Origin of the sequence: Leclercia sp. Colony189 (assembly GCF_009740165.1) — a bacterium.
Classification (GTDB): Bacteria; Pseudomonadota; Gammaproteobacteria; order Enterobacterales; family Enterobacteriaceae; genus Enterobacter.
In genome coordinates this window covers 112811-170481 of the sequence record NZ_CP046557.1, presented here as the reverse complement: position 1 = coordinate 170481, position 57671 = coordinate 112811, and the positions used below count along the sequence as shown (strand labels likewise).

The 57671-nt window shown below is 56.8% G+C and carries 51 protein-coding genes and 1 pseudogene (2 of these 52 running past the window's edge); 27 read left to right on the top strand and 25 right to left on the bottom strand.

Going from position 1 to position 57671, the window contains the following annotated elements; translation table 11 throughout:
• Positions 1 to 900: the beginning of a molybdopterin guanine dinucleotide-containing S/N-oxide reductase gene (locus GNG29_RS00810; RefSeq protein ID WP_156653708.1), read on the bottom strand. It extends 1428 nt beyond the left edge of the window; 900 of the gene's 2328 nt are visible here — the first part of the coding sequence; its start codon is at positions 898 to 900; the stop codon falls past the left edge of the window.
• A 168-nt stretch (positions 901 to 1068) separates the two neighbouring features.
• On the opposite strand from GNG29_RS00810, the gene GNG29_RS00805 reads away from it, so the two are divergent.
• The 6 genes from GNG29_RS00805 (at position 1069) to ghrB (ending at position 7031) form a co-directional block, all read left to right on the top strand.
• Positions 1069 to 1731 (top strand): OmpA family lipoprotein, encoded by a 663-nt coding sequence (locus GNG29_RS00805; protein WP_103177784.1) that lies wholly within the window; start codon positions 1069 to 1071, stop codon positions 1729 to 1731.
• A gap of 110 nt (positions 1732 to 1841) precedes the next feature.
• Entirely contained in the window at positions 1842 to 2858 is a 1017-nt protein-coding gene (locus tag GNG29_RS00800; protein ID WP_156653707.1) for a LacI family DNA-binding transcriptional regulator, read from the top strand.
• 102 nt (positions 2859 to 2960) lie between these two features.
• Positions 2961 to 3710, top strand: a complete 750-nt coding sequence (locus GNG29_RS00795; RefSeq protein WP_103177782.1) for a sugar phosphate isomerase/epimerase — start codon at positions 2961 to 2963, stop codon at positions 3708 to 3710.
• Positions 3711 to 3713: 3 nt separating this feature from the next.
• On the top strand, positions 3714 to 4652 hold the full coding sequence (locus GNG29_RS00790) for a sugar kinase (protein WP_156653706.1): 939 nt from the start codon (positions 3714 to 3716) through the stop codon (positions 4650 to 4652).
• Positions 4653 to 4748: 96 nt separating this feature from the next.
• Positions 4749 to 6029 carry an MFS transporter gene (locus GNG29_RS00785; protein WP_103177780.1) on the top strand — a complete coding sequence of 427 codons (1281 nt, stop codon included), beginning with the start codon at positions 4749 to 4751 and terminating at the stop codon, positions 6027 to 6029.
• 27 nt (positions 6030 to 6056) lie between these two features.
• Entirely contained in the window at positions 6057 to 7031 is a 975-nt protein-coding gene (ghrB, locus tag GNG29_RS00780) for a glyoxylate/hydroxypyruvate reductase GhrB (protein ID WP_156653705.1), read from the top strand.
• A 55-nt stretch (positions 7032 to 7086) separates the two neighbouring features.
• On the opposite strand, the gene cspA is transcribed toward ghrB, so the two are convergent.
• Together cspA and GNG29_RS00770 are read right to left on the bottom strand one after the other, a co-directional pair.
• Entirely contained in the window at positions 7087 to 7299 is a 213-nt protein-coding gene (cspA, locus tag GNG29_RS00775) for an RNA chaperone/antiterminator CspA (protein WP_032615822.1), read from the bottom strand.
• Positions 7300 to 7647: 348 nt separating this feature from the next.
• A complete protein-coding gene (locus GNG29_RS00770) occupies positions 7648 to 8358 on the bottom strand; it encodes a DUF3053 domain-containing protein (RefSeq protein WP_103177778.1) in 711 nt (236 codons plus the stop codon).
• Positions 8359 to 8690: 332 nt separating this feature from the next.
• Here GNG29_RS00770 and GNG29_RS00765 point away from each other — a divergent pair, with 332 nt between their 5' ends.
• A complete protein-coding gene (locus tag GNG29_RS00765; RefSeq protein WP_103177777.1) occupies positions 8691 to 8981 on the top strand; it encodes an HTH-type transcriptional regulator in 291 nt (96 codons plus the stop codon).
• A gap of 41 nt (positions 8982 to 9022) precedes the next feature.
• On the opposite strand, the gene GNG29_RS00760 is transcribed toward GNG29_RS00765, so the two are convergent.
• The 4 genes from GNG29_RS00760 to GNG29_RS00745 form a co-directional block, all read right to left on the bottom strand.
• A complete protein-coding gene (locus GNG29_RS00760) occupies positions 9023 to 10642 on the bottom strand; it encodes an ABC-F family ATP-binding cassette domain-containing protein (RefSeq protein WP_156653704.1) in 1620 nt (539 codons plus the stop codon).
• Between the two features lie 239 nt (positions 10643 to 10881).
• Complete coding sequence (gene glyS / locus GNG29_RS00755) at positions 10882 to 12951, bottom strand: glycine--tRNA ligase subunit beta (protein ID WP_103177775.1); 2070 nt, start codon at positions 12949 to 12951, stop codon at positions 10882 to 10884.
• Positions 12952 to 12960: 9 nt separating this feature from the next.
• Positions 12961 to 13872, bottom strand: coding sequence for a glycine--tRNA ligase subunit alpha (gene glyQ, locus GNG29_RS00750; RefSeq protein ID WP_003860141.1), 912 nt, complete (start codon positions 13870 to 13872; stop codon positions 12961 to 12963).
• Positions 13873 to 14031: 159 nt separating this feature from the next.
• Positions 14032 to 14334, bottom strand: coding sequence for a YsaB family lipoprotein (locus GNG29_RS00745; protein WP_103177773.1), 303 nt, complete (start codon positions 14332 to 14334; stop codon positions 14032 to 14034).
• Between the two features lie 183 nt (positions 14335 to 14517).
• Here GNG29_RS00745 and GNG29_RS00740 point away from each other — a divergent pair, with 183 nt between their 5' ends.
• On the top strand, positions 14518 to 15513 hold the full coding sequence (locus GNG29_RS00740; RefSeq protein ID WP_103177772.1) for an acyltransferase: 996 nt from the start codon (positions 14518 to 14520) through the stop codon (positions 15511 to 15513).
• Between the two features lie 80 nt (positions 15514 to 15593).
• Here the strand turns inward: GNG29_RS00740 and yiaA are convergent, their stop codons facing one another.
• From yiaA to xylA, 3 genes are all read right to left on the bottom strand, one after another.
• Entirely contained in the window at positions 15594 to 16016 is a 423-nt protein-coding gene (gene yiaA / locus GNG29_RS00735; RefSeq protein WP_371816480.1) for an inner membrane protein YiaA, read from the bottom strand.
• Positions 16017 to 16218: 202 nt separating this feature from the next.
• Positions 16219 to 17673: a xylulokinase gene (gene xylB, locus GNG29_RS00730; protein WP_156653703.1), complete on the bottom strand. Its 1455-nt coding sequence runs from the start codon at positions 17671 to 17673 to the stop codon at positions 16219 to 16221.
• A gap of 101 nt (positions 17674 to 17774) precedes the next feature.
• Positions 17775 to 19097 carry a xylose isomerase gene (gene xylA, locus GNG29_RS00725; protein ID WP_114316199.1) on the bottom strand — a complete coding sequence of 441 codons (1323 nt, stop codon included), beginning with the start codon at positions 19095 to 19097 and terminating at the stop codon, positions 17775 to 17777.
• Positions 19098 to 19467: 370 nt separating this feature from the next.
• On the opposite strand from xylA, the gene xylF reads away from it, so the two are divergent.
• The 4 genes from xylF to xylR all read left to right on the top strand — a co-directional run bounded on the left by xylF (position 19468) and on the right by xylR (position 24453).
• Positions 19468 to 20460 carry a D-xylose ABC transporter substrate-binding protein gene (gene xylF / locus GNG29_RS00720; RefSeq protein ID WP_103177768.1) on the top strand — a complete coding sequence of 331 codons (993 nt, stop codon included), beginning with the start codon at positions 19468 to 19470 and terminating at the stop codon, positions 20458 to 20460.
• Between the two features lie 71 nt (positions 20461 to 20531).
• Positions 20532 to 22073, top strand: a complete 1542-nt coding sequence (locus GNG29_RS00715; RefSeq protein WP_156653702.1) for a xylose ABC transporter ATP-binding protein — start codon at positions 20532 to 20534, stop codon at positions 22071 to 22073.
• Complete coding sequence (xylH, locus tag GNG29_RS00710) at positions 22051 to 23232, top strand: xylose ABC transporter permease XylH (protein ID WP_103177766.1); 1182 nt, start codon at positions 22051 to 22053, stop codon at positions 23230 to 23232. The genes GNG29_RS00715 and xylH overlap by 23 nt, the downstream gene beginning before the upstream one ends.
• A gap of 42 nt (positions 23233 to 23274) precedes the next feature.
• Positions 23275 to 24453, top strand: coding sequence for a D-xylose utilization transcriptional activator XylR (gene xylR / locus GNG29_RS00705; protein WP_103177765.1), 1179 nt, complete (start codon positions 23275 to 23277; stop codon positions 24451 to 24453).
• 39 nt (positions 24454 to 24492) lie between these two features.
• Here xylR and GNG29_RS00700 read toward each other — a convergent pair whose 3' ends face one another.
• A complete protein-coding gene (locus GNG29_RS00700) occupies positions 24493 to 25320 on the bottom strand; it encodes a protein bax (RefSeq protein ID WP_103177764.1) in 828 nt (275 codons plus the stop codon).
• Positions 25321 to 25633: 313 nt separating this feature from the next.
• On the opposite strand from GNG29_RS00700, the gene GNG29_RS00695 reads away from it, so the two are divergent.
• Both GNG29_RS00695 and avtA read left to right on the top strand, forming a co-directional pair.
• The gene (locus tag GNG29_RS00695; RefSeq protein WP_156653701.1) at positions 25634 to 27664 is read left to right on the top strand and encodes an alpha-amylase; all 2031 of its coding nucleotides are present in this window, start codon (positions 25634 to 25636) and stop codon (positions 27662 to 27664) included.
• A 172-nt stretch (positions 27665 to 27836) separates the two neighbouring features.
• Complete coding sequence (avtA, locus tag GNG29_RS00690; protein ID WP_103177762.1) at positions 27837 to 29093, top strand: valine--pyruvate transaminase; 1257 nt, start codon at positions 27837 to 27839, stop codon at positions 29091 to 29093.
• Between the two features lie 4 nt (positions 29094 to 29097).
• Here the strand turns inward: avtA and GNG29_RS00685 are convergent, their stop codons facing one another.
• Both GNG29_RS00685 and GNG29_RS00680 read right to left on the bottom strand, forming a co-directional pair.
• Positions 29098 to 29568: a 4Fe-4S dicluster domain-containing protein gene (locus GNG29_RS00685; protein ID WP_156653700.1), complete on the bottom strand. Its 471-nt coding sequence runs from the start codon at positions 29566 to 29568 to the stop codon at positions 29098 to 29100.
• A gap of 125 nt (positions 29569 to 29693) precedes the next feature.
• Positions 29694 to 30512 (bottom strand): annotated as a pseudogene (locus tag GNG29_RS00680) (helix-turn-helix domain-containing protein).
• Between the two features lie 226 nt (positions 30513 to 30738).
• Here GNG29_RS00680 and GNG29_RS00675 point away from each other — a divergent pair.
• Together GNG29_RS00675 and GNG29_RS00670 are read left to right on the top strand one after the other, a co-directional pair.
• Positions 30739 to 32139: an MFS transporter gene (locus tag GNG29_RS00675; protein WP_156653699.1), complete on the top strand. Its 1401-nt coding sequence runs from the start codon at positions 30739 to 30741 to the stop codon at positions 32137 to 32139.
• A 10-nt stretch (positions 32140 to 32149) separates the two neighbouring features.
• Complete coding sequence (locus tag GNG29_RS00670; protein WP_156655426.1) at positions 32150 to 34117, top strand: glycoside hydrolase family 127 protein; 1968 nt, start codon at positions 32150 to 32152, stop codon at positions 34115 to 34117.
• Between the two features lie 50 nt (positions 34118 to 34167).
• On the opposite strand, the gene GNG29_RS00665 is transcribed toward GNG29_RS00670, so the two are convergent.
• Positions 34168 to 34908 (bottom strand): MipA/OmpV family protein, encoded by a 741-nt coding sequence (locus tag GNG29_RS00665; RefSeq protein ID WP_103177757.1) that lies wholly within the window; start codon positions 34906 to 34908, stop codon positions 34168 to 34170.
• Positions 34909 to 35027: 119 nt separating this feature from the next.
• On the opposite strand from GNG29_RS00665, the gene GNG29_RS00660 reads away from it, so the two are divergent.
• Positions 35028 to 36017: a LysR family transcriptional regulator gene (locus tag GNG29_RS00660; protein ID WP_156653698.1), complete on the top strand. Its 990-nt coding sequence runs from the start codon at positions 35028 to 35030 to the stop codon at positions 36015 to 36017.
• Here the strand turns inward: GNG29_RS00660 and aldB are convergent.
• A complete protein-coding gene (gene aldB, locus GNG29_RS00655; protein WP_103177755.1) occupies positions 35987 to 37525 on the bottom strand; it encodes an aldehyde dehydrogenase AldB in 1539 nt (512 codons plus the stop codon). The genes GNG29_RS00660 and aldB overlap by 31 nt on opposite strands.
• A 166-nt stretch (positions 37526 to 37691) precedes the next feature.
• Between aldB and GNG29_RS00650 the strand changes: the two genes are divergently transcribed.
• Positions 37692 to 38579: an ROK family protein gene (locus GNG29_RS00650; protein WP_103177754.1), complete on the top strand. Its 888-nt coding sequence runs from the start codon at positions 37692 to 37694 to the stop codon at positions 38577 to 38579.
• Here the strand turns inward: GNG29_RS00650 and selB are convergent.
• The 5 genes from selB to GNG29_RS00625 all read right to left on the bottom strand — a co-directional run bounded on the left by selB (position 38576) and on the right by GNG29_RS00625 (position 44115).
• Positions 38576 to 40432: a selenocysteine-specific translation elongation factor gene (selB, locus tag GNG29_RS00645; protein WP_156653697.1), complete on the bottom strand. Its 1857-nt coding sequence runs from the start codon at positions 40430 to 40432 to the stop codon at positions 38576 to 38578. The two genes, GNG29_RS00650 and selB, sit on opposite strands and share 4 nt — an antisense overlap.
• Positions 40429 to 41814 (bottom strand): L-seryl-tRNA(Sec) selenium transferase, encoded by a 1386-nt coding sequence (selA, locus tag GNG29_RS00640; protein ID WP_103177752.1) that lies wholly within the window; start codon positions 41812 to 41814, stop codon positions 40429 to 40431. Before selA ends, selB begins: the two co-directional genes overlap by 4 nt.
• A 103-nt stretch (positions 41815 to 41917) precedes the next feature.
• A complete protein-coding gene (locus GNG29_RS00635) occupies positions 41918 to 42526 on the bottom strand; it encodes a glutathione S-transferase (RefSeq protein ID WP_103177751.1) in 609 nt (202 codons plus the stop codon).
• A 93-nt stretch (positions 42527 to 42619) separates the two neighbouring features.
• Positions 42620 to 43756 carry an HlyD family secretion protein gene (locus tag GNG29_RS00630; RefSeq protein WP_156653696.1) on the bottom strand — a complete coding sequence of 379 codons (1137 nt, stop codon included), beginning with the start codon at positions 43754 to 43756 and terminating at the stop codon, positions 42620 to 42622.
• Positions 43757 to 43758: 2 nt separating this feature from the next.
• Positions 43759 to 44115, bottom strand: coding sequence for a DUF3302 domain-containing protein (locus GNG29_RS00625; RefSeq protein WP_156653695.1), 357 nt, complete (start codon positions 44113 to 44115; stop codon positions 43759 to 43761).
• Between the two features lie 658 nt (positions 44116 to 44773).
• Between GNG29_RS00625 and GNG29_RS00620 the strand changes: the two genes are divergently transcribed.
• From GNG29_RS00620 to trmL, 8 genes are all read left to right on the top strand, one after another.
• Positions 44774 to 46681: a PTS mannitol transporter subunit IICBA gene (locus GNG29_RS00620; RefSeq protein WP_103177748.1), complete on the top strand. Its 1908-nt coding sequence runs from the start codon at positions 44774 to 44776 to the stop codon at positions 46679 to 46681.
• A 110-nt stretch (positions 46682 to 46791) separates the two neighbouring features.
• Positions 46792 to 47940 carry a mannitol-1-phosphate 5-dehydrogenase gene (mtlD, locus tag GNG29_RS00615; RefSeq protein WP_103177747.1) on the top strand — a complete coding sequence of 383 codons (1149 nt, stop codon included), beginning with the start codon at positions 46792 to 46794 and terminating at the stop codon, positions 47938 to 47940.
• Positions 47937 to 48527 carry a mannitol operon repressor MtlR gene (gene mtlR / locus GNG29_RS00610; RefSeq protein WP_103177746.1) on the top strand — a complete coding sequence of 197 codons (591 nt, stop codon included), beginning with the start codon at positions 47937 to 47939 and terminating at the stop codon, positions 48525 to 48527. Before mtlD ends, mtlR begins: the two co-directional genes overlap by 4 nt.
• Before the next feature lie 59 nt (positions 48528 to 48586).
• Positions 48587 to 48949, top strand: coding sequence for a YibL family ribosome-associated protein (locus tag GNG29_RS00605; protein WP_103177745.1), 363 nt, complete (start codon positions 48587 to 48589; stop codon positions 48947 to 48949).
• Between the two features lie 271 nt (positions 48950 to 49220).
• Positions 49221 to 50876 (top strand): L-lactate permease, encoded by a 1656-nt coding sequence (lldP, locus tag GNG29_RS00600; protein ID WP_156653694.1) that lies wholly within the window; start codon positions 49221 to 49223, stop codon positions 50874 to 50876.
• Positions 50873 to 51643 carry a transcriptional regulator LldR gene (lldR, locus tag GNG29_RS00595; RefSeq protein WP_114316219.1) on the top strand — a complete coding sequence of 257 codons (771 nt, stop codon included), beginning with the start codon at positions 50873 to 50875 and terminating at the stop codon, positions 51641 to 51643. Before lldP ends, lldR begins: the two co-directional genes overlap by 4 nt.
• Positions 51643 to 52830 (top strand): FMN-dependent L-lactate dehydrogenase LldD, encoded by a 1188-nt coding sequence (gene lldD, locus GNG29_RS00590; RefSeq protein WP_103177742.1) that lies wholly within the window; start codon positions 51643 to 51645, stop codon positions 52828 to 52830. The genes lldR and lldD overlap by 1 nt, the downstream gene beginning before the upstream one ends.
• Positions 52831 to 52916: 86 nt before the next feature.
• Positions 52917 to 53390 carry a tRNA (uridine(34)/cytosine(34)/5-carboxymethylaminomethyluridine(34)-2'-O)-methyltransferase TrmL gene (gene trmL / locus GNG29_RS00585; RefSeq protein ID WP_103177741.1) on the top strand — a complete coding sequence of 158 codons (474 nt, stop codon included), beginning with the start codon at positions 52917 to 52919 and terminating at the stop codon, positions 53388 to 53390.
• A gap of 39 nt (positions 53391 to 53429) precedes the next feature.
• Here trmL and cysE read toward each other — a convergent pair whose 3' ends face one another.
• The 5 genes from cysE to GNG29_RS00560 form a co-directional block, all read right to left on the bottom strand.
• A complete protein-coding gene (gene cysE, locus GNG29_RS00580) occupies positions 53430 to 54251 on the bottom strand; it encodes a serine O-acetyltransferase (protein ID WP_103177740.1) in 822 nt (273 codons plus the stop codon).
• A 79-nt stretch (positions 54252 to 54330) separates the two neighbouring features.
• Positions 54331 to 55350, bottom strand: a complete 1020-nt coding sequence (gpsA, locus tag GNG29_RS00575) for an NAD(P)H-dependent glycerol-3-phosphate dehydrogenase (RefSeq protein ID WP_103177739.1) — start codon at positions 55348 to 55350, stop codon at positions 54331 to 54333.
• Entirely contained in the window at positions 55350 to 55817 is a 468-nt protein-coding gene (gene secB, locus GNG29_RS00570; RefSeq protein ID WP_032615746.1) for a protein-export chaperone SecB, read from the bottom strand. The genes gpsA and secB overlap by 1 nt, the downstream gene beginning before the upstream one ends.
• 32 nt (positions 55818 to 55849) lie before the next feature.
• Positions 55850 to 56101 (bottom strand): glutaredoxin 3, encoded by a 252-nt coding sequence (gene grxC / locus GNG29_RS00565; RefSeq protein WP_103177738.1) that lies wholly within the window; start codon positions 56099 to 56101, stop codon positions 55850 to 55852.
• Positions 56102 to 56115: 14 nt separating this feature from the next.
• Complete coding sequence (locus tag GNG29_RS00560; RefSeq protein WP_103177737.1) at positions 56116 to 56547, bottom strand: rhodanese-like domain-containing protein; 432 nt, start codon at positions 56545 to 56547, stop codon at positions 56116 to 56118.
• A gap of 248 nt (positions 56548 to 56795) precedes the next feature.
• Between GNG29_RS00560 and gpmM the strand changes: the two genes are divergently transcribed.
• Positions 56796 to 57671, top strand: partial view of a 2,3-bisphosphoglycerate-independent phosphoglycerate mutase gene (gpmM, locus tag GNG29_RS00555; RefSeq protein ID WP_156653693.1) — the 5' portion only. Its footprint extends 672 nt past the window's final position; 876 of the gene's 1548 nt are visible here — the first part of the coding sequence; its start codon is at positions 56796 to 56798; its stop codon lies beyond the right edge, outside the window.

Below are 57671 nucleotides of genomic sequence, written 5' to 3'. Positions count from 1 at the left end.
AACGCCACAAATGTCGGCGGCCCACTCGGCGGTTTTGGCGATACCGTCCGTCGTTCCAAGCAGGTAGTCAGCAAATTTTTCATACCCGGAGGTACAGCGGGCAAGAAACGCCTCATCCTGCCAGCCATTCTCAACCAGCGTATGGGCGATGCCGAGCATCATCGCCACATCGGTGCCCATATGCGGGGCGATCCACTCGGCGCGCTCGCCAAAGAAATCCATGGTTTCGGAGCGCATCGGATCGATGCAGATCAGGCGCTTGCCGCTTTTACGCAGCGCGTCGAAATAGGGGATGCCCTGCTCGTCGCTGGCGTTCCAGGCGATCTTAAGGGTGTTGAGCGGGTTGGCGCTCCAGAGCACCACCACCTCGCTGTGCTCCAGCACCAGCGGCCAGCTGGTCTGCTGCTGATACACTTCGTTGCCGCCCACCACATACGGCATGATGGCCTGCGCCGCACCGGTGGAGTAGTCCCCCAGATGGCCGGTATAGCCGCCCGCCAGGCTCATATAGCGCTGAAGCAGGGTTGCGGCTTTGTGCAGCACGCCATTGGAACGCCAGCCGTACGAACCGGCGAAAATGGACGATGGGCCATAGCTCTGGCGAATGCGTTTATGCTGCGCATCGATAAGCGTCAGCGCCTCATCCCAGCTGACGCGCACAAACTCATCCTGCCCACGCACCCCCTGCGGATTATCCGGCGAGGCGAGAAACCCCTTACGCACCATCGGCCAGCGCACGCGGGTTTTGCTGTGCACCTGGTCGCGCACCGCGGTCTGCAGGGAGTTGGGATAGGTTGTCGGCAACGCGCCGCGGGATGACAGCACCGTCTCGCCGTCGGTCTCGACCAGCATGGGCCCCCAGTGGGCTGCAGTCAGAATGGTTTTCGTTGAAGTGGTCACAGCGTGTGCTCCTGGATTGCCGGTTGCAGGTTTTCTCAGCCTTCATTGAGGCTGTTTATGATTAGACACAAATTTAAGAGTTATCCCCGGAATTTTCTCCGTAACTGGACGTCATAATCAACCGCCACGCCCATCGTGGCAAAGAATAAAAAAGCTTAAGGAAAGAAGATGAAAAAAAGCGCACTTATGATTGCCGCCGTGGTGAGCGGCGCACTGGTTGTTTCAGGCTGCACAACGAACCCTTACACCGGCGAACGCGAAGCGGGTAAATCAGGCATTGGCGCAGGCCTCGGCTCCCTGGTCGGCGCAGGTGTTGGCGCACTCTCCTCCTCGAAAAAAGATCGCGGCAAAGGGGCGCTGATTGGCGCCGCAGCAGGCGCAGCCCTGGGTGGCGGTGTCGGTTATTACATGGACGTGCAGGAAGCGAAGCTGCGCGACAAAATGCAGGGCACCGGCGTGAGCGTAACCCGCAGCGGCGATAACATCATTCTGAACATGCCAAACAACGTCACCTTCGACAGCAACAGCTCAACGCTGAAACCGGCGGGGGCCAATACCCTGACCGGCGTGGCGATGGTGCTCAAGGAGTACGAAAAAACCGCGGTGAACGTGCTGGGCTATACCGACAGCACCGGCAGCCAGGATCTGAACATGCGTCTCTCCCAGCAACGTGCTGACGCGGTGGCCAGCTCGCTGATCACCCAGGGCGTAGCGGCGACCCGTATTCGCACCAGCGGTATGGGCCCGGCGAATCCGATCGCCAGCAACAGCACGGCGGAAGGCAAAGCGCAGAACCGTCGCGTTGAGATCACCTTAAGCCCGATTCAGTAAGTGTTGTGCCGGGTGGCGGCATCGCCTGCCCGGCCAGTCGTCCCGGTAAGCGTAGCGCCACCGGGCATTTTCGCGCTAAGGTATGCTCACCCAAGGCAAGGAAACCAGCGATGAGCAAATCAACACGGCCCACCATCAGCGATGTGGCGAAAGCCGCAAAAACCGGTAAGACCAGCATCTCCCGTTACCTCAACGGCGAAAAACACCTGCTGTCCGACGCGCTGTTAGCCCGCATTGAACAGGCCATTGCCGATCTCGACTATCGTCCCAGCCTGATGGCCCGGGGACTGAAGCGCGGGCGAACCCGCCTGATCGGGCTTATCCTCGCCGATATTACCAACCCCTACTCTGTTAACGTCCTCAGCGGCATCGAAGCCGCCTGCCGGGAAAAAGGCTTCACCCCGCTGGTGTGTAACACTAACAACGAACTTGACCAGGAGCTGCACTACCTCGATCTTCTGCGCAGCTATCAGGTAGAGGGCATTGTGGTTAACGCCGTGGGAATGCGTGAAGAGGGACTGAACCGCCTGCAACAGTCCGCCCTGCCGATGGTGCTGATTGACCGCAAAATCCCGGATTTCGCCTGTGATGTGGTAGGGCTGGACAACACCCAGGCCGCCACCACCGCCACGGAACACCTGATAGAACAAGGCTTTGAAGCGATTCTGTTCCTGAGCGAACCGCTGGGGATGGTCAACACCCGTCGCGAGCGCCTCAGCGCGTTTCGCGCGACCCTCGCCCGTTATACTGGCGTGATCGCTGAGAACGTCGAAATCCCCCTCCATGAAGCCGGACAGATGGACAGTGCCCTGCGCCAGTTCCATACCCGTCATCGCGGCATGCGCAAGGCGGTCATCTCCGCTAACGGCGCCTTAACGCTACAGGTCGCCCGATCGCTTAAGCGCATCGGCCTGCACTGGGGCAGCGATATCGGTCTGCTGGGCTTTGACGAGCTGGAGTGGGCCGAGCTGGCCGGTGTCGGCATCACCACCCTCAAACAGCCCACCTGGCAGATTGGCTTCGCCGCCGTCGAGCAGGTGATTCGCCGGATCAACGGCGCCGATGAAGCGGTCCGGGAGCAGGTCTTCTCCGGGGAGCTGATCGTGCGCGGTTCCACGGCGCGTTAATTCCCCTTCGTGATGGCGATCATAAATCCGGCATCCTGAACTTTTCTTTGGAACCGGTTCCATCTAGCGTAAAGAGTATCAGCTACGTGATGGAGTCCGCCGATGGGCAGAAAAATTATTGTTGTCACCGCCGCGTATGGCGCTGACCAGGTACGGCAAGCGGGTGGGCAGCGCGCCATGCTGCCGGTTATCGCCGGGGCAGGCGCGGATGGCGTCGAGATCCGCCGGGAGTTATTCAGCGATGCCGAACTGGCAACCTTACCCACCCTTGCCGAGTCCATTGAACTGCTCGGCCTGTTGGCCTGCTACTCCGCCCCCGATGCACTGTTTAGCTCGGATGGCACCCTCAACCCACTGCTGCCCCGCTACCTTGCCGAGGCCGCGACGCTCAACGCCCTGTGGCTGAAAGTTTCCCTCGGCAACTTCAGCGATAAGCAGCAGCTCGATGCGCTGCGCGCCCTGCTCGATGACACCGGCATGACGCTGGTGGTGGAAAACGACCAGACGCGTTGCGGCCAGCTGGCGCCGATGCAGCGCTTCAAGGCGGCCTGCCGGGTAATGAGCCTGCCGGTCACGCTGACATTTGATATGGGCAACTGGCTGTGGGTGGGTGAATCACCGGAAGAAGCCGCGAAGCATCTGGCGCCCGCGGTGAGTTATATCCACGTTAAGGCCGCCGTTCCTCATCAGCAGCAGTATCGCGCCGTGCCGCCCGACCAGGACAGCACCCGCTGGCAGGCCCTGCTGGAGCAACTGCCCGGCGATGTCCCACGCGGGATCGAGTTTCCGCTTGAAGGGCCCGATCTGACGGCGGTCACCCGTCATTACGTCAATTTACTGCGGGAGGCGTAAGCGATGCCGAATAGTCTGGATGTCATCACCATTGGTGAAGCGATGGCCATGTTTGTGGCTACCCACACCGGCGACTTAAGCGAAGTCGATCGCTTTATGAAGCGCGTCGCGGGTGCCGAGCTGAACGTCGCCACCGGCCTGGCGCGCCTGGGCCTGAAGGTGAGCTGGGTGAGCCGCGTCGGCAATGACAGCTTCGGCCAGTTTGTGCTCGACACCCTGAAGAAAGAGGGGATCGAGACCGCAGGCGTGACCATAGACGACCGTTATCCGACGGGCTTCCAGCTCAAATCGAAAGTCACCGATGGAACCGATCCCATTGTGGAGTATTTCCGCAAAGGCTCGGCAGCCAGCCATCTCTCCGTTGAAGATTTCAATCCGATCTGGTTTACCGCCGCAAGACATCTGCACCTGAGCGGCGTGGCGGCCGCATTGTCCGCCAGCTCTTACGCCCTGCTCGATCACGCGGCGGGCGCCATGAAAGCCGCGGGGAAAACCCTTTCGTTCGATCCCAATCTGCGCCCGGTGCTGTGGAAAAGCGAAGCGGAGATGGTGGAGAAGCTGAACCACCTCGCCTTCCAGGCCGACTGGGTGCTACCCGGCCTGAAAGAGGGCCTCATCCTGACCGGGGAAAACACCCCGGAAGGGATCGCCGATTTTTACCTGAACCGGGGCGTGAAGGCCGTGATCCTGAAAACCGGTGCCGACGGCGCCTGGTATAAAACCGCCGATGGCGAGCAGGGTGCCGTGGCGGCAGTGAAGGTCGAGAACGTCGTCGATACCGTCGGCGCGGGAGACGGCTTTGCTGTTGGTGTGGTCAGCGCCCTGCTGGAAGGCAAAACGCTGCATCAGGCCGTCACGCGCGGCAATGTTATCGGCTCGCTGGCGATCCAGGTTCAGGGCGACAGCGAAGGATTACCCACCCGGGCGCAACTGGACGCATAACTTCCCTCTCCCTACAGGGGAGAGTGGGCTAACGATTAAACCACCGTGTACCCTACAGACAACGGCGGTAACCCCCTCAACGACAGAGGCAAGCCTATGAACAATGCAACAAACGCAGTAAAACGCTGGTGGTACATCATGCCTGTCGTGTTTATCACGTACAGCCTGGCGTACCTTGATCGTGCGAACTTTAGCTTCGCGTCTGCCGCAGGCATTACGGAAGACCTGGGGATCACCAAAGGCGTCTCCTCGCTGCTGGGGGCCCTCTTCTTCCTCGGTTACTTCTTTTTCCAGATCCCTGGCGCCATCTATGCCGAACGCCGCAGCGTCCGCAAATTGATCTTCATCTGCCTGATCCTCTGGGGTGCCTGCGCCTCCCTCACCGGGGTGGTGAATAACATCCCGGCGCTGGCGGCCATTCGTTTTATTCTTGGCGTAGTGGAGGCGGCGGTCATGCCCGCGATGCTGATCTACATCAGCAACTGGTTTACCAAATCCGAACGCTCGCGCGCCAATACCTTCCTTATTCTCGGCAACCCGGTCACGGTACTGTGGATGTCGGTGGTCTCCGGATATCTGATCCAGTCCTTCGGCTGGCGTGAGATGTTCATTATTGAAGGTGTGCCGGCCATTATCTGGGCCTTCTGCTGGTGGGTGCTGGTGAAAGACAAACCGGCCCAGGCCAAATGGCTCTCTGAAGATGAAAAAGCGGCCCTGCAGGCGCAGCTGGATAAAGAGCAGCAGGGACTGAAAGCGGTGCGTAACTACGGCGAAGCCTTCCGCTCCCGCAACGTGGTACTGCTGTGCATGCAATATTTCACCTGGAGTATCGGCGTTTACGGTTTTGTTCTGTGGCTGCCGTCTATCATCCGCAGCGCGGGCGATAACCTCGGCATGGTTGAAGTGGGCTGGCTCTCCTCCGTACCTTATCTGGCAGCAACCATCGCCATGATTGTGGTCTCCTGGGCGTCGGACAAACTGCAAAATCGCAAGCTGTTCGTCTGGCCGCTGCTGTTGATTGCCGCTTGTGCCTTTATCGGTTCGTGGGCGGTGGGCGCGAACCACTTCTGGGTTTCCTATACGCTGCTGGTGATCGCCGGTGCGGCGATGTATGCCCCGTATGGTCCATTCTTTGCCATCATCCCGGAAATGCTGCCGCGTAACGTGGCGGGCGGCGCGATGGCGCTCATCAACAGCATGGGTGCGCTGGGCTCGTTCTTTGGTTCATGGTTCGTGGGCTATCTGAACGGTGTGACCGGCGGCCCGTCAGCCTCGTACATCTTTATGGGGGTGGCGCTTTTTGCCTCGGTGTGGCTTACTTTAATTGTTAAGCCTGCTAATAATCAAAATATTCCCGTCGGCGCACGCCACGCCTGAATCCTTTTAAAATCAACGGAGATTAGCATGAAGCCGTCCATCATTTTGTATAAAGCCCTGCCTGATGCCCTGCAGCAGCGCCTTGAAGAGCATTTCACCGTTACCCGGGTTAACAACCTGAGCCCGGAGACGGTACAGCAGCATGCTGAGGCGTTCGCGGGTGCCGTCGGGCTGCTGGGCTCCAGCGAAAAGGTGGATGCCGCGCTGCTGGAAAAAATGCCTGCGCTGCGTGCAACCTCGACCATCTCGGTAGGCTATGACAACTTTGACGTCGATGCGCTGAATGCCCGCAACATCCTGCTGATGCACACGCCAACCGTACTCACCGAAACCGTGGCGGATACGCTGATGGCGCTGGTGCTCAGCAGCGCGCGTCGCGTGGTGGAAGTGGCCGAGCGCGTTAAAGCCGGCGAGTGGACCAAAAGCATCGGTCCGGACTGGTTTGGTGTCGATGTGCATGGCAAAACGCTGGGTATTGTCGGGATGGGCCGCATCGGCATGGCGCTGGCCCAGCGCGCCCACTTCGGTTTCAACATGCCGATTCTGTATAACGCGCGCCGCCAGCATAAAGAGGCTGAAGAACGCTTTAACGCCCGCCCCTGTGACCTGGATACCCTGTTGCAGGAAGCGGACTTTGTCTGCCTGATCCTGCCGCTGACCGATGAAACTCACCATATGTTCGGCAAAGCGCAGTTTGAGAAGATGAAGAAATCCGCCATCTTTATTAATGCAGGACGCGGACCGGTGGTGGATGAACAGGCGCTGATTGCAGCGTTGAAAAACGGTGAGATCCACGCCGCGGGGCTGGACGTATTTGAGCAGGAGCCGCTACCGGTCAACTCGGAACTGCTGAAAATGCCAAACGTGGTCGCGCTGCCGCATATTGGCTCCGCCACCCACGAAACGCGCTATAACATGGCGGCCTGTGCGGTGGAAAACCTGATCGACGCCCTGCAGGGCAAGGTGGATAAAAACTGCGTCAATCCACAAGTTAAGCCTTAAACGAAAAAAAACCCGCCAGAGGCGGGTTTTTAAATTCTTGCGCTGAGTTGGAAGCTTACAGGCTTACAACGTTACCAGCTGCTGGGCCTTTAGCGCCGCTTTCGATGGTGAAGGAAACTTTCTGACCTTCGTCCAGAGATTTGTAGCCATCGTTCTGGATAGCAGAGAAGTGTACGAACACGTCTTTAGAGCCATCGTCAGGAGTGATGAAGCCGAAACCTTTATCAGCGTTGAACCATTTTACCAGACCAGTCATTTTACCAGACATAGATATTACCTTTTAAAAATTTGTTTTGCCTTCCGGCGCGATGATGGAATGTGTTACAGATTTTTAAGCGATGAAGGAAGGGTCACTACGAAGGGTATCTAAGATAACGCATCTGGACTGCTTAACTAAACTGCTCTAGGTCTGTGTAACAAACCGACGAGGTGTATTAAGACATAGTTCGCGGATCAAAGACAAGCTTTATTTTCAGAGAAGATAAAAAACCCCGCTTTGCAGCGGGGTTTTTTATTCTGGAATGCGCCCGGCGGCGCTTCGCTTGCACGGGCCTACAGATTTGTAGGCCAGCTAAACGCAGCATGGCCTGGCAAAATGCGAGTACGCTTTCAGACGTTATTCCGTTGCGGCCATCGCCGCGCTCCACGCCTGGCTGAACGCCTGATGCTGCGCGGCCAGCGGCCCAATCAGCGCATTGTACTGGCTGGCCTGCTGCGAGGTCGGGAACTGAATGCCGTTGGAGACAAAGCTCACCTGGGTGCCCTGCTGGGAAATATAATCTGCTACCTGCACCAGCTGCTGTGTAAAGATCTGGGCTGCTGGAATAAGCGGCTGCAGAGCTTCGGCAGGTTTGGTCACCACTTTTTCATACACTTTGTCGAACACAGGCTTGAGATCTTCGCCCTGCTTCAGCGCAGAGCGCGCGCCATCGGCCTGCATTTTGGCGTTCTGCAGCTGCTGGCCCAGCACACCCAGTGCGCCGTTTGACTGGCTCAGCGGTTCGCGCTGGGTCACGTAATCCTGCGGTACGCGAATTGCATTCACGCTATCCACCACCGGACGCAGTCCGGCGTCCATCGCCTGGTTCACCTGCTGTGAATAACCATACAAAATGGCATAGTCAGAAACGAAGGGACCAAACTGTTTTTTCTGATCCGCAGTCAGCGTTGGCAAACGCTCGCCACTACGCATCGCAGTATTTTGCAGGAAGTCGATAAACGCTTTGCGCTGATCCCCTTCCTTATCGAAACACCCACTCAGGCTAACTATCATTAACAACGCCGCAAGCGGCGCAAACCAGCGAGAGCAGGGCTTTCCTGTCGCCATTGTTATTACTCCTTTCACCCAAAAAAGCGCACACCGGCACACGCGTGCCCAACGGTGACAGAATAGTCCAGGTCAGGCCCGCAAGATACCCTTTTCATGTAAAACGACTATTGCCATATAAATTCTTACCATTTACAAAAAAATACCTGATGCTATGGCGCTACAGAATAATCAAGTCATTAGCATACTCAGTCGGTTCGCAAAGCGAGCCAGCGAAACGTATCTCTAACAATTAATCACGCACGTTACGATCTGTTCTCAGTTTTAGCGACTATTCTTAAATTGCTCTCTAATGTTCACGATCCCGCAGTGTGATTTATGAGGAGTTCTCAATGGAATTAAAAGATCCTATGTTTGATCTGCTAAGCAGTCTGGAACAGATTGTTTTTAAGGATGCACCGCAGACGGTTACCCGTTCGCAAAAGTCCAACCCCTTTACGGAATTTGAGCGCTTACGCAAAGGGACAGGGATGAAAACCGATGATTTCGCACGAGCAATGGGTGTCAGCGTAGCGATGGTTCAAGAGTGGGAATCAAAAAGAGTGAAGCCCTCCATGACCGAGCTGAAGCTGATGAGCCTGATTCAGGCTAACCCGGCACTCCGCAAGCAGTTGACTGAATAGTTATATTTTAGCCCCCGCATTTGCGGGGGTTTCTGTTTCTATCACCGCCTTTTACCACGCCACTCTCCGTTCAGCCACGCCAGTTCATGGGTCAGCTTCAGCCCATCCAGAAAAACGTCGTCATGCGATACCACCAGCAGTGCGCCTGTAAAGCCTGCCAGCGCCGCCTCGATAGCACGTGTCGAGGCCAGATCCAGATGGTTAGTCGGTTCATCGAGCAGCAAGAGCTGCGTCGCCTCTTCCCGCCACAGCACGCAGGCCAGCGCCGCTTTTAAGCGTTCGCCGCCGCTGAGCGCTGAAAGCGGGAGCGTCACCCGATCGGCGCCCAGCTGCAGCTGGGCCAGACGGCTGCGGAGTATCCCCTCCTCCAGCGGCGTGTTATGCAAATTGAGGTGGGAGATAACGGATTGCGTCAGATCCAGCTGCGATAAGTGCTGGTCGAGATATGCCACCGTGACCGACGTCCGGCAATGTCCCGAAACAGGCTGGCACTGGCCGAGGATGGCTTTCAGCAAGGTGGATTTCCCGCAGCCATTCGGCCCCCGCAACGCCACCCGCATCGGCCCATCCATGCGCCAGTTAAGCGGCGCCATCGTGATGTGCGGCAGCACCAGATCCTCCAGCACCAGCACCTGTTTCCCCTCCGCAATCTGGCTGCCTGGCAGGGTAAACATCACCGGATTTTCCTCTTCCACCCGCTCCCGCGCCTGAGTGACCGCCGCGTTCATCGCACCCTGTTGCTCCTGGTGCTGTTTGCGCCACGCGCCCGGACGCTCCTTTGCTGCCCCTTTATACTTAACGCGCTCAAACGAGGCGATATTAAGACTATCCACCGTGCGCAGGGTTTTCGCCGACCGGCGCAGGCTGTCATCATGCTCCTTTTGCAGACGGGCGCGGGTGCGTTTGCGCTCGGTGGTTGCATGCTCAAGTGCCGCGCGGGCGGCCTGCTGCTCCGCATTCCGCTGGCGCTGATAGTCCGCGTAATTGCCACCGTAGCTGTGTAACCCCGACGCGCTGAGTTCCAGTATGCGCGGCACCTGTGCCAGCAGCTCACGATCGTGTGAAGCGACCAGCACGCAACCGGCATGCCGGGCAAGTTGCTCGTAAAACCACGCCCGCCCCTGCCTGTCGAGGTGGTTGGTGGGTTCGTCCAGTAGCAGAGAGTCCGCATTCGCCGTAAACGCGCCGCACAGCAGAGCGCGAACCCGCTCGCCGCCGCTCAGTTCAGCGGCCAGCCTGTCGGGATCAAACGGCGCAAGCCCGGCGCCGATAAACGCCTCGCTCAGTCGTTCCGTTAAATCCCAATAACCGTCGAGGCGCTCCAGATCCTCAGGCAGATAAGCACCACTGTCGATACGCCTGCGGGCCGCGAAAAGGCCTTCATAGCCAAGCAGCTGAGCCAGCGTGGTGTGGGGGGAAATATCGTGCTGTTGCGCCACATAGCGGTGCGTGCCGAAACGTTCGATATGGCCACTGGCAGGCACGTCCAGCCCGGCCAGCAGGCGCAGAAGACGGGTCTTGCCGCTGCCGTTACGGCCAACCAGCGCGCGCAGTGACGGCTCCAACGAGAGATTCAGCGGACCAAAAAGGGTATCGCCTGTCGAAAACTGGCAGGTGACCTGATGCAAAATAAAAGAAGGGGATTGCGCAAAATGAGCCATAAGCACTCCTGAATGAAATCAAAACATCCCCTGCCGACGCGGTCGCGTTTAGCAAGGATCGAAATTCATCAGTCGTGTTTGTTCATTTTTGGGGGGCGCTCCAGAGGGAAAAAAGTAACCGGGGACAGGATAGCGGGTTTTTGTTCAGGGTTTCAAGGTTAAATTTTCAACGGCACGCCATAAAAAAACCCGCCGAAGCGGGTTTTTTAGCAAGCGTAGCGCCGCCGGGCAAAAGCCCGTTACTGCAGCAGCGAGATATCCGCCACGCGCAGGAACAGCTCGCGCAGTTTTTCGAGCATAGAGAGACGGTTAATACGCAGATCTTTATCCTCTACGTTGACCATCACTTTCTCGAAGAAGGCGTCGATAACATCACGCAGTTCGGCCAGTTCCACCAGCGCTTCCTGGTAGCGACCTTCTGCGAAGACTGGCTCCAGCTTGTCGCGCAGCACCACAACCTGCATCGCCAGAGCGATCTCTTCCGGCTCTTTCAGCGTCGCGGCGTTCACTCGCTCGTTCAGCTTTTCATCGGACTTCGCCAGGATATTGGAGACACGCTTGTTGGCCGCAGCCAGGGCAGATGCCGCTTCCAGGGTACGGAAGTGGGAGACCGCCTTCATACGGGCATCGAAATCGGCCGGACGGGTCGGACGACGCGCCAGCACCGCCTGAATGGTGTCCACGCTATAGCCTTCGTCCTGATACCAGGCGCGGAAGCGACCGAGCATAAAGTCGATAACCTCATCCACTACGTTGGTGTTGGTCAGCTTGTCGCCGTACAGACGCACCGCTTCTTCCGTCAGGGTCTGCAGATCGAGGTTCAGGTTCTTCTCAACGATGATACGCAGCACGCCCAGCGCAGCACGACGCAGCGCAAACGGGTCTTTATCCCCTTTCGGATGCTGCCCGATACCGAAGATACCCGCCAGGGTGTCCATCTTGTCGGCGATCGCCACAGCACAGGCAACCGGGTTGGACGGCAGATCGTCACCGGCAAAGCGCGGCTGATACTGCTCGTTCAGGGCCACGGCCACATCTTCCGCTTCGCCATCGTGACGCGCGTAGTGCATGCCCATCACGCCCTGGGTGTCAGTAAATTCAAACACCATGTTGGTCATCAGGTCGCACTTGGAGAGCAGACCGGCGCGGGTAGCGTGGTTAACGTCGGCACCGATTTCACGGGCGATCCAGCCGGCCAGCTCTGCAATACGGTCGGTCTTGTCGCGTAGCGTACCCAGCTGCTGCTGGAACAGCACGGTTTGCAGGCGTGGGAGGTGATCTTCCAGACGCTTTTTACGGTCGGTATTGAAGAAAAACTCCGCATCCGCCAGACGTGGACGAACCACTTTCTCGTTACCGGAGATGATCTGCACCGGATCTTTCGATTCGATGTTCGCCACGAAGATGAAGTTCGGCAGCAGCTTGCCGTCGTTGGCATAGACCGGGAAGTACTTCTGGTCACCTTTCATGGTGTGAACCAGCGCTTCCGCCGGAACCGCGAGGAACTTCTCTTCGAACTTCGCGGTCAGCACAACCGGCCATTCCACCAGGGAGGTCACTTCTTCCAGCAGGCTGTCGCTCAGATCGGCTTTACCGCCAATCTGGCGGGCCGCTTCTTCCGCATCGGCTTTAATTTTGGCTTTACGCTGTTCGTAGTCAGCAATGACTTTACCGCGTTCCAGCAGGATTTCCGGGTACTGATCGGCGTTGTCGATGGTGAACTCCGGCTCGCCCATAAAGCGGTGGCCGCGGATCACGCGATCGGACGCGACGCCCAGAATGGTGGCAGGAATAACGGTATCGCCCAGCAGCAGAGTCACGGTGTGAACCGGACGCACGAAGTGCACGTCACTTGCTCCCCAGCGCATCAGTTTTGGAATCGGCAGCTTCGCCAGCGAGGTGGCAATCATGTTCGGCAGCAGCGCTTCTGCGCTCTCGCCTTTCACATGGGCGCGATAGAGCAGCCATTCGCCTTTGTCGGTGGTCAGACGCTCGGCCTGGTCAACGGTAATCCCGCAACCACGCGCCCAGCCTTCTGCCGCTTTGCTTGGTTTACCTTCAGCGTCGAACGCCTGGGCAATCGCCGGGCCGCGCTTTTCAACTTCGCGATCGGGCTGAGACGCCGCCAGGTTAGCCACTTTCAGCGCCAGACGACGCGGGGCAGCAAACCACTCAATTTTACCGTGTGCCAGGCCAGCGTTATCCAGCTCGGCAGTCACGTTCGCAGCGAAAGATTCAGCCAGGCTGCGCAGGGCTTTTGGTGGCAGCTCTTCGGTGCCGATTTCCACCAGGAAAGTTTTCTCAGACATGGCCGCCTCTTATTTGTTTCGGTTGCACATCGGGAAGCCAAGGGCTTCACGGGACGCATAGTAAGCTTCTGCAACGGCTTTGGTCAGGGTACGAATGCGCAGAATGTAGCGCTGACGTTCAGTCACGGAGATCGCTTTACGGGCGTCCAGCAGGTTGAAGCTGTGGGCGGCCTTCAGAATACGCTCGTAGGCAGGCAGCGGCAGCGGAGTCTCCAGCGCCAGCAGCTGCTGGGCTTCTTTCTCATACTGCTCGAAGCAGGTGAACAGGAAGTCCACGTCCGCGTATTCAAAGTTATAGGTGGATTGTTCCACTTCGTTCTGATGGAACACGTCGCCGTAGGTGGTTTTACCCAGCGGGCCGTCGCTCCAGACCAGGTCGTAAACGCTGTCTACGCCCTGAATATACATGGCCAGACGTTCCAGACCGTAGGTGATTTCACCCGTAATCGGTTTACATTCCAGACCGCCAACCTGCTGGAAGTAGGTGAACTGCGTCACTTCCATTCCGTTCAGCCACACTTCCCAACCCAGACCCCAGGCACCCAGCGTCGGGTTTTCCCAGTTATCTTCCACGAAACGAATGTCATGAATGGTCGGATCCATACCCAGCTCTTTCAGCGACCCGAGATACAGTTCCTGAATGTTGTCTGGCGATGGCTTAATCACCACCTGGAACTGATAGTAATGCTGTAAACGGTTCGGGTTTTCACCGTAGCGACCATCGGTCGGACGGCGGGATGGCTGTACATAGGCGGTAGCCATCGGCTCTGGCCCCAGTGCACGCAGGCTGGTCATCGGGTGTGAAGTGCCGGCGCCCACTTCCATGTCCAAAGGTTGAACAATGGTGCAGCCCTGGCGAGCCCAGTAATCCTGTAAGGTCAGGATCAGGCCCTGGAAGGTCTTAGTATCAAACTTTTGCATAGTATTTCGTGCTGGATACGTGTGGTTTTAAATGGAAGGGTTCAGTATACCCGCTGAGTGCAAGATATACAGTACGAAACGGGGTTGTTTAGGGAAAATTGGGAAATAAGCATAGCTGACAGCGCCCTGCTGACGCAGCCACCACATTAAGCGACTATCTCAACGCATCGAAAGGTGTAAAAAATGGCCATCTGCGTCAAAAGAACAGATGAAACTCTCATTGCGAGCAGTGAAGCCCTGCATCTCATAGCTGCCCTGAAACTGCTCAAAGGCGGTGACGTCGATTTTTTGCGCGCCGGTATTGTAGCGCTGGGCCGCCCGATCCTTACACAGCTGTTCCATATCCAGGGAACGCTCCGGGCTGACTTTTTGGGTTTGCGCTTTTTGCGCCGGGGTGGTCTCCTGAGCCGCACAGCTGGCCAGTAGCGCGGGTAGCAAAAGCCATATCGCACGCATCATCATTTATATTACCGCCCTCTGCTGTGGCTGTTATTTTTAAACTCTAAACTTTATAGATTATGGCCCGGCATTCTGCGAATCTCACCGCCCCGGCACAAGCAGGACGATGCAAACTCAGAATTTTCCAACGAGCGTCTGAATCATTATCACAGTCAGACTCTTTTTAATGTGTAAACAGAGGGATGGATGCAGGAAAAAATTAACTGGATTGATAATTTGCGGGGAATCGCCTGTTTGATGGTGGTGATGATCCATACCACCACCTGGTATATCACCAACGCCCCCGCCGTCAGTCTTATAAACTGGGATATCGCCAACGTGCTCAACTCCGCCTCGCGGGTGAGCGTGCCGCTCTTTTTTATGATCTCCGGCTATCTCTTTTTTGGCGAACGCAGCGCGCAACCGCGCCACTTTTTACGCATCGGTCTGTGCCTGCTGTTTTACAGCACCGTGGCGTTCCTTTATATCGTGCTCTTTACCTCGATCAACAGCGAGCTGTCGCTGAAATACCTGCTGCAAAAGCCGGTCTTCTATCACCTGTGGTTTTTCTTTGCCATTATCGTGATTTATCTGCTCTCCCCGCTGGTGCAGGTGAAAAGCACGAGCGGCAAAATGCTGCTGGCGCTGATGGTCGTGATTGGCATCTTGGCGAACCCCAATACGGTCTCGCAAAAAATGGGCGGGTTTGAATGGCTGCCCATCAATCTCTATATCAACGGCGACACCTTCTATTACGTGCTGTACGGCATGCTGGGCCGCGCCCTGGGTATGATGGATACCCGCAAACGCTGGCTGAATGCCCTGTGCGCCGCCCTGTTTATTGCCGCGGTGGCGATAATCTCCCGCGGTACGCTGCATGAACTGCAGTGGCGTGGCACCTTCGCCGATACCTGGTATCTCTACTGCGGCCCGATGGTCTTTATCTGCGCGGTTTCGTTATTTACCCTGGTGAAAAACACGCTCAATGCGCGCCCCCTGCCGCTGCTGGGGTTAATTTCACGGAACTCGCTTGGGATCTACGGTTTTCACGCGCTGGTGATCCACGCTCTGCGCACCCGTGGCGTGGAGTTAAAAAGCTGGCCGCTTCTGGATATCGTCTGGATCTTCTCCATAACGGTGGCGGTCAGCCTGTTGCTGTCGATGCTGCTACAGCGCATTGATACGCGCAGGTTTGTGAGCTGAGTGTGCGGCTTGTTTGCCCGGCGGCGCTTCGCTTGCCGGGCAAGCAAGGCTGTGCAAACGAAGCGCCACCGGGCGCTGTATCAGGCGATCTCTTTCTCTTCTGCGATCGTATCAGACGAAGTCTGCACCGCACTGTCCCGCACGTTTTTTTGCACGGCCACCGCACCAAATAAGCTTAAGAAGAACGCAAGACCATAAAAGCCCTTCTCGCTTAGCAACAGAGTGGCATTCCACAAACCCACCACTAAAAGCGCGACGGCGATAATGAATGCCGTAAGGCACGTCATATAGTAGAGCGACGTCGTCGGGATCCCTTCATATTTGTCACGAACGGTTTTCTGATAAGAGGCTGCAGAAAACAAGCCAAGGATAATGACCGCAAAGTAATATCCTTTCTCATTGAGCTGCATATCTGCATTCCATAAACCAACCAGATAACTAATGATCCCACCAAGAAGCGCAAGCCAGGATACGGCATTAAAAGCAGGGGAGCTATTTGTCACGTCTCTTTCCATTTTCACGTAAACCTCACCAGGGAACTGAACAAGGCATTATGGATGAAGTCTTGCGATCCACTGCAATGAAGGACACGGAGAAGTATGAATTCGGAAAAAAACCATACAAATAAATAATTATTTAGAATCAATTATTTAAAATATAGAGATGGATAGGCCGGGTTAGGCGAAGCCGCTACCCGGCGCTGTATCACGACATCAGTGGCAGAAGCTGCTGATAGATTTTGCGGAACACGTCGCGACGCCCGGCATAGCGGGCATGACGATCGGGGTCCGGGGTGTGCTGCTGTTCAAGCGCCAGCTGTGGCAACAGCGACGCCAGCGGCTTGCCCGGATTCATTGCAATTTGCGCCAGCCGCGCCGCACCCAGCGCAGGCCCGACATCCCCACCGGTACGGTAATCGAGCTGTTGCCCGCTGATATCCGCCAGCATCTGGCGCCAGTAAGGGCTACGCGCTCCCCCGCCAATCAGCGTAATGCTGGATGGTTGTAACCCGCACTCATGCACCACATCCATCCCATCGGCCAGCGCATAGCCCACCCCTTCCAGCACCGCACGCGCCAGCTCAGCCGGGCCGTGTTGATGGGTTAAACCAAAGAATACCCCTTTCGCCTGGGGGTTGTTATGCGGCGTGCGCTCGCCGGACAGATAGGGCAGGAACCAGACGGTATCGGCGTTTTCATCCGCCTGCTGCGCGGCATCGAGCAGGGCCGGCACGCTCTCTAATCCGGTCAGTTTCGCCGCCCAGTCCAGGCAGGACGCCGCACTGAGCATCACCGACATCAGATGCCATTTGCCCGGCAGCGCATGGCAGAAACTGTGCACCGCGCTGTCAGGGTTACTGCGGTAGCCGTCGCTCACGGCGAAATAAACGCCGGAGGTGCCCAGCGACAGCATCGCCTGCCCGGCATCGGCCATGCCCACGCCAACCGCGCCGGCGGCGTTATCCCCGCCCCCCGCCACGACCGGAACGGCCGGCATATTCCACTGCTGCGCCACCGACGGCAGCAGCGTGCCCGTCTGCTCACAGCCTTCAAACAGCGCTGGCATATGGTCGCGGGTGAGATGGCAGGCGTCGAGCATCGTCTCGCTCCAGTCACGCTTTGCCACGTCGAGCCACATGGTGCCAGCGGCATCGGACATATCGCTGGCGTACTCTCCGGTCATGCGCAACCGCAGATAATCTTTCGGCAGCAGTACCTTCGCTACCTGGCTAAAAATTTCGGGTTCATGGCGCTGCACCCACAGCAGTTTCGGGGCGGTAAAGCCCGGCATCATCAGGTTGCCGGTGATCTCCCGCGAGGCCGGGACACGTTCTTCCAGCAGGGCGCACTCTTCACCGCAGCGGCCATCGTTCCATAAAATCGCCGGGCGCAAAACGCGGTTATCCTTATCCAGCAGCGTGGCGCCATGCATCTGTCCGGCAATGCCCAGCGCTTTTACCTCGCGCAGAGAGTGTTGCTCGCCAAGCGCTTTCAGGGCGCGATCCGTGGCCAGCCACCAGGCTTCAGGATCCTGTTCAGACCAGAGCGGGTGTGGCCGTGAAACGTGCAGTTTTTCTGTTTGCGTTGCCAGCACGTCGCCCTGTTCATTTAACAGAATGGCTTTCACACCCGATGTGCCAAGATCGATCCCGATATACATTGCGGTGACTCCTTTAACAGAAATGCCCGGACGCTTGCAGCGGTTCCGGGCCTGGGCTAACCGTAAGCCGGACAAGCGTCGCGCTGCCCGGCAATACCCGGTTACTTATCAAACAGATAATGATTCACCAGATTTTCCAGCAGTTCCTGATGACCGCTCTGGTGCTGCGGCGCAAGGTTATGCTGTTCAGCGTACTTCGCCAGTTCGGTCAGTGATAACTGGCCTTTCAAAATTTGCTGACCCAGCTCACTGTTCCAGCCGCCGTAGCGTTTCGCCACGCGCTTATCCAGCTCGCCATCTTCAATCATGCGGGCAGCCACTTTCAACGACAGCGCCATGGTATCCATCGCCCCGATATGACCATAGAAGAGATCGTATTTATCGGTGCTCTGACGGCGCACTTTGGCGTCAAAGTTCAGGCCGCCGGTGGTGAAGCCACCCGCTTTGATAATTTCGTACATCACCAGCGCGTTTTCTTCCACGCTGACCGGGAACTGGTCGGTATCCCAGCCGAGCTGCGGATCGCCGCGGTTGGCATCTACGGAGCCGAAAATGCCCAGCGCGATAGCGGAGGCGATCTCGTGATGGAACGAGTGACCCGCCAGCGTCGCGTGGTTGGCTTCGATATTCACCTTGATCTCTTTTTCCAGCCCGAACTGCTTCAGGAAGCCATACACCGTCGCCACGTCGTAGTCATACTGGTGCTTGGTCGGCTCCTGCGGTTTTGGCTCAATCAGCAGCGTACCCTGGAAGCCGATTTTGTGTTTATGCTCGACCACCATCTGCATGAAGCGGCCAATTTGCTCGCGCTCCTGACGTAAGTCAGTATTGAGCAGCGTTTCGTAGCCTTCACGTCCGCCCCACAGCACATAGTTTTCCCCGCCCAGCTTATGGGTGGCATTCATCGCCGTCACCACCTGCGTGGCCGCCCAGCTGAAGACTTCCGGGTCCGGGTTGGTGGCAGCGCCTGCGCCATAGCGTGGATGGGTAAAGCAGTTGGCGGTGCCCCACAGCAGCTTCACGCCGCTCTGCTGCTGTTTTTCGGCCAGCACATCGACCATCTGCGCAAAGTTATTCAGATACTCTTTCAGCGAAGCGCCTTCCGGTGAAACGTCCACATCGTGGAAGCAGTAATAAGGGACATTCAGCTTGTGGAAGAACTCAAAGGCGACATCCGCTTTGCGTTTTGCCAGCTCCAGCGCTTCACCTGGCTGCTGCCACGGACGATCGAATGAGCCCACGCCAAACATATCGGCACCGTTCCAGCAGAAGGTGTGCCAGTAGCAGGCAGCGAAACGCAGGTGATCTTCCATGCGCTTACCCAGCACCAGCTCGTCCGGGTTGTAATGACGAAACGCTAAAGGATTTGAGGATTTCGGACCTTCATAACGAACGCGATCGAGTTGATCGAAATAAGCTTGCATAGTGAGCTCCATAATCAGGGATACAGCAAAGAGTTGATACTGGAGTAATACTGAATAGGGATCGCAGGTTGCTCAATTACGTTATTTCACACTGCTATTGAGAGAATGCACAAACGTGCGCTGGCTCGCAAAATCAATTTGCAGACAAACAAATTTCACTGCACAAATTCCATAATCACGTGTAATTAAGAGCTTATGTAATTTAAAATTCGATCGCGGTCATAAATTCGAAAATAAACCAAATATCATAACGAGAAGATAAAAATCTGTAATTGCCAGCCTGCCATTCCCCGTTAAGAATTTGCTACGTCTCTTGCAATGATTGTTTCTTTTATCTCAGCAACCTAACCCTACAAAAGGCAATACAATTATGAAGATAAAGAACCTGTGCCTCACTCTTTGTGCATCGCTGCTGCTGGCGAGTACGGCGAGTCATGCAAAAGAAGTTAAAATCGGCATGGCGATAGATGACCTCCGTCTGGAGCGCTGGCAAAAAGATCGCGATATTTTTGTCAATAAGGCAGAAGCATTAGGCGCGAAAGTTTTCGTCCAGTCTGCCAATGGCAATGAAGAAACGCAAATGTCGCAAATCGAAAATATGATAAACCGCGGCGTCGATGTGCTGGTTATTATTCCTTATAACGGTCAGGTTTTAAGTAACGTGGTAAAAGAAGCCAAGCGCGAAGGGATTAAAGTGCTGGCCTACGACCGCATGATTAATAATGCGGACATTGATTATTATATTTCCTTCGACAATGAAAAGGTCGGCGAATTACAGGCGCAAAGCCTGGTCGCCAAAGTTCCACAGGGCAATTACTTCCTGATGGGCGGCTCCCCGGTGGACAACAATGCCAAACTCTTCCGCGCCGGACAGATGAAGGTGCTGAAGCCCTATATTGATGAAGGCAAAATCAAGATCGTTGGCGATCAGTGGGCGGACGGCTGGTTACCTGAAAACGCGTTAAAAATTATGGAAAACGCCCTCACCGCCAATAATAACAAAATCGATGCCGTGGTGGCCTCTAACGATGCGACCGCAGGCGGCGCTATTCAGGCACTCAGCGCCCAGGGGCTGGCCGGAAAAGTGGCGATCTCCGGACAGGATGCGGACCTCGCCGGGGTGAAACGTATTGTGGCAGGTACCCAGACCATGACGGTGTATAAGCCGATCACCGAGCTTGCCACTACCGCCGCAGAAATTGCCGTTGAGCTTGGCAATGGCCAACAGCCTAAAGCGGACGCCAGCTTAAACAACGGCCTGAAAGATGTGCCTTCCCGACTGCTTACCCCTATCGAAGTCAATAAAGAGAACATTGACGCTACCGTTGTGAAAGACGGTTTCCATAAAAAGAGCGAACTGTAATCCATCATCGCCCCCGGCTTGCGGGGGCACATCGACTTGTACTGTTTTCCTTCGGGTCATGTGGAGCAGTTATGTCTTATTTACTTGAAATGAAAAGTATCACCAAAGCGTTTGGCGCGGTGAAGGCCGTCGACAACGTCAGCCTGCGCTTAAACCCCGGCGAGATCATGTCGTTATGCAGCGAAAATGGCTCGGGCAAATCCACCTTAATGAAGGTTTTGTGTGGCATCTATCCTCACGGCAGCTACGAGGGTGAAATTGTCTTTTCCGGCGAAACGCTGCAGGCCACGCATATCCGCGACACCGAGCGCAAAGGGATCGCCATCATTCACCAGGAGCTGGCGCTGGTGAAGCATCTGACCGTGCTGGAAAATATCTTCCTCGGTGCCGAGGTAACCCGCCACGGCGTCCTGGATTACGACACCATGACCTTGCGCTGCGAGAAGCTGCTGGCGCAGGTCAGTCTGACGATCTCCCCCGACACCCGGGTGGGCGATTTAGGTCTGGGACAGCAGCAACTCGTGGAGATCGCCAAGGCCCTGAACAAACAGGTGCGTCTGCTGATCCTCGATGAACCAACAGCATCGCTGACGGAACAGGAAACCGCGGTATTGCTGGACATCATTCGTGACCTGCAAAACCACGGGATTGCCTGCATTTATATCTCCCACAAGCTCAACGAAGTGAAAGCGATTTCGGACACGGTATGCGTAATTCGCGACGGGCAGCATATCGGCACCCGTGAAGCGCAGGGGATGAGCGAGGACGACATTATTACCATGATGGTGGGCCGTGAGCTGACCGCGCTCTACCCGAACGAACCCCACACCCTGGGGGAAGAGGTGCTGCGCGTGGAGCATCTTACCGCCTGGCATCCGGTGAATCGCCATATTAAACGGGTCAATGATGTCTCTTTCTCGCTGCATCGCGGTGAGATCCTGGGGGTGGCCGGGCTGGTTGGCGCCGGGCGCACCGAGGCTGTGCAGTGTCTGTTCGGCGTCTGGCCTGGCCGCTGGGAGGGCAGCATCTTTATTGATGGGCAGCAGGTAGAGATCAAAAACTGTCAGCAGGCCATCGCCCAGGGTATCGCGATGGTGCCGGAAGATCGCAAAAAAGATGGCATCGTACCGGTGATGGCGGTGGGCAAAAACATCACCCTTGCCGCATTAGATCAGTTCAGCGGCACGCTGAGCAGTCTGGATGATGCCGCGGAACAGCACTGCATTCTTCACTCTTTACAGCAGCTGAAAGTCAAAACTTCCTCCCCGGAGCTGGCGATTGGCCGCCTGAGCGGGGGCAATCAGCAGAAGGCGATCCTCGCCCGCTGCCTGTTGCTCAACCCGCGCATTCTGATCCTCGATGAACCGACCCGCGGGATTGATATCGGTGCGAAATACGAAATCTACAAGCTGATCAACCAGCTGGTCCAGCAGGGTATCGCCGTGATTGTGATCTCCTCGGAGCTTCCGGAAGTGCTGGGTCTGAGTGACCGGGTACTGGTGATGCACGAAGGAAAACTGAAAGCCAACCTGATAAACCAGAACCTGACGCAGGAACAGGTGATGGAAGCCGCACTAAGGAGCGAACGCCATGTCGAAAAGCAACCCCTCTGAGTTAAAAGTCACGGCACCCGCACCGGGTCTGTTTTCCGGGCTAAAAGCGCTCAATCTGCAGGTGTTTGTCATGATTGCCGCTATCGTGGCGATCATGCTGTTCTTCACCTGGATGACCGACGGCTCCTATCTCAGCGCGCGTAACGTCTCCAACCTGCTGCGCCAGACCGCCATTACCGGCATTCTGGCGGTGGGGATGGTGTTTGTGATTATCTCCGCGGAAATCGACCTCTCCGTGGGCTCAATGATGGGCCTGCTGGGGGGCGTGGCGGCGATTTTCGACGTCTGGCTGGGCTGGCCGCTGCCGCTCACCGTGGTCGTCACCTTGTTACTCGGTCTACTGCTCGGCACCTGGAACGGCTGGTGGGTGGCCTACCGCAAAGTACCGTCGTTTATCGTCACGCTGGCGGGAATGCTGGCCTTCCGCGGCATTCTGATTGGTATCACCAACGGCACCACCGTCTCCCCCACCAGCGCCTCCATGTCGCAGATTGGGCAGAGCTATCTCTCCGGCGGAGTCGGTTTTACCCTCGGCGCGATTGGCCTGATGGCGTTTGTCGCCTGGCAATGGCGCGGCAGAATGCGCCGGCAGGCGTTAGGGTTAGCCACAACGCCTTCCACCTCTGTCGTTGGGCGTCAGGCGCTGACGGCGGTGATCGTGCTGGGGGCAATCTGGCTGCTGAACGACTATCGTGGCGTGCCAACGCCGGTGCTGATACTGGTTCTGTTATTACTGGCAGGCATGTTTATGGCGACCCGCACCGCCTTTGGCCGGCGTATTTATGCCATCGGCGGCAACCTTGAAGCCGCACGTCTGTCAGGTATTAATGTTGAACGCACCAAACTTGCCGTCTTTGCCATTAATGGCCTGATGGTTGCCGTAGCGGGCCTGATCTTAAGCTCGCGTCTGGGTGCGGGCTCGCCGTCTGCCGGGAATATTGCCGAACTCGATGCCATCGCCGCCTGTGTCATCGGCGGAACCAGTCTTGCCGGAGGTGTCGGTAGCGTCGCAGGGGCAGTTATGGGGGCATTTATTATGGCGTCGCTGGATAACGGAATGAGTATGATGGACGTCCCGACATTCTGGCAGTATATCGTCAAGGGTGCCATTTTGTTGCTGGCGGTATGGATGGATTCCGCTACCAAACGGCGCGCCTGAGGATGCCTTTTCATCTGTCACTGATACTGGAAAAATAGCGCCATGTTTGAGAAGCGTCACCGCATTACGTTGTTATTCAATGCCAACAAAGCTTATGACCGTCAGGTCGTCGAGGGCGTTGGGGAATATTTGCAGGCGTCGCAATCCGAGTGGGATATTTTCATCGAAGAAGATTTCCGCACGCGAATCGAAAATATCAAAGACTGGCTGGGCGACGGCGTCATCGCGGATTTTGACGACGCCGTTATCCAGCAACTGCTGGTCGATGTCGACGTCCCCATCGTCGGCGTCGGCGGCTCTTACCACCAGCCGGAACACTACCCTGCCGTTCACTATATCGCCACCGACAACCACGCCCTGGTAGAGAGCGCGTTTCTACATCTCAAAGAAAAAGGGGTTCACCGCTTCGCCTTTTATGGTTTGCCCACCTCCAGCGGAAAACGCTGGGCGGCGGAACGGGAATATGCTTTCTGTCAGCTGGTCGCAAAGGAGAAGTATCGCGGCGTGGTTTATCAGGGGCTGGAAACGGCCCCGGAAAACTGGCAGCACGCGCAGAACCGTCTCGCCGACTGGCTGCAAACCCTGCCGCCGCAGACCGGCATTATCGCCGTGACCGATGCCCGCGCCCGGCACGTGCTGCAGGTGTGCGAACATCTGCATATTCCGGTGCCGGAGAAGCTGTGCGTCATCGGGATCGATAATGAAGAGCTCACCCGCTACCTGTCACGCGTGGCGCTGTCGTCCGTGGCGCAGGGAACACGTCAGATGGGCTATCAGGCGGCCAAGCTGCTGCACCGGCTGCTGGATAACGAAAATCTTCCCCTGCAACGTCTGCTGGTGCCACCGGTTCGTGTGGTGGAGCGACGCTCAACGGATTACCGCTCGCTGAACGACCCTGCCGTCATTCAGGCCATGCACTACATTCGTAACCACGCCTGCAAAGGCATCAAAGTGGATCAGGTGCTGGATGCGGTAGGGATTTCGCGTTCAAATCTGGAGAAGCGCTTTAAAGAAGAGGTGGGCGAGACGATCCATGCGGTTATCCATGCAGAGAAACTGGAGAAAGCCCGCAGCCTGCTGATTTCGACCTCGCTCTCCATTAATGAGATTTCCCAGATGTGCGGTTATCCGTCGTTGCAGTATTTCTATTCGGTCTTTAAAAAAGAGTATGACACCACGCCGAAAGAGTATCGCGATCGCTACAGTGAAGTACTGATATAAATAAAAAAGGCCTTCCGGATGGAAGGCCTTTTTTTAAGACTACATATGAGCGGCAATTAAGCGCTGGTTATCCTGGTACATCGCAAACAGATAGTTGTTATAGCGTTGGCCCTGGGTTGAGTAACCTTTCAGCTTGTGGATCATCGTGCTCGCCGTCACTTCCTGATCTGCTTTACGCAGCTGCGCACGCGACTTACGGAAGGATTTATAGGCCGGATGCGTGTTCAGGTTCACAACATACGCATTCACGGAATCTTTTACCGATTCAAACTGCGAGTAACCTTTCACTTTGCCCGGCGCATTGTTACAACGACCTTTCGCACATTTCATGCCAAACAGGTTGTTATTGCTACGAGCCAGCTTAGAGGTACCCCAGCCACTTTCGGCTGCTGCCATCGTTGCGACCATGCTGCCTGGGATGATATCCACACGCTCAAGCAAGGTGTTCCACGGTACACGACGTGTGTTCCCGTTCCAGCTCACTTTATAGTTTTTGGCTATCTCTTTCAGGCGCGCACGCTCGGATGGCGACCAACGGCTGTCGTACTGCTTGGAAATAAGCCAGTTACGATCCGCCGTAATCGCGGCATTTTGACTTGTAATGTAAGGCATTACCGTCCGGAGAAACGCTTTTTTCCTTGGTGTTCCGGAAGGGTATTTTCGCAAATCAGGAAGTGAACTACTCTTTGCACTATTGCGAGAATACTCTTGTTTACTGCTAACCTTACTACTTGCTGTCGTCTTTATGACGTGGGCTTTCTTACTCGTTGTATCCGTGTGCGTCTTTGCAAGCACCCCACCAGAAAATGCCGTGGTGAGTAACATGAGTATCGCAGCCCCATATCGTCGAATGGGAGTCGATATCATTAGGTCTCCTGGTCGGATAGAAACATTCCAACACCTTATTTTTTTCGAAAATTGAGAGGCGAATCTCAAATCCTAGCAAAAATAGACGAGAAGAGCACCATTAGAAATAGTCCAAATCTGAAACCCTGTCACCTGGAATCTGCGCGTTTCAGCATCATTCTCGCGAAAACGTGCTCAATATCGCAGTTAAATAGCGTACTTAGCGTGAGATCACTCACCCTCGTTGCTCCTCCCTGCGCGATAGCGCCAGGGGATGAGTTTGCCCACTAGAATAGATGGCAAACTGAGCAAAATGCTGTGACAGGAAAATGGTATGAAACGTTCTGCTCTCGCTCTTCTGTTCTTGCCTGCACTGGCCAGCGCCGACTGGTCCGCCCCCGGCTTTCCAGCCTTTACCGCTGAAGGATCGGGGGTCTTCACGGCACAGGCAAAGCTGACGAAGGGTACCCGCCCGCTAACGTTGAGTTTTGACAAGGCGTGCTGGCAACCCACTAACGCCATAAAACTCAACGAGATGATGTCACTGAAGCCGTGCGAGGGCGATCCGGCGCAGTGGCGCATCTTCCGCGACGGGGATTATCAGGCACGAATTGATACCCGCTCCGGCACGCCAACGCTGATGTTGACCGTTGCCAGCGCCAGCGAACAGGCGGTGGCATCGGTAGTGCGCCAGTGCCCCAAATGGGACGGCAAACCGTTGACGCTCGATGTCAGCAATACCTTCCCGGAAGGGAGCGTGGTGCGTGATTTTTACAGCAAACAGACCGCGACGGTGCAGCAGGGTAAAATTACCCTGCAACCCGCACCGGGGAGTAACGGCCTGCTGTTACTGGAGCGGGCAGAAACGGACAAGCCCGCCCCGTTCAGCTGGCAAAACGCCACCGTCTATTTTGTTCTCACCGACCGGTTTGAAAATGGCGATCCGGGCAACGACAACAGCTACGGGCGCCATAAAGATGGTATGCAGGAGATCGGCACCTTCCACGGCGGCGACCTGAAAGGGCTCACCAGCAAGCTGGATTATCTGCAACAGCTTGGCGTTAACGCCCTGTGGATCAGCTCCCCGCTGGAGCAGATCCACGGCTGGGTCGGGGGCGGAACGAAAGGCGATTTCCCGCATTACGCCTATCACGGCTATTACACCCAGGACTGGACCCGGCTCGATGCCAACATGGGTACGGAGGATGATTTACGTCAGCTGGTGGATGAAGCTCACCGCCGGGGGATCCGCATCCTGTTTGACGTGGTGATGAACCACACCGGTTACGCGACGCTGGCGGACATGCAGGCGTACCAGTTCGGATCGCTCTATCTGCAGGGCGAAGAGCTGAAGAAAACCCTGGGCGAACGCTGGACTGACTGGAAACCGGGGGCCGGCCAGAGCTGGCACAGCTTTAATGACTACATCAACTTCAGCGATAAAGCGGGCTGGGAAAACTGGTGGGGCAAGAAGTGGGTACGCACCGATATCGGCGATTATGACAACCCCGGCTTCGACGATCTGACCATGTCGCTGGCCTTCCTGCCGGACCTGAAGACGGAATCGACCACCCCATCAGGCTTACCGAATTTTTATCGCCACAAGCCCGACACCCGGGCGAAGGCCATTGACGGTTACACGCCCCGGGATTACCTCACCCACTGGCTGAGTCAGTGGGTGCGTGAATACGGCATCGACGGTTTCCGCGTTGATACCGCCAAGCATGTTGAGCTGGCGGGCTGGCAGCAGCTGAAAGACCAGGCCAGCGATGCCCTTAAAGCATGGAAAGCGGCCAACCCGGAGAAAAAACTCGACGATGCCCCGTTCTGGATGACCGGTGAATCCTGGGGGCACGGGGTAATGCAGAGCGATTACTACCGTCACGGCTTCGATGCGATGATCAATTTTGATTACCAGGAGCAGGCGGCCAAAGCGGTAGATTGTCTGGCGGACATTGACCTGACCTGGCAGCAGATGGCGGAAAAGCTGCAGAGCTTTAACGTCCTGAGCTATCTCTCCTCTCACGATACCCGTCTGTTCCGCGAGGGTGACCAGCGTGCGGCAGAGCTGCTGTTGCTGGCGCCGGGCAGCGTACAGATCTTTTATGGCGATGAATCTGCAAGACCGTTCGGCCCAACGGGCTCCGATCCCTTACAGGGCACGCGCTCGGACATGAACTGGCAGGATATCAACGGCTCGCAGGCTGCAACCGTCGCCCACTGGCAGCGGCTCGGGCAGTTCCGCGCCCGCCATCCGGCCATCGGTGAAGGCAGACAAACCACGCTGACGATGCCTCAGGGCTACGGCTTTGTCCGCGAGCATCAGGGCGACAAGGTGATGGTGGTGTGGGCGGGTAATCGCTGATCGGCTGGGGCAAAATCCCTCTCCTACGGGAGAGGGGTGCAGGATAAATTGCTACCTGATAGCAAACTAACAACATAAAGTCACACATCTTCGTTTCGACGCTGATTTGCACCTACGCAGTTGTAGCGTTATGGTGAGCCACACTTAGAACACGCTCGACAGATCACCTGCTATGACTTTTTCACTTTTCGGCGACAAATTCACCCGCCATTCAGGCATTACCCGCCTGATGGAGGATCTCAACGACGGGCTGCGCACACCGGGCGCCATCATGCTCGGCGGCGGTAACCCGGCACAAATCCCTGAGATGAACGCCTATTTTCAGACGCTCCTCGCGGACATGCTGGAAAATGGCAAAGCCAGAGATGCGCTGTGCAATTACGACGGCCCACAGGGCAAAACCGAGCTGCTTGCTGCCCTGGCTGAGATGCTGCGCGACACCCTCGGCTGGGAGATTGATCCACAGAACATTGCTCTGACAAATGGCAGCCAGAGCGCGTTTTTCTACTTATTTAACCTCTTCGCGGGACGACGTGCCGACGGCACCACCAAAAAAGTGCTCTTCCCGCTGACGCCGGAGTACATCGGTTATGCCGACTCCGGCCTTGAGGACGATCTTTTCGTCGCCGCGCGCCCGAACATCGAGCTACTGCCGGAAGGCCAGTTCAAATATCACGTCGATTTTGAGCATCTGCATATTGGCGAAGAGACCGGGATGATCTGCGTCTCGCGCCCCACCAACCCGACCGGCAACGTTATCACCGATGAAGAGCTGATTAAGCTGGATGCGCTGGCGAACCAGCATGATATTCCGCTGGTGATCGATAACGCCTACGGGGTCCCCTTCCCGGGCATTATCTTCAGCGAAGCGCGTCCGCTGTGGAACCCGAACATTGTGCTGTGCATGAGCCTCTCCAAGCTGGGTCTGCCGGGCAGCCGCTGCGGGATTATCATCGCCAATGAGAAAATTATCACCGCCATTACCAACATGAACGGCATCATCAGCCTCTCCCCTGGCGGGATCGGCCCGGCAATGATGTGCGAGATGATTAAGCGCAACGATCTGCTGCGCCTGTCCAACGAGGTGATTAAGCCCTTCTACTATCAGCGCGTCCAGGAGACCATTGCGACTATCCGCCGCTATCTCCCGGAAGAGCGCTGTCTGATCCACAAACCCGAAGGGGCAATTTTCCTCTGGCTGTGGTTTAAGGATCTGCCGATCACCACCGAACTGCTCTATCAGCGTCTGAAAAAGCGCGGTGTATTGATGGTGCCGGGGGATTATTTCTTCCCGGGGCTGGACAAGCCATGGCCGCACACCCACCAGTGCATGCGCATGAACTATGTCCCGGACCCAGAAAAAATCGAAGCGGGTGTGAAGATCCTCGCCGAGGAGATCGACCTCGCCTGGCGGGAAAACGGTCAGTAATGATTTATGCCAGATAACGCAGCCGTTCGGCACGTAATCTGGCAGGATCGACGCAACTTAACGCGCGGGTTGGACAGGCCTCCACGCAGGCGGGTCCACCTTCGCGGTGCGCGCAACGGTCGCACTTCAGCGCCTGCACCGCTTCTGCCTCTCCCGTCACCTGCATCGCCCCGAACGGGCAGGCAATCATGCAGCTTTTACAGCCGATACAGCGCTGTTGCTCTACCCGCCATACCCCCTGCTCACGCTGGATCGCCTGCGTCGGGCAGACGTTGGCGCAGGGGGCATCTTCACACTGGTGGCAGGTGACCGCCGTAGTGAACGTCCCGCCTTTCACCACCCGGATGCGGGAGGTAAAGGTCTTTGCCGTCACAGCGGCACAATTCTGGTTCTCCTGGTGCGATACCACGCAGGCCACTTCGCAGGTGCGACAGCCAATACATTTCGCCGGGTCCGCAACAATAAACGAGTTCATCGCCTGCTCCATCCTTGTTGAAAAAGTCAGGTTGCCAGAGTGTTCAGGGCACGCGCTTTGATCAGACGGGGCAAAAAGTCACTTTTGTGCGTCCTGCCGCGAATACTGGCCATTTGCCACAGCGCTCAGGCGGAATTGATGTGCTCCTTGCAGTAGCGGCGCTTCCAGACGCCGGGCGTTAACCCGGTATGCTTACGAAAAATTTGCCGGAAATATCCGGTGTCGTTAAACCCGCAGCGCACCGCCACCTCCTTGAGCGACACGGCATCGTTGAGGAGTAGCTTCTCCGCGGCCCTGACGCGCTGACGGTGGATAGCCTCGGTGAGCGTCAGATGAAAGACCCGACGAAACACCCGCCCCAGATAATCGGCGTTGCAGTGCAGCTCCCGGGCAAGCTGCGACGTGGAGAGCGGCCGGTGAAACTGCGTGCTGATCAGCTGCCGCGCCTTCCACGCCAGGCTGACGCCCGCTTCGTCCGGGGCGAGCTCCTGCCCGGGCATGACTGAGAGCTGTTGCAGGATCAGCAGCAGAATAAATTCCAGCGCCGGGCTGCGCTGGAGCTTCTCCTGTTCGGTCAGAAATTGCCGGAACAGGGCAATCATCGCCTGCGGATCGCCGGTTTTGCCGTGCTGCTGCACCGACAGCAGCGTACTCAGGGATGACGGCGCGGCCTGCTCGTCAACTTCAAAATGCAGCCAGTAAAAGCGTAAATCGGCAGGAAAATCTTCAATCCCCTTGTGTCGGCGGTGGGGCCACAGGAGCAGACTTTCTCCAGCATGGACCTCAAATAGCGTCGTATCCTCCTGGATCGTTAATGTCCCCTTTTCCACAAAGATGACCTCTCAGGAGTGGAGCCTGCGCGCCGGATGTCGCCCGACGCCCCGGGAGATAAAATAGCCGCCATTCTGCACCCTGATCGGAAGCGCTATGGATAATTCGAGCATGGTTATTCAATTTCTCGCTATTTATGAGCAGATTCTTTCTCTTTATCACTGATTATTAACAGCTATTTTTTATTCGTCCCGATCAAAATCACATTTTACGAACAAGGTCGGAATCCTCACCTTTTTATACTTTTCCCTTCCCTTGTTGCCCCCAGGGAACAGTGCAAAATTAGTCAGGTACTCTGCAAAACAACATAAAAAATCCAATAACCCGAGGAGTTACCTCATGACTTCCACCCCGATTACACAGACAGAGATCGCCCAGCAGGCCATCAACGATCGCCTGACGGTGCGAGAAAAAATAGGCTACGGCCTGGGTGATGCCGGCGGCACGGTGATCACCTGTTTGATCATGAACTTTCTCACTTTTTTCTATACCGATGTCTTTGGCTTAACCCCGGCGCTGGTCGGCACGCTGTTTATCGCCCTGCGCATCTTCGACGCCATATCCGACCCGGTGATGGGGATCATCGCCGACCGTACCCAGAGCCGCTGGGGACGCTTTCGCCCCTGGCAGCTGTGGGTCGCCCTGCCGATTGGCATTATCGGCGTGCTGACCTTCACCGTGCCGGAGGCGGGCATGGGAGTCAAAATCGCCTGGGCCTTCGGCACCTATCTGCTGCTCTCGGTGGGCTATACCGCCATCAACGTGCCCTATTGCGCGCTGATCAACACCATGACCACCCGCCACAGCGAAGTGATCTCCTGCCAGTCATGGCGTTTTGTATTGTGCGGCGTGGCCGGTTTTCTGGTCTCCGTTGGCCTGCCGTGGCTGGTTGAACTTCTCGGTCAGGGCAACGTGGCGCAGGGATATCAGTTCGGCGTGGGTGTGCTGTGCGCCATTGCGGTGGTGATGTTCCTGTGCTGCTTCTTCTGGGTTCGCGAGCGCGTACCGCTGGCGATGATGGGAAAATTTACCCTTAAGGAGCACCTCGCCGGTCTGCGTAACAACGACCAGCTGCTGCTGATGCTGGTGATGTCTTTCCTGCTGATTAACGTCTTCAACATTCGTGGCGGCGGCTACATGTATTTCATCACTTACGTGCTGGAAGGGAGCACCGCCTACACCTCGCTCTTCTTCACGATGGTGACCTTTGCCTCTATTCTGGGCGCGGTGATCGTTAACCTGCTGTCACGTCGCAGCGACACCGTCAAACTCTACTACTACACCAACCTGGTGCTGGCAGCCCTGGCGGTGGGGATGTGGTTCCTGCCCGGCGGCCCGGCTTACCAGACTCTGTGGCTGGTGGTCATTCTGGCGAACGGCGTGATCCTCGGCTTTACCCTGCCGCTGCACTTCGCGCTGATGGCCTTTGCTGACGACTACGGCGAGTGGAAAACCCGCGTACGCTCCTCCGGCATGAACTTCGCCTTTAACCTCTTTTTCATCAAGCTGGCCTGGGCTTCCAGCGCCGGGATCATCAGCCTGGTGTTTATTTTCGTCGCCTACCAGCCGGGCGCAGGCAACCAGACGCCCGCCTCATTACAGGGCATTACCGCCATGGAGACTCTGCTGCCCGCCCTTTTCCATCTGCTGCTGGCGCTGGCGATCCGCAAGTGCCGACTCAATAACCCGATGATGACGCGCATTGCCACCGACCTGCGCCAGCGTCACGCTCACGCCTGAGGAGAACATGATGTCCATAATGGAACCCGACCTGCATAAACTGAAAATCAGCGACCCGTTTCTGGGTCAGTATCAACAGCTGGTGCGCGATGTGGTCATCCCCTACCAGTGGGATGCCCTGAACGATCGCATTGAGGAGGCGGAACCGAGCCATGCCATCAGCAACTTTCGCATCGCGGCGGGTCAGCAAAATGGTGAATTTTACGGGATGGTCTTTCAGGACAGCGACGTGGCGAAATGGCTGGAGGCGGTCGCCTGGTCGCTATGCCAGAAACCCGACGCGGAGCTGGAAAAAACCGCCGATGAGGTGATTGAACTGGTAGCCGCCGCGCAGTGCGACGATGGCTATCTCAATACCTGGTTTACGGTAAAAGCGCCGGAGGAGCGCTGGACAAACCTGGCGGAGTGCCACGAGCTTTACTGCGCCGGGCATATGATTGAAGCGGGCGTAGCCTGGTTCCAGGGCACCGGCAAACGCCGTCTGCTGGAGGTGGTCTGTAAGCTGGCCGACCATATCGACAGCGTTTTTGGTCCGGGCGAGCAGCAGCTACACGGCTATCCCGGCCACCCGGAGATCGAGCTGGCGCTGATGCGCCTGTTTGATGTCACCCAGGAGCCGCGCTACCTGGCGCTGGCGAAATATTTCGTTGAAGCGCGTGGCACCCAGCCGCACTTCTACGACATCGAATATGAAAAGCGGGGCAAAACCTCGTACTGGAACACCTACGGCCCGGCGTGGATGGTACAGGATAAAGCCTACAGCCAGGCGCATCAGCCGCTGGCGGAACAGCAAACGGCGATTGGTCATGCGGTGCGTTTCGTCTATCTGATGACCGGCGTCGCGCACCTGGCCCGTTTAAGTCAGGATGAGAGTAAACGCCAGGACTGCCTGCGCCTGTGGAATAACATGGCCCAGCGCCAGCTCTATATCACCGGCGGGATTGGTTCCCAGAGCAGCGGCGAAGCCTTCAGCAGCGATTACGATCTGCCGAACGACACCGTCTATGCTGAAAGCTGCGCCTCCATCGGCCTGATGATGTTTGCCCGTCGCATGCTGGAAATGGAAGCCAACAGCCAGTACGCCGACGTTATGGAGCGGGCGCTGTACAACACCGTGCTTGGCGGCATGGCGCTGGACGGGAAACACTTCTTCTACGTCAACCCGCTGGAAGTGCATCCGAAGACGCTGAAATTTAACCATGTCTACGATCACGTGAAGCCGGTTCGCCAGCGCTGGTTCGGCTGCGCCTGCTGCCCGCCAAACATCGCCCGCGTTCTGGCCTCGATTGGTCACTACATCTATACCGTTCGCGACGATGCCCTGTTTATCAACCTCTACATCGGCAACAGCATGGCTTTCCCGGTGGGTGAGCAGGAGTTGCAGCTGCGGATCAGCGGCAACTACCCGTGGCAGGAGCAGGTCGTCATCGAAATCGCCTCCTCGGTGGACGTCGACTATACCCTGGCCTTACGTGCGCCGGACTGGTGCGACAATCCACAGCTCACGCTGAATGGCAAACCCATCACGGGTGAGATGCGTCAGGGCTATATCTACCTGACCCGCCGCTGGCAGGAAGGCGATAAGCTGGTGTTAACCCTGCCGATGCCGGTCCGCCGGGTTTACGGTAATCCGCAGGTGCGCCAGCAGGCCGGAAAAGTGGCTTTGCAGCGCGGGCCACTGGTCTACTGTCTTGAAGAGGCGGATAACGGCGCGGGGCTGCACAACCTTACCCTGCCAGCCGACAGCGAATTCAGACTCGTTGAAGGCAAAGGGATTTTTGCCCATAAGATGCTGATCCAGACGCAAGGGTATGCCCGCCACGCCGCGGACGCTGAACACCAACCGCTGTGGCAGTACGATCGTGCCCCCGCCACGCAACAGGCGCAGACGCTGACCTTTATTCCGTGGTTTAGCTGGGCTAACCGGGGCGAAGGGGAGATGCGGATCTGGGTGGATGAGGCGAACGCCGCACGCTAAAGCCGGAAAACAGAATCAGCCCTCATCTCAGAGGGCTGATTTTTACTACATTAAAACGTCCAGGAGAGACCGGTCATCAGCGCGAAGCTGTCGTCACGGTCGATCATCGGGCTGTTTTTCACATCGTCAGGCAGCACGGTATAGACGGCGCTGGCATTCAGAGAGAGATTCTGTGTCAGCGGGTATTTAGCTGCCACACCCACATAAGGGGTCACGGTTTCGCCTGCGTTGTACTGCTTTAAACCGCTGCGACGGGACTCTTTCTGCGAGACGCCGTAGTAGTAATCGTTGAAGCTTTCATCGTAGTAAAAGACCCCCACCGATGGCGTCAGGGTCAGGCGCGCCATGCGGAACGGGCGGAAATAAGAGATTTCGCCCATCACGCCGCCGCTCTCATCCATCGCATCGGCGGCAATCGCCAACTTCAGGCTACCCCAGCTTTCATGGTGATAATAGGCGCCGCCCAGCATCGCGGAGGCTTTGCGCTCGTCCAGCTGCTTCATCGCAGAGTCGTCGTTATCGTCCGGATCAAAGTGCAGCGGCATCCAGGAGGCGGTCAGGCTGAGTTCGTTTTTGGCATCTTTCCAGACAATCCAGCCGCCGGTAGCCTGACGCACGTAAAAATGTTCCCCTTCGTAGTGCATTAATGGAACAGCGAAAACATTCTCGTTATAACCTTTATACGGTGACTCATTAAAAACGGCGCCCGCGCCAACTGAAAATTCATCCGCCATTGCGGGAGCAGCCGCAAATAAAACCGTGGCGATGAGTAAACTCTTTTTAAACGTCATTGTTTGTAATCCATTAAATTTCCTGCGACCCGGCGCATAATAATGGTTACAAAAATCGCAATGCAATTTTGATATTTGTATAATATTATATATAAATTCATATAGATGAGCATCAGGCAATGCACAAGCTGCAAATCAAACCGCGCGAATTAAAAATTATTTCCGTCATTGCCGCCACTCACAGCATTGGAGATGCTGCCGCGTTGTTGGGTATGGCCCAGGCCAACGTCAGTAAATATCTCTCGGATTTCGAAACTCGCGTCGGGCTGAAGATTTTCGAGCGCACCACCCGTCATCTGGCGCTGACCCAGTTTGGCCAGTCACTGCTGCCCTTTATCAACGCTTCGCTGGAAAAGAACGAGCAACTGGTTAATTTTATTGCAGATTATAAGCATGAAAAACGCGGTAAAGTGACTATTTACGGGCCAACGGGTATCATTACCTGGCTGGCCCGCCATGTGATTCATGAGATCGACAATATTGGCGATATTCGCATTAGCCTGAAAACCTATAACCTGAATGGCAGCGAGTTTCTCGAAGGCGTCGTGTTCCCCGACGATTGTGATATTTTAATTACCTATGCCCAACCCAAAGATGAAACTCTGGTCGCCACGACCTTAACCAAATATTCGGTTACCGCTTTCGCCACCCCGGAATATATTAAAAAGCACCCTATTAGTTCTCCTGAAGATTTAATTAATCACTCCTGCATTCTTATTGATTCAATGGTTATCGACGATGCCAACATCTGGCGTTTCCGCGCGAATCACAGCAATCAGATACATGACTATAAAGTCACCGGGAACTATATTTGCGACAACACCCAGACGGCACTGGAGCTGGCGCGCAATCATCTGGGGATCGTTTTTGCGCCTAAACAGAGCCTGCAGAAAGAGATCGAACAGGGTGTTCTGGTGCCCTGCTTCGCGCATCAGGAGGAGTGGTGGCTGGATCTGGTGGCTATCTTCCGTAAACGTGACTATCAACCGTGGCGGGTGCAGTATGTACTCGACGGCGTGCTGAATACCCTGCGTAAGCAGATAGCGCAGGCCACCCAGCGGCGACCTGCGCTGAAGGGTCAGAACAGCCCGAGCGGCTTGTCGGAGTAGCTCACCAGCAGGCACTTGGTCTGCTGGTAATGTTCCAGCATCATCTTGTGCGTTTCGCGGCCAATACCCGACTGTTTATATCCGCCAAACGCGGCATGGGCCGGATAAGCGTGATAGCAGTTGGTCCATACGCGTCCTGCCTGGATCCCGCGTCCCATCTGATAGGCCAGATTGCCGTTGCGGCTCCAGACGCCTGCGCCCAGGCCATACTGGGTATCGTTGGCCAGCTCCAGCGCCTCCTCCATGGTTTTGAAGGTAGTCACCGCCAGCACCGGGCCAAAGATCTCCTCCTGGAAGACGCGCATGTTGTTTTTACCGGACAGGATGGTCGGCTCAAGGTAGTAACCCTCTTTCAGCTCCCCGTCCAGCATCTTGCGCCGCCCGCCGGTTAAGATATCCGCCCCCTCTTTCTTACCGATATCAATGTAGTTGAGGATCGTCTCCAGCTGCCCGTGGGAAACCTGGGCCCCCATCTGGGTACCGTTGTCCAGCGGGTTACCGCTGCGGATCGACTCCACGCGGCGGATGGCGCGCTCCATAAAGCGTTCGTAAATGGACTCCTGCACCAACGCCCGGCTTGGACAGGTACAGACTTCACCCTGGTTGAAGGCAAAAAGCGCAAATCCTTCCAGCGCCTTGTCAAAGAAGGCATCCTCTTCATCCATCACATCGGCGAAGAAGATGTTCGGGGATTTTCCGCCCAGCTCCAGCGTGACCGGGATGATGTTCTGGGTGGCGTACTGCATGATCTGCTGGCCCACTTCGGTGGAGCCGGTAAAGGCCACCTTGGCGATCCGTTTGGAGGTCGCCAGATATTCACCAATCTCCCCGCCCGCACCGTTGACCACGTTCACGACACCCGGCGGGAGCAGGTCGCCCACCACTTCCATCAGCAGCAGGATCGACAGCGGGGTTAAGCGCGCCGGTTTCAGTACCACACAGTTGCCTGCCGCCAGCGCGGGCGCCATTTTCCAGGCGGCCATCAACAGCGGGAAGTTCCACGGAATGATCTGTCCGACCACACCCAGCGGCTCATGGAAGTGATAGGCCACGGTATCTTTGTCCACCTCGCTGATCCCCCCTTCCTGCGCACGAATACAGGAGGCGAAGTAGCGGAAATGGTCGATAGCCAGCGGCACGTCGGCGGCCATGGTTTCGCGGATCGGTTTACCGTTGTCCCAGGTTTCCGCCGTGGCTAAAAGCTCCAGATTCTGCTCCATACGATCGGCGATTTTGAACAGGATCGCCGCGCGATCCTGTACCGAGGTGTGCGCCCACTTCTCTTTCGCTTTATGGGCGGCATCCAGCGCCAGGTCGATATCGCGTTTCCCGGAGCTGGCGATCTCGCACAGCGGCTGGCCGGTCACCGGGGTGAGGTTCTGATAATAGTCGCCGTCGGCCGGAGGAACCCAGTCGCCGCCGATAAAGTTGTCATAACGGGCTTTAAGTTTGAGAGGAAAACCATATTCGCCAGGCAGGATACGTGCTGATGGAGGGTTATTCGTCATGACTGTCTCCTTGTGTGTAGTGTCTTTCAAAGGTAGACCGCGGCGGTGAAAACATCGCCAGTCGTCGCCTGCTTTGCGAGCCCCTTCACGCATTACCTTACTTTACGTTTGGTTTTCGGCGCTGAGCCATACTTAAAGCGCACAACCCGGGCGGAGGTAAGGATAAATGCGGCTTTTTATCGGCTTTGACGTGGGCGGAACCCACATTAAACACGGCGTGATCGACGAGAACGGCAACGAAATCGCTACCGATCAGTTTGATACCCCAGAGGATGAGGAGAGCTTTAAGCAACAGTGGCGCGAGGTGGTCGAGGCTTACCAGAATGAACACGAGATCGCGGCTATCGGCGTGAGTTTTCCTGGCCACATCAATACCCATACCGGCGAAGCCGCAAAGGCGGGCGCGCTCGACTATCTGGACAACGTCAACCTGTATGCGCTTTTCTCAGAGCTGACGGACCTGCCGGTTATCGCCGAGAATGACGCCAACTGCGCTGCGCTGGGCGAACGCTGGCGCGGCGCGGGGCGTGAATATGAAAACTTTGTCTGCATTACGCTCGGTACCGGGATCGGCGGCGGCATTGTGGTGGAGGGCGATCTCTGGCGCGGCTCGCACCACCGCGCCGGGGAATTCGGGGTGATCCCGGTCGGCAAGAACGGCGAAGGGATGCATATCGTCGCCTCGGCCAAAGGGCTGATGGAGACCTGCCGCCGGGCGCTGGCCGTCTCCGAAGAGGAGATGCCGAAAGGCGAAGAGCTGTTCGAGCGTATGGAGAACGACCTGCATCTGCGCGAAGCCGTCGAAGAGTGGGCCCTGTTTCTGGCCCGCGGAGTCTACAGCGTCATCTCCATGTTTGATCCGCAGGTGGTGCTGATTGGCGGCGGCATCAGCGAGCAGGAGAAAATTTATAAGCTGCTCGACAGACACCTGCAGACCTTTGAAGAGTGGGAGGCGCTGCAGGTGCCCATCCTGCCCTGCCAGTTGGGTAACCAGGCGGGCAGGCTGGGAGCCGTATGGCTGGCAAAACAGAAACTTGCCAGAAGCGAGACTTAAGGCTGCGGCGACTCGCCGGTAAAGAGCTGCGCGTCACGCAGGAGATGATCGTTACCGCGACGGCGGGTAAAGCCAATGCGGTTGAAATACTCCAGGATCTGGATCGCCAGTTTACGCCCGACGTTCAGCCGATCGCGGAAATCCGCCGCGCAGGTGGAGCCGCGCTCGCTATCCAGCGCCCGGATCAGATTCGCAAAGGTGACGATGCGATCGTGGCGATAGTAACGGTCTTTGACGATCGCGGTGATCAGCCCCTGCTGCGCCGCATGCTTCAGCACCTGACGCATGGTCTGTTCGTCAGTGGCGGTTTCACGCGCCAGGTCGCGTACCCACCAGGGGTCGTCGCGGAACAGCGCCTGCGCTTTTTGCCAGACGGCCTGCTGCTCCGGGGTAAAGCCCGCTTTATGATCCGGCAGATGCAGCCAGCCGTGGTAGCTGTGTAGCTCCCCGCTCTCGCGCATCCGCTCGATCAGCAGCAGCACCAGGGCTTCATCCTCCATCGGCAGCGCCATGCGACGCAGGCGCTCGCGCCCGGGGCCAGGTTCATCCTGATGCTGCTGATGATAGATTGCCAGCACATCGAGAATTTTACGCTGCCAGCGTGCGGCAACCGGGGTGTTTAACAGACTGTTTCCGGCCTGGATGAACGTCGGCTGCTGCGTCAGCTGACGCAGTCCTTCTCCGCTGAGCTGGCGTGCCCAGCCAAAGTCATCCAGATTCACCGCCCCACGCTCCAGGTGCGCCAGCAGGGCGCTGCGGTCATCCGTCGCCGTCTCAAGCGTCGCCAGCCAGTTCAGGTACTCCGGCTTACGCTTTCCGCGACGCGGGGGATTAAGCGTCACGACCCGCGCCCCGGCCAGGGTGACGCGGGCAGAAATATCGCGCAGCACCAGCCGATCGTTGTCGGCCAGCCACAGAGGGGTGTCAAAGACCAGCTCCGCCAGCGCCCCCTCCAGCAGCGAGACACGTCCCGTCACGTGGCTGGCGGCATGGTGAATATGCAGCGGCTGCCACTGCGCGAGCGGTACATCGCTCTGCAGGGAGACAATCACCCGCGTGGCCGGCTCCGGCGGCGTCCCGGCCAGCAGCCAGTCGCCGCGGTTCAGCTCAGCTTTTTCCGTATCACCCACCAGGTTCAGGGCAATACGCTGTCCGGCGTGCGCCTGTTCGACAGGCTGATTCTGCGCGTGCAACCCGCGAATACGTACCGGCTTGTTAACCCCGGTCAGCCACAGGCTGTCACCCACCCGCACCTCGCCAGACAGCGCCGTGCCGGTCACCACCAGCCCCGCCCCTTTCACGGTAAAGGCGCGGTCGATAGCCAGCCGAAAACGGTGATGGTCAGCATGGGCGCGCTCAGGGAGCTGTTGCAGATGATCGCGCAGGGCATCGATTCCCCGCCCTTCGGTGGCGACGGTGACAAACAGCGTGGCATCCGCGAAGCCATAATCGCGCAGGGTCGCCAGCACCTCCTCGCGCACCGCCTCCACCCGCTCCTCATCGACGCGATCGGCTTTGGTCAGCGCCACCGTCAGCTGCGGGTTGCCGGTCAGACTGAGGATCTGCAGATGCTCGCGCGTCTGCGCCATCACCCCGTCATCACAGGCCACCACCAGCAGGGCGTGATCGATACCGCCCACCCCCGCCAGCATGTTGGATAAAAACTTTTCGTGCCCCGGCACGTCAATAAACCCCAGCACCCGGCCATCCGGCTGCGGCCAGTAGGCATAACCCAGATCGATGGTCATACCGCGCTTTTTCTCTTCCGGCAGTCGGTCGGCGTTGACGCCGGTGATCGCCTGCAACAACGTCGTTTTGCCATGGTCAACATGACCGGCAGTGGCAATAATCATTTCAACAACATCTCCAGAAACAGTGCTTCATCTTCCAGGCAACGTAAATCCAGCCACAGGCGCCCGTCCTTGATCCGTCCGAGCACCGGCACGGGCAGCGAGCGCCAGCGCAATGCCAGCGCGTCCAGCTGGCCGCCGCGCCCGTCACGCGGGGTAAAGGTCAGTGCCGCGCCGGGCAGACGATCCACCGGCAGCGACCCGCTGCCCGGCTGCGACAGGCAATCTTCCACCCGCACCTCGAAGTCAGGGTAGTGTGCAGCAATGTCTGTCAGCAGCCGCTCCCCCTGACGGTGAATGGAGGCGGCATCGCGGCTCAACAGGCGCAGCGTCGGCAGCCGTTCGGCCAGCGTCTCCGGATGAAGATAGAGGCGCAAGGTCGCCTCCAGCGCGGCGAGGGTCATTTTATCCGCCCGCAGGGCGCGTTTCAGTGGATGCTGTTGCAATCTGGCAATCAGCTCGCGCTTACCGACAATAATCCCCGCCTGCGGACCGCCTAACAGCTTATCCCCCGAGAAGCTCACCAGGCTGACACCGGCGGCAATCAGCGCCTGGGGCATCGGCTCTTTCGGCAGGCCATAGCGGCTGAGATCCACCAGCGAACCGCTGCCCAGATCGACGACCACCGGCACCTCTTTCTCCTGTCCGATGCGCACCAGCTCGGCTTCGTCGACGGCATGAGTAAAGCCTTCGATGTGGTAGTTACTGGTATGCACCTTCATCAGCAGAGCGGTGTTTTCATTGATGGCTGCGGCGTAATCCCGGTCGTGGGTACGGTTGGTGGTGCCCACCTCGCGAAGCTGGCACCCGGCCTGGGTCATCACATCCGGGATGCGAAACGCGCCGCCAATCTCCACCAGCTCACCGCGGGAGACCACCACCTCTTTACCGCTTGCCGTCGCGGCCAGCATCAGCAGCACCGCCGCAGCGTTGTTATTCACAATGCAGGCATCTTCCGCCCCGGTGAGCTGGCACAGCAGCGCCGCCAGCGCGCGGTCGCGGTGGCCGCGTCCGGCACCGTCGAGATCGTACTCCAGGGTCACTGGCACCTGCATCGCCTGGGTGACCGCGGCAACCGCCTCCTCTGCCAGCAGCGCGCGCCCCAGATTGGTATGCAGCACGGTGCCCGTCAGGTTGATGACCGGGCGCAGGCCCGTGGCGTCATCCTGCGCCAGCCGCTTTTCGGTCTCCTGGGGCCAGTCGTCGCACCAGGCAGGCAGGCGGTTGTCGGCGCGGATCCCGGCGCGGGCTTCGTCCTGTAACAGACGCAAGGTCTCCACCGTTCGGCTGTGACCAAACCGGGCAATAATGGCAGTAAGACGGGCATCGCGAAGCAGACGATCGGTCGCGGGGAGTTGGCTGTAGAGAGCGTGCTGAGTAGTCATGAATATGCCTGACGGTTAGGTATTTTCCCCCCTCCCGACGGGAGAGGGAGTCAATGTCAGGAGCGATTGTAACGCGTCCGGCAAGGAAGTGTTATCGACGACATCAAGCCTTTGGCGGTTCGGTACGGGCGAAACTTTCGCGCTGGAAGAGGGTTTCCGCCAGCTTAACCAGCTGCGGACGATCGACGCACCAGCCCGGTGAAACCCGGCGGAAATTGAGGTAGCCGATGGCGCAGGCGATGGCGATGGTCGCCAGATTGACGCTGTCGGTGGCAATTTTCCCGTCGCGGATCAGCTGCTCACAATGATCGAGACTGCGAGCGATTTTCTCGCGCTGGCGCAGCAGCTCGGTCTCGGATTGCTGCGCCGCCGGGCGGGCCTGTTCACGCACGGAGGCTAACGCCGCATCCATGATCCCATCCGCCAGCGCCTCGATTTGCCGGATAGCCAGCGCCGCTTTCGGTTCACGGGGGATCATCGCCGGGGCGATATCCAGCAGTTCGATATAGCTGGCAATGATGGGGGAATCGAACCAGTGTTCACCGTCATCGGTTACCAGCGCCGGGACTTTGCCCAGGGGATTGTACTGCGCGACACCGCTTTCAGCCTGATAGGGCTGTTCATTAACAAATTCAAAAGTGATGCCTTTCTCCAGCAGGAGAATGGAGATTTTACGTACAAAGGGACTGGTATAACTGCCGATGAGTTTCATTGCCTGCTCCTTATCCGCCAACAAAAGCATAAGTATGGCTCAGGCAAAGAAAAAAGGCAGGCGATGCATCGCGCATGCCTGCCTTTCAGAGGATTAATGGTCGAGATAGAGGTAGTGCATCCAGCTGGTCATACGCAACAGGACCTTACGCATCACGGAAACATGCGAGAAGTGATCGGAGTAAACCGCCACCTGGGCATAGATACCGTCAGGCAGAGCGTCCACGTCGGCGTTCGGCTCCAGTTCAATGGTGCCCAGCACGCCGTCGGTACCCGGCACTACCGTCAGGGACTGCAGCGAGCCCTGCGCCTGGTAAGAACCGCCCGGCACCACCGGCAGAATGCTGGTGAGCTTGCCAGAGAACACCTGGCCCGGCAGGGCGTTGAATACCACTTCAGCTTCATCGCCCGGTTTCAGACGCAGCAACGAGTTCTGGCGGAACTGCGCCACAATCTGCCGTTTCTGCTCAGGAATGAACACCATCACCGGACGCAGCGGCAGTGAAGCCGCATAGGTCCCCGGACGAATCAGCACCTGGGTGATGTAGCCGTTGCTCGGCGCCCGGATGATGGTCTGGTCCAGGTTGTAGGTGGCTTCGGCCAGCTGGGCGCGCAGAGAGGCGATTTGCGACTGTTCGCCGTTAGACATGCTTTCTAACTGGCTCTGGATCTGCACCTGTTCCGCCACCGACGCCTTCACCATGGCGTCCTGCGCCAGGTAGTTTTGCCGCGCGTTATCGATGTCGCTTTCAGAGAACGGATTCACCTTCGCCCGGCTGCCTTTCACATAACGCTGATAGTCTTTGAACAGACGGTCACGCTCGGCGGAGACGCGGGTGGTATTCGATTGTGCTTCCGTAAGCTGGGCTTTCAGAACATCAATATTGTGTGTCGCCGTCACCAGGTCGGCCTGGAGCCGATCGACGCGCGCTTTATACCTGCCCGGGTCGATTTTAAATAACACTTCGCCCTTTTTAATGAGCTGGTTATTTTTATCGGTCACTTCGGTTACTACCCCTGTAACCTGCGGCGTAATCGGAATTGAGATAACCGCTTTCTGCGCTGTAAACGTATAGGGGTGGTTATAGTTCATTAATAAAATAAGGCCGGCCACGATAAATACGCCGCCTAACGTTGCGGTCGCCAGCGTCCACTGGTTTACCGGGATACGGAATATTTTAAAGATGGCCCATGCAAACGCGACATAGGTCAATATGATCAACAGATCCATGATTATCGCTCCGGCGTATTATTGTCAGCAACGGGCGGCACGGCGGCCAGTTTTTGTTCCAGCTCGGCTACGCGCTTCGCCAGCGCATCTACGTCGGGGCTACGGTCCGGGGGCTGAATGTGGTTCTGCATTCCCCAGCCGCGCTCTGGCTGGTAGAGCGTGGCCCAAATCCACAAAAATGGCCAGATGGCATGGAGCGTAAACAGGCTTATCCATCCCGCCGTATGGATCGCATCGGCATGAGGATGGTTGCGCTTTTTGGCCATATTATAAGGAATGTCATGGATAGCGATGATTCCATAGAAAAGAACCAGGAAAACAAAAATCAACACACCCAGCGCAAAATAGTTGAGAAACATATTTGCCTCGCTAAATAAATCAACAACTCATTTAAGTAATTAAATGGTAAGCAAGCATATTAATTCACTGGTAAGTACACGATCGTGATATTAATATTTCAGAGCCGGGGAGTATGGTTTTTCGTTATATCTCCATGCAAGTTTATAAGCGTGACAAAATATATCCTGAATAATAATAGACTTAAATTTACAATATGGATTACTTTAGCTTATAACTTTTTGCCACACCACATCACAGACATTTAATTTTGGCGATAAGTGTTGTTGACTTACATCCTGGCGCTGTTCGCCAAAGCAGAAGTTGTCTTCGATCACATCCAGAGAAATCCGCATAAAAATTTTTTGTGGTTTTGATCACACTCCAGAAACAAACTCGCGACTTCTAAATGTGATTTACTTCACATTTAAGGGGCTATATTGCCGCTTTCACGTCCATTGTATTTTTTTTACACATCAATTTTGTGATATTCATCACGCCATTCCTCACCACACCCCCCACATTTACGTGACTCAGATCACATAAATTTTGCCCATCTGGACAGTGAAACAATTAAGTGCCAGATTTCACGACATCAGAACAGTGCAGGCTACCTCTGCCACCGCATTCACAACAAACCTCGGGCCGAAGGCCTGCGTAAACAAAAAGAAGGGGTGTTTTATGTCATCCGATTTCAAGATCAAAGTTCAAAGCTTTGGTCGTTTCCTCAGCAACATGGTGATGCCAAATATCGGCGCGTTTATCGCGTGGGGTATCATCACCGCGTTATTTATTCCGACAGGGTGGTTGCCTAACGAAACGCTGGCAAAACTTGTAGGCCCAATGATCACCTATCTACTGCCGCTGCTCATCGGTTATACCGGTGGTCGTCTGGTTGGCGGTGACCGTGGCGGCGTGGTCGGTGCTATCACCACCATGGGTGTTATTGTCGGTGCGGATATGCCGATGTTCCTCGGCGCAATGATTGCCGGTCCACTGGGCGGCTGGGCAATTAAGAAATTTGACGTCTGGGTTGATGGCAAGATCAAATCCGGCTTCGAAATGCTGGTGAACAACTTCTCTGCCGGCATCATCGGTATGATCCTGGCGATTCTGGCGTTCCTCGGCATTGGCCCTGCAGTTGAAGTACTTTCCAAACTGCTGGCGGCGGGCGTTAACTTCATGGTTGCCCACGACATGCTGCCGCTGGCGTCCATCTTTGTTGAACCGGCGAAAATCCTGTTCCTTAACAACGCCATCAACCACGGTATCTTCTCACCGCTGGGTATTCAGCAGTCTCACGATCTCGGCAAGTCTATCTTCTTCCTGATTGAAGCGAACCCGGGTCCAGGTATGGGCATCCTGCTGGCGTACATCTTCTTCGGTCGTGGCAGTGCGAAACAGTCTGCGGGCGGTGCGGCAATCATCCACTTCCTGGGTGGTATCCACGAAATTTACTTCCCGTACGTGCTGATGAACCCACGTCTGATCCTCGCCGTTATCCTCGGCGGTATGACCGGTGTGTTCACCCTGAGCGTGCTGGGTGGCGGTCTGGTTTCTCCGGCTTCTCCGGGTTCTATCCTGGCAGTACTGGCGATGACCCCGAAAGGTGCTTACTTCGCTAACCTCGCGGCAATCTTTGCAGCTATGGCAGTCTCCTTCATCGTGGCATCTATCCTGCTGAAAACCAGCAAGGTGAAAGAAGAAGACGATATCGAAGCGGCAACCCGTCGTATGCAGGACATGAAAGCCCAGTCTAAAGGCGCAACGCCGCTGGCTGCGGGCGATGTCTCTAACGACCTGAGCCATGTTCGTAAAATCATCGTTGCCTGCGACGCCGGTATGGGCTCCAGCGCCATGGGTGCAGGCGTACTGCGTAAGAAAGTGGCGGATGCCGGTCTGTCTCAGATCTCCGTTACCAACAGCGCCATTAACAGCCTGCCGCCGGATGTTGACCTGGTCATCACCCACCGCGACCTGACCGAGCGTGCGATGCGCCAGGTACCGCAGGCGCAGCACATTTCGCTGACCAACTTCCTCGACAGCGGCCTGTATACCAGCCTGACCGAACGCCTGGTGGCGGCACAGCGTCACGAAGAAAACGAAGTGAAAGTGCGTACCAGCCTGCAGGACAGCTTTGACGAGAGCAACAGCCACCTGTTCCGTCTGGGTGCAGAGAACATCTTCCTTGGCCGTACCGCGAGCAATAAAGAAGAAGCGATTCGCTTTGCCGGTGAGCAGCTGGTGAAAGGCGGCTACGTTCAGCCAGAATATGTTGAAGCGATGCTGGAACGTGAAAAACTGACCCCGACCTACCTGGGCGAATCCATTGCGGTACCGCACGGTACGGTTGAAGCGAAAGATCGCGTTCTGAAAACCGGCGTGGTGTTCTGTCAGTACCCGGCAGGCGTGCGCTTCGGTGAAGAAGAAGATGACATCGCCCGTCTGGTAATTGGTATCGCGGCCCGTAACAACGAGCACATTCAGGTGATTACCAGCCTGACCAATGCCCTGGACGATGAGAGTGTTATCGAACGTCTGGCTAACACCACCAGCGTAGAAGAAGTTCTGGCGCTGCTGAACAAGTAAGTTAAGCAAACCTCCCTCTCCCCGTTGGGGAGAGGGCTAGGGTGAGGGGAAATTCGCGTGGTTCCTCACCCCAGCCCTCTCGGGTAAAAACATTGATGAAGGTTAATACTATGAAAGCATTACATTTTGGCGCAGGTAACATCGGTCGTGGCTTTATCGGTAAACTGCTGGCAGACGCGGGCATTACGCTGACATTCGCCGATGTCAACCAGACGGTACTTGATGCCCTGAATGCACGTCATAGCTATCAGGTGCATGTGGTTGGCGAAAACGAGCAGGTTGAAACCGTGACCGGCGTCAACGCGGTCAGCAGCATTGGCGACGACGTTATCGATCTGATTGCCGGGGTTGACCTGGTGACGACCGCCGTCGGTCCGGTGGTGCTGGAGCGCATCGCGCCAGCGGTGGCGAAAGGTCTGGCCAAACGTAAGGCCCAGGGTAACGACGCCCCGCTGAATATCATCGCCTGTGAAAACATGGTGCGTGGAACCAGCCAGCTGAAAGGCCACGTGATGGCCGCGGTAGCCGATGAAGATAAAGCCTGGGTTGAAGAGCACGTTGGCTTTGTTGATTCCGCCGTAGACCGTATTGTGCCACCGTCCGCCTCTGCCACGCACGATCCGCTGGAAGTGACCGTCGAGACCTTCAGCGAATGGATTGTCGACAAAACCCAGTTTAAAGGCCCACTGCCTGACATTGCTGGCATGGAATTAACTGATAACCTGATGGCATTTGTCGAACGTAAGCTCTTCACGCTGAACACCGGGCATGCTATAACCGCCTACCTCGGTAAATTAGCCGGTCATCAGACCATTCGTGACGCCATTCTCGATGAGAAGGTCCGCGCCGTGGTAAAAGGTGCAATGGATGAGAGCGGCGCGGTATTGATTAAACGCTACGGTTTTGATGCCGATAAGCACGCGGCATACATTCAGAAAATCCTCGGTCGTTTTGAAAACCCGTATCTGAAAGATGACGTTGAGCGCGTTGGCCGTCAGCCGCTGCGCAAACTGAGTGCGGGCGATCGCCTGATTAAGCCGCTGCTCGGCACCCTGGAATATGGTCTGCCGCACGCCAACCTGGTCAAAGGCATTGCCGCCGCGATGCACTACCGCAGCGAAGAAGATCCGCAGGCGCAGGAGCTGGCGCAGTTAATTGCTGAGAAAGGTCCACAGGCCGCGCTGGCGCAGGTATCCGGTCTGGATGCCAACAGCGACGTGGTCGTGGAGGCGGTGAACGACTATAACGCAACCAAATGATGCAGGAACTGGCGCAGGTCATCCTGCGCCCGGAAGATAGATTGTCAGATATGCAGGCAATAATGGAACAAACCCAGGCCTTTGAAAACCGTGTGCTGGAGCGTCTGAATGCTGGCAAAACCGTTCGAAGTTTCCTGATATCCGCCGTCGAGTTATTAACCGAGGCGGTGAATATCCTGGTGCTTCAGGTGTTTCGCAAAGACGACTACGCAGTGAAATACGCAGTTGAACCGTTGCTCGACGGTGACGGCCCCTTGGGCGATTTATCTGTACGTCTGAAACTGATCTATGGCCTGGGCGTCATCAGCCGTCACGAGTATGAAGATGCGGAACTGCTGATGGCGTTGCGCGAGGAGCTCAATCACGACGGCAACGACTATTCGTTTACCGACGACGAGATCCTCGGTCCGCTGGGCGAGCTGCATTGCGTTACCGCCCTGCCCCCGGCGCCGCATTTTGATACCAGCGATCCTGAGCTTTACGCCATGCAGAAACAGCGTTATCAGCAGATTGTTCGCTCCACCATGGTACTCTCCCTGACCGAGCTGATTTCCCGAATCAGCTTAAAAAAAGCGTTTCAGAAGTAAGCCTGCGCACATTCGTGTATCCTTTGTGGTAATTCCCCCTGTTTTTAGAGCCATTTGTTATGAAAGAAGTCGAAAAGAGTGAAATTAAACGTCTGAGCGATCGTCTGGATCTGATCCGCCACCAGCAGGCCAGCCTCTCTCTGGTTGATGCCGCAGAGAAGTACGCCGAACTGGAAAAAGAGAAAGCGACGCTGGAAACCGAGATCGAACGTCTGCGCAGCGTGCACAGCCAGAAGCTGAGCAAAGAGGCGCAAAAGCTCACTAAGCTGCCGTTCCGCCGTGCGATCACCAAGAAAGAACAGGCAGATATGGGCAAGCTGAAGAAAAGCGTGCGCGGCCTGGTGGTTGTCCATCCGATGACCGAACTGGGTCGTGAAATGGGTCTGAAAGAGATGACGGGTTTCAGCAAGACCGAGTTCTGATTTTTTGCCGGGTGGCACGATGCTGACCCGGCCTACCGCTTTCTTCCCTCTCCACATTGGCCCTACCAATTCACTGAACAACCCTTCCCTGGTTCACATTTCTATAATCTTTGCTCACAAACACATTGCCGACCAATAACATTTGGTTAACCATTTGTTGTCATTAACCCTACATCACACTATTGGCAGGACCACTTTTACACATAATGTGACGCAGAGATGAGCACAGACTCACCGCCTCGCAGAAGGTGTGGTCCTCGGGAGACCTGCAATGAGCCTCTGGCAACAAAACTACGATCCGGCAGGAAATATCTGGCTATCGAGCCTGATCGCCTCGCTACCTATTCTGTTCTTCTTCTTCGCGCTGATTAAGCTCAAGCTGAAGGGCTACCTTGCGGCGACGTACACCGTTGCCATCGCCCTGCTGGTAGCGCTGTTCTTCTACAAAATGCCGGTGGATCGCGCCCTGGCCTCGGTGGTGTATGGCTTCTTCTACGGCCTGTGGCCCATCGCCTGGATCATCATTGCGGCGGTCTTTGTCTATAAAATCTCGGTGAAGACCGGGCAGTTCGACATTATCCGCTCGTCGATCCTCTCCATCACCCCGGACCAGCGCCTGCAGATGCTGATTGTCGGCTTCTCCTTCGGCGCGTTCCTGGAAGGGGCTGCCGGATTTGGTGCCCCGGTGGCGATCACCGCCGCCCTGCTGGTCGGTCTTGGCTTCAATCCGCTCTATGCCGCGGGTCTGTGCCTGATCGTCAACACCGCGCCGGTGGCGTTTGGTGCGATGGGCATTCCGATTCTGGTGGCCGGGCAGGTAACCGGCCTGGACAGTTTCGAGATCGGCCAGATGGTGGGCCGCCAGCTGCCGTTCCTGACCATTATCGTGCTGTTCTGGATCATGGCGATTATGGACGGCTGGCGCGGCATTAAAGAGACCTGGCCTGCGGTAATGGTCGCGGGTGGCTCGTTCGCCATCGCCCAGTACCTGAGCTCTAACTTCCTTGGCCCGGAACTGCCGGACATTATCTCTTCCCTGGTCTCGCTGGTCTGCCTGACGCTGTTCCTGAAACGCTGGCAGCCGGTGCGTATCTTCCGCTTTGCCGATATGGGCGCCTCGCACGTGGATCAGACTCTGGCCCGCACGGGTTATACCGCAGGACAAATCGTCCGCGCCTGGTCGCCGTTCCTGTTCCTGACCGCGACCGTGACGCTGTGGAGTATCCCGCCGTTTAAAGCCCTGTTCGCTCCGAACGGCGCGCTGTATGACATGGTGGTCAATATCTCCGTGCCGTTCCTCGACAAGATGGTTGCCCGTATGCCGCCGGTGGTACATGACGCCACGCCGTACGCGGCGGTGTTCAAGTTCGACTGGTTCTCGGCCACCGGTACCGCCATTCTGTTTGCCGCCCTCCTTTCCGTGGTGTGGCTGCGCATGAAGCCTGTTGCCGCGGTGCAGACCTTTGCCGCGACCCTTAAAGAGCTGATGCTGCCGATCTACTCCATCGGCATGGTGCTGGCGTTCGCGTTTATCTCGAACTACTCCGGCCTGTCGTCAACGCTGGCCCTGGCGCTGGCCCATACCGGTTCAGCCTTCACCTTCTTCTCGCCGTTCCTCGGCTGGCTGGGGGTCTTCCTGACCGGGTCAGATACTTCATCGAACGCCCTGTTCGCGGCCCTGCAGGCGACAGCCGCGCAGCAGATTGGCGTGTCGGATGTTCTGCTGGTGGCGGCCAACACCACCGGGGGCGTCACCGGCAAGATGATCTCCCCGCAGTCCATCGCCATTGCCTGTGCGGCGGTAGGCCTGGTGGGGAAAGAGTCCGACCTGTTCCGCTTTACCGTTAAACACAGCCTGATATTTACCTGCATGGTCGGGGTCATCACCACCCTGCAGGCCTATGTCTTAACCTGGATGATCCCATGATAGTGATGCCCAGACGCCTGTCCGACGAGATTGCTACTCGCGTGCGGGCGCTGATTGAAGAGATGCAGCTGGAAGCGGGCATGAAGTTGCCCGCCGAACGCCAGCTTGCCGCCCGGCTTGGCGTATCGCGTAACTCGCTGCGCGAAGCCCTGGCGACCCTGGTCAGCGAAGGGGTGCTGGTGAGCCGTCGCGGTGGCGGCACCTTTGTGCGCTGGCAGGACGATGACTGGTCCGGGCAGAACATTGTTCAGCCATTGAAAACTCTGATGGAGAACGACCCGGACTACAGCTTTGACATCCTCGAAGCCCGTCACGCCATAGAAACCAGCACCGCCTGGCATGCGGCTATGCGGGCAACCGAAGCGGATAAAGAGAAGCTCAAAGCCTGCTTCGAGGCCACCCAAAGCAGCGATCCGGATATCGCCTCGCAGGCGGACGTCCGGTTTCATCTGGCCATTGCCGAGGCCTCACACAATGTCGTGTTGCTCCAGACCATGCGCGGCTTCTTCGACCTGCTGCAATCGTCCGTAAAGCAGAGTCGCCAGCGCATGTATCTGGTGCCGCCGGTTTTTGCCCGGCTGACCGAGCAGCACGAAGCGGTCCTCAACGCCATTCTGGCAGGTGATGCCGAAGCCGCACGCGCCGCGATGATGGCGCATCTGGGCTTCGTCCACACCACCATTAAACAATTTGATGAAGATCAGGCCCGGCAGGCGCGTATTACCCGCCTACCGGGCGATACTGTTATTTCCAGGGAGAAGAACTGATGATCATTTCCGCAGCCAGTGACTATCGCGCCGCCGCCCAGCGCATCCTGCCACCGTTCCTGTTTCACTATATCGATGGAGGGGCCTATTCCGAGTACACCCTGCGTCGCAACGTGGAAGACCTGTCGGAAGTGGCCCTGCGCCAGCGCGTGCTGAAGAATATGTCCGACCTGAGTCTTGAGACGAAGCTGTTCAATGAAACGCTCTCCATGCCGGTCGCCCTCGCCCCGGTCGGGCTGTGCGGCATGTATGCCCGCCGGGGTGAAGTGCAGGCCGCCGCCGCCGCGGATGCGAAAGGCATTCCGTTTACGCTTTCAACCGTTTCCGTCTGCCCGATTGAAGAGGTGGCTCCCACCATTAAGCGCCCGATGTGGTTCCAGCTGTACGTCCTGCGCGACCGCGGCTTTATGCGCAATGCGCTGGAGCGGGCGAAGGCGGCAGGCTGTTCCACCCTGGTCTTTACCGTGGACATGCCGACCCCCGGCGCACGCTATCGCGATGCTCACTCCGGAATGAGCGGCGCGAATGCGGCGATGCGCCGCTACTGGCAGGCGGTAACGCATCCGCAATGGGCGTGGGATGTGGGGCTCAACGGCCGCCCGCACGATCTGGGGAATATCTCCACCTATCTGGGTAAGCCGACGGGGCTGGAAGATTACATTGGCTGGCTGGCGAATAACTTCGATCCGTCCATCTCGTGGAAAGACCTGGAGTGGATCCGCGAGTTCTGGGATGGTCCGATGGTGATCAAAGGGATCCTCGATCCGGAAGATGCCCGCGATGCGGTCCGTTTCGGCGCCGACGGGATTGTGGTGTCGAACCACGGCGGCCGCCAGCTCGACGGCGTGCTCTCCTCGGCCCGCGCCCTGCCCGCCATTGCCGATGCGGTTAAGGGCGATATCGCGATTCTGGCGGACTCCGGCATCCGCAACGGCCTGGACGTGGTGCGTATGATTGCCCTCGGGGCCGATACCGTCCTGCTGGGCCGAGCCTATCTGTATGCGCTGGCGACCCACGGCCAGGCAGGCGTTGCCAATCTGCTCAACCTGATCGAGAAAGAGATGAAGGTGGCGATGACGCTCACCGGAGCGAAAACCATCCCGGAAATCAGCAAGGAGATGCTGGTGCAGGAGTTGAGTAAACTCCCTGCCGGGCTGGCGCCGCTGGCGCAGGGGAACGCGGCGTAGATGAGTGCGGTCTGATCCCTCACCCTGACCCTCTCCCCAAAGGGGAGAGGGGATGATATTCTGCCCGCGCTATTTAAGGGGGCAGCATGCTTAACATCGTTCTATTCGAACCAGAAATTCCACCTAATACCGGCAACATCATCCGCCTGTGCGCCAATACCGGGTTCCGTCTGCATATCATCGAGCCAATGGGCTTTACGTGGGACGACAAGCGCCTGCGCCGCGCCGGGCTGGATTACCACGAATTCACCGCCGTGGTGCGCCATCAGGATCTGGCTGCCTTTATGGACGCGGAAAAGCCGGAGCGGATCTTTGCCCTGACGACGAAAGGCACACCTGCTCACAGCGCGGTAAACTATCAGCCGGGGGACTATCTGCTGTTTGGCCCGGAAACGCGCGGCCTGCCAGCCACCATTCTTGATGCCCTGCCTGCTGAACAAAAAATTCGTATTCCGATGATGCCGGACAGCCGCAGTATGAACCTGTCGAACGCGGTGTCGGTGGTGGTGTATGAGGCCTGGCGCCAGCTGGGATACCCTGGCGCGATATTACGTAGCTGATTTCTTGCCGGGTGGCGCTTCGCTTACCCGGCCTACAGGTTAAATCCCGTCGCCATACTCAAAGGTATGGTGGATGCCGTTGAAGAACTGATCCATATCCATCGCTGGCTTGTCGCTGTCTGGCTTGCCGACGATACGTGCCGGGACGCCTGCGGCGGTGGTATGCGGCGGGACAGGTTGCAGCACCACCGAACCGGCGCCAATCTTCGCGCCGCGCCCGACTTCGATGTTGCCGAGGATCTTCGCGCCTGCGCCAATCATCACCCCTTCACGGATTTTCGGGTGACGGTCACCGCTGGTTTTCCCGGTCCCGCCCAGGGTAACGGACTGCAGGATTGAGACGTCGTTTTCAATCACCGCCGTTTCACCCACCACAATACCCGTTGCGTGGTCGAGCATGATGCCGCGGCCAATCTTCGCCGCCGGGTGAATATCCACCTGGAAGCTCACCGAGACCTGATTCTGCAAGAAGATGGCCAGCGCGCGGCGACCTTCGTTCCACAGCCAGTGGCCGATACGGTAGGACTGCAGGGCGTGGAAACCTTTCAGATAGAGTAATGGCGTGGAGTATTTGTCCACCGCCGGGTCGCGGTTGCGTACCGCCTGAATATCGCAGGCGGCGGAGGCGATCATCTCCGGGTCAGCCGCATAGGCCTCTTCCACCACTTCACGGATGGCGATTGCCGGCATGATCGGTGAAGCCAGTTTATTGGCGAGCATATAGCTCAGGGCGCTGCCGAGATTTTCGTGCTTGAGTAGCGTCGCGTGGTAGAAGCTGGCCAGCATGGGCTCACAGTCAGCCAGAGCCCGGGCTTCGGCTTTAATATTGTTCCAGACGATATCCAGTTCTTCACACGGCATTGCTTACTCCAGACGTAATAATAATGACCGGCCAGTTCTTTGCCGGCCGGGTCATTCAGGGGACAACGCTTTCCTGCGGTTAACGGCTGCTACGCTCGTCCTTGCGTGCACGACCTAATAAGGTCAATGCTGCCTCGCGCGCATTTTTTCCGCAATACAATACCTGATAAATTTCCTCGGTTATTGGCATTTCGACACCAAAGCGGTGTGCCAGCTCGCGGACTTCTTTGGTATTGCGGTAGCCTTCCACCACCTGGCCGATCTTCTCCTGCGCGCCGATCACATCCATGCCCTGGCCGAGCATCATGCCAAAACGACGGTTACGGGACTGGTTGTCGGTACAGGTCAGCACCAGATCGCCTAACCCTGCCATCCCCATAAAGGTGGCCGGATCGGCACCGAGCGCCGCGCCAAGACGGGACATTTCAGTTAAACCACGGGTGATCAGAGCGGTACGTGCGTTGGCGCCAAAGCCGATGCCGTCGGACATGCCCGCGCCGATAGCGATAACGTTCTTCACCGCGCCGCCCAGCTGTACGCCGATAAAATCGGGGTTGCTGTAAACGCGAAAGCTCTTACCGCAGTGCAGCAGCTGCTGCAGATCGTCAGCGAAGGTCTCATCGGTCGAGGCAAGTGAAATGGCCGTCGGCAGCCCTGCCGCCAGCTCTTTCGCAAAGGTCGGGCCGGAGATCACCGCCAGCGGAATGGCATCGCCCAGCGCTTCGCGGGCGACATCCTGTAACAGGCGTCCGGTTTCGGCTTCCAGCCCTTTAGTCGCCCATACCACACGCGCATCGTCACGCATCAGCGGTTTAATCTGTCGCAGCACCTGGCCAAACACGTGGCTTGGCACCACGATCAGAATATTGCGGCTGGCGGCAAGCGCCGTCGCAAGATCGCTTTCAAGATGCAGTGAGTCAGGGAAAGGCACATCGGGGAGGAACGCGACGTTGCAGCGATCGGCTTGTAACGTCGCGATATGTTTGGGATCGTGGCCCCAGAGAACCACTTCGTGTCCATTTCTTGCCAGGGTGATGGCAAGAGCGGTGCCGTAAGAGCCGGCACCGATCACAGTCATTGACGCATTGACAGTACTCATCAGGCATCCTGATGTTGTTCAGTACCTTCGCCAGCTTGCTGCTGCAGATAGTTCATGAACAGCGCATCGAAGTTCACTGGCGCAAGGTTCAGTTGCGGGAACGTACCACGGGAAACCAGGCTGGTGATGCATTCGCGGGCATACGGGAACAGAATGTTCGGGCAGTATGCGCCCAGGCAATGCGCCATCTGATTACCTTCGATGCCGCCGATAGAGAAGATGCCGCCCTGCTGTACTTCACACAGGAATGCAGTCTCTTCGCCCAGAGAGGCGGTTACGGTAACACGCAGCACGACTTCATACACATCTTCCGCCAGCTGGGTGGAAGCGGTATCCAGATCAAGTTTAACCTCTGGCTGCCAGTCTTTCTGGAAAACGTGCGGCGCATTAGGTGCTTCGTAGGAGACATCTTTGGTGTAGATGCGCTGGATCTGGAAAGTCATCTCGGTATTATTTTGTTCTGACATGGAAAAGCCCTTTTTAATTGTCCTAAAACGCCTTAGCGCAGCAGCGGATCGAGTCCACCACGCGCGTCAAGCGCATACAAGTCATCACAGCCACCAATGTGCTGCGCATCGATAAAAATCTGCGGAACCGTCGTACGGCCACTACGTTTAATCATCTCTTCACGCTTTGCAGCGTCGCCATCAATCGGCAGTTCCTGGAAGGTAACGCCTTTGCTGTCCAGCAGCGCTTTTGCACGATGGCAGAACGGACAGGTCGCTTTGGTGTAGATCTCGATATTGGCCATGTTCAGACTCCTGTTTACTTACCGCGAACCAGAGGCAGATTTTCGCCGCTCCAGCCAGAGATACCGTCCTTCAGGACAGTGACTTTCTCAAAGCCAGCTTTGACGAGCGTGTTTGCGGGCTCCTGAGCCTGCATACCGGTGCCGTCAACGACAATAATCGGTTTATCTTTATGCTTTTCCAGTTCGCCAAGGTTATTAGCTTTGATGTCGGTCGGCAGCAGGTTAATCGCCCCTGCAATATGGCCTTTGCGGAAATCATCGCGCTGACGCAGATCGACAACCACTGCATCTTCTTTGTTGATAAGACGCGTTGCTTCGCCGCGGTTGATCACCTTCACTTTCGAGGTGAGGCCTTTGAACGTGGTGAAAAGTACTGCCGCCAGTAGACCAATCCACGCGATACAAAGTATGGGGTGGCGGCTGACAAATTGCATAATTTCTTGCATGGGGGGTAACGACTCCCGACTGAGTGAATAAAAAACCAGGACAGGAGTATACCTGTGCGTTGTGGCAAATACAGCCAGCGACAATAAGCTAATCCATTTTCTGCGTACTGCCACGAAAAAAAAGAGCAAAAATGGCCTAACCTTAGCCCTGCCCCCGCGGTTTCTTTGATCTTCTGCGGCTATTTGATCGATTCAGCTGTAGTAAAATTACGCAAATTTTTTGTCTTTTGAGCAAAGAGGTTGTCGCAATGTCGGTTTCTAAAAAACCTATGGTACTGGTGATTCTTGACGGCTATGGCTATCGCGAAGATCAGCAGGATAACGCCATTTTCAACGCTAAAACCCCGGTCATGGATGCGCTGTGGGCAAAACGTCCGCACACCCTGATTGATGCTTCCGGCCTGGAAGTGGGTCTGCCCGATCGCCAGATGGGCAACTCCGAAGTTGGACACGTCAACCTGGGCGCAGGCCGCATTGTTTATCAGGACCTGACCCGTCTGGATGTTGAAATTAAAGAACGCACCTTCTTTGCTAACCCGGTGCTGACTGGCGCGGTTGAGAAAGCGGCGGCCGCGGGCAAAGCGGTGCATATTATGGGTCTGCTCTCCGCGGGCGGCGTTCACAGCCATGAAGATCACATCATGGCGATGGTGGAGCTGGCAGCAGAGAAAGGAGCAGACAAAATCTATCTGCACGCCTTCCTGGATGGCCGCGATACCCCACCACGCAGCGCTGAATCCTCCCTGAAAGCCTTTGAAGAGAAGTTTGCCGCACTGGGCAAAGGCCGCGTAGCCTCTATCATTGGCCGCTACTACGCCATGGACCGCGACAACCGTTGGGATCGCGTAGAGCAGGCCTACAATCTGCTGGTAGAAGCCAAAGGCGAGTTCCAGGCAGATACCGCCGTTGCCGCGCTGGCAGCCGCATATGCCCGCGATGAAAACGACGAATTCGTGAAAGCGACCGTGATCCGTGCTGAAGGCCAGGCTGATGCCGCGATGGAAGATGGCGATGCGCTGATTTTCATGAACTTCCGTGCTGACCGCGCCCGCGAAATCACTCGCGCCTTCGTGAATGCCGATTTCGACGGCTTCGCCCGTAAAAAAGAGGTTAAGCTCGGCGAT

Excerpts from the sequence above, each read along its gene's own strand:
- GNG29_RS00805 (WP_103177784.1), top strand. The coding sequence starts at position 1,069 with ATGAAAAAAAGCGCACTTATGATTGCCGCCGTGGTGAGCGGCGCACTG.
- GNG29_RS00800 (WP_156653707.1), top strand. The coding sequence starts at position 1,842 with ATGAGCAAATCAACACGGCCCACCATCAGCGATGTGGCGAAAGCCGCA.
- GNG29_RS00795 (WP_103177782.1), top strand. The coding sequence starts at position 2,961 with ATGGGCAGAAAAATTATTGTTGTCACCGCCGCGTATGGCGCTGACCAG.
- GNG29_RS00790 (WP_156653706.1), top strand. The coding sequence starts at position 3,714 with ATGCCGAATAGTCTGGATGTCATCACCATTGGTGAAGCGATGGCCATG.
- GNG29_RS00785 (WP_103177780.1), top strand. The coding sequence starts at position 4,749 with ATGAACAATGCAACAAACGCAGTAAAACGCTGGTGGTACATCATGCCT.
- ghrB (WP_156653705.1), top strand. The coding sequence starts at position 6,057 with ATGAAGCCGTCCATCATTTTGTATAAAGCCCTGCCTGATGCCCTGCAG.
- cspA (WP_032615822.1), bottom strand. The coding sequence starts at position 7,299 with ATGTCTGGTAAAATGACTGGTCTGGTAAAATGGTTCAACGCTGATAAA.
- GNG29_RS00770 (WP_103177778.1), bottom strand. The coding sequence starts at position 8,358 with ATGGCGACAGGAAAGCCCTGCTCTCGCTGGTTTGCGCCGCTTGCGGCG.
- GNG29_RS00765 (WP_103177777.1), top strand. The coding sequence starts at position 8,691 with ATGGAATTAAAAGATCCTATGTTTGATCTGCTAAGCAGTCTGGAACAG.
- GNG29_RS00760 (WP_156653704.1), bottom strand. The coding sequence starts at position 10,642 with ATGGCTCATTTTGCGCAATCCCCTTCTTTTATTTTGCATCAGGTCACC.
- glyS (WP_103177775.1), bottom strand. The coding sequence starts at position 12,951 with ATGTCTGAGAAAACTTTCCTGGTGGAAATCGGCACCGAAGAGCTGCCA.
- glyQ (WP_003860141.1), bottom strand. The coding sequence starts at position 13,872 with ATGCAAAAGTTTGATACTAAGACCTTCCAGGGCCTGATCCTGACCTTA.
- GNG29_RS00745 (WP_103177773.1), bottom strand. The coding sequence starts at position 14,334 with ATGATGATGCGTGCGATATGGCTTTTGCTACCCGCGCTACTGGCCAGC.
- GNG29_RS00740 (WP_103177772.1), top strand. The coding sequence starts at position 14,518 with ATGCAGGAAAAAATTAACTGGATTGATAATTTGCGGGGAATCGCCTGT.
- xylB (WP_156653703.1), bottom strand. The coding sequence starts at position 17,673 with ATGTATATCGGGATCGATCTTGGCACATCGGGTGTGAAAGCCATTCTG.
- xylA (WP_114316199.1), bottom strand. The coding sequence starts at position 19,097 with ATGCAAGCTTATTTCGATCAACTCGATCGCGTTCGTTATGAAGGTCCG.
- xylF (WP_103177768.1), top strand. The coding sequence starts at position 19,468 with ATGAAGATAAAGAACCTGTGCCTCACTCTTTGTGCATCGCTGCTGCTG.
- GNG29_RS00715 (WP_156653702.1), top strand. The coding sequence starts at position 20,532 with ATGTCTTATTTACTTGAAATGAAAAGTATCACCAAAGCGTTTGGCGCG.
- xylH (WP_103177766.1), top strand. The coding sequence starts at position 22,051 with ATGTCGAAAAGCAACCCCTCTGAGTTAAAAGTCACGGCACCCGCACCG.
- xylR (WP_103177765.1), top strand. The coding sequence starts at position 23,275 with ATGTTTGAGAAGCGTCACCGCATTACGTTGTTATTCAATGCCAACAAA.
- GNG29_RS00700 (WP_103177764.1), bottom strand. The coding sequence starts at position 25,320 with ATGATATCGACTCCCATTCGACGATATGGGGCTGCGATACTCATGTTA.
- GNG29_RS00695 (WP_156653701.1), top strand. The coding sequence starts at position 25,634 with ATGAAACGTTCTGCTCTCGCTCTTCTGTTCTTGCCTGCACTGGCCAGC.
- avtA (WP_103177762.1), top strand. The coding sequence starts at position 27,837 with ATGACTTTTTCACTTTTCGGCGACAAATTCACCCGCCATTCAGGCATT.
- GNG29_RS00685 (WP_156653700.1), bottom strand. The coding sequence starts at position 29,568 with ATGAACTCGTTTATTGTTGCGGACCCGGCGAAATGTATTGGCTGTCGC.
- GNG29_RS00675 (WP_156653699.1), top strand. The coding sequence starts at position 30,739 with ATGACTTCCACCCCGATTACACAGACAGAGATCGCCCAGCAGGCCATC.
- GNG29_RS00670 (WP_156655426.1), top strand. The coding sequence starts at position 32,150 with ATGTCCATAATGGAACCCGACCTGCATAAACTGAAAATCAGCGACCCG.
- GNG29_RS00665 (WP_103177757.1), bottom strand. The coding sequence starts at position 34,908 with ATGACGTTTAAAAAGAGTTTACTCATCGCCACGGTTTTATTTGCGGCT.
- GNG29_RS00660 (WP_156653698.1), top strand. The coding sequence starts at position 35,028 with ATGCACAAGCTGCAAATCAAACCGCGCGAATTAAAAATTATTTCCGTC.
- aldB (WP_103177755.1), bottom strand. The coding sequence starts at position 37,525 with ATGACGAATAACCCTCCATCAGCACGTATCCTGCCTGGCGAATATGGT.
- GNG29_RS00650 (WP_103177754.1), top strand. The coding sequence starts at position 37,692 with ATGCGGCTTTTTATCGGCTTTGACGTGGGCGGAACCCACATTAAACAC.
- selB (WP_156653697.1), bottom strand. The coding sequence starts at position 40,432 with ATGATTATTGCCACTGCCGGTCATGTTGACCATGGCAAAACGACGTTG.
- selA (WP_103177752.1), bottom strand. The coding sequence starts at position 41,814 with ATGACTACTCAGCACGCTCTCTACAGCCAACTCCCCGCGACCGATCGT.
- GNG29_RS00635 (WP_103177751.1), bottom strand. The coding sequence starts at position 42,526 with ATGAAACTCATCGGCAGTTATACCAGTCCCTTTGTACGTAAAATCTCC.
- GNG29_RS00630 (WP_156653696.1), bottom strand. The coding sequence starts at position 43,756 with ATGGATCTGTTGATCATATTGACCTATGTCGCGTTTGCATGGGCCATC.
- GNG29_RS00625 (WP_156653695.1), bottom strand. The coding sequence starts at position 44,115 with ATGTTTCTCAACTATTTTGCGCTGGGTGTGTTGATTTTTGTTTTCCTG.
- GNG29_RS00620 (WP_103177748.1), top strand. The coding sequence starts at position 44,774 with ATGTCATCCGATTTCAAGATCAAAGTTCAAAGCTTTGGTCGTTTCCTC.
- mtlD (WP_103177747.1), top strand. The coding sequence starts at position 46,792 with ATGAAAGCATTACATTTTGGCGCAGGTAACATCGGTCGTGGCTTTATC.
- mtlR (WP_103177746.1), top strand. The coding sequence starts at position 47,937 with ATGATGCAGGAACTGGCGCAGGTCATCCTGCGCCCGGAAGATAGATTG.
- GNG29_RS00605 (WP_103177745.1), top strand. The coding sequence starts at position 48,587 with ATGAAAGAAGTCGAAAAGAGTGAAATTAAACGTCTGAGCGATCGTCTG.
- lldP (WP_156653694.1), top strand. The coding sequence starts at position 49,221 with ATGAGCCTCTGGCAACAAAACTACGATCCGGCAGGAAATATCTGGCTA.
- lldR (WP_114316219.1), top strand. The coding sequence starts at position 50,873 with ATGATAGTGATGCCCAGACGCCTGTCCGACGAGATTGCTACTCGCGTG.
- lldD (WP_103177742.1), top strand. The coding sequence starts at position 51,643 with ATGATCATTTCCGCAGCCAGTGACTATCGCGCCGCCGCCCAGCGCATC.
- trmL (WP_103177741.1), top strand. The coding sequence starts at position 52,917 with ATGCTTAACATCGTTCTATTCGAACCAGAAATTCCACCTAATACCGGC.
- cysE (WP_103177740.1), bottom strand. The coding sequence starts at position 54,251 with ATGCCGTGTGAAGAACTGGATATCGTCTGGAACAATATTAAAGCCGAA.
- gpsA (WP_103177739.1), bottom strand. The coding sequence starts at position 55,350 with ATGAGTACTGTCAATGCGTCAATGACTGTGATCGGTGCCGGCTCTTAC.
- secB (WP_032615746.1), bottom strand. The coding sequence starts at position 55,817 with ATGTCAGAACAAAATAATACCGAGATGACTTTCCAGATCCAGCGCATC.
- grxC (WP_103177738.1), bottom strand. The coding sequence starts at position 56,101 with ATGGCCAATATCGAGATCTACACCAAAGCGACCTGTCCGTTCTGCCAT.
- GNG29_RS00560 (WP_103177737.1), bottom strand. The coding sequence starts at position 56,547 with ATGCAAGAAATTATGCAATTTGTCAGCCGCCACCCCATACTTTGTATC.